This window comes from Bacteroides sp. 51 (genome assembly GCF_010500965.1).
GTDB lineage: Bacteria > Bacteroidota > Bacteroidia > Bacteroidales > Bacteroidaceae > Bacteroides.
The window spans coordinates 1-57671 of the sequence record NZ_QVMI01000022.1 but is presented as its reverse complement, the minus strand read 5'-3'; the positions used below and the strand labels follow the sequence as shown (position 1 = coordinate 57671).

The 57671-nt window shown below is 40.7% G+C and carries 51 protein-coding genes and 2 pseudogenes (1 of these 53 running past the window's edge); 49 read left to right on the top strand and 4 right to left on the bottom strand.

The annotated features are described in order from the left end of the window. The 10 genes from asnB to D0T87_RS16350 form a co-directional block, all read left to right on the top strand. Nucleotides 1-337: the 3' end of an asparagine synthase B gene (gene asnB, locus D0T87_RS16395; RefSeq protein ID WP_163176206.1), read on the top strand. The gene continues 1328 nt to the left of window position 1, outside the view; the window shows 337 of its 1665 coding nt (coding positions 1329-1665); its start codon lies beyond the left edge, outside the window; it ends in the stop codon at nucleotides 335-337. Nucleotides 338-690: 353 nt separating this feature from the next. After that, on the top strand, nucleotides 691-1446 hold the full coding sequence (locus D0T87_RS16390) for a glycerophosphodiester phosphodiesterase family protein (RefSeq protein ID WP_163176205.1): 756 nt from the start codon (nucleotides 691-693) through the stop codon (nucleotides 1444-1446). A gap of 311 nt (nucleotides 1447-1757) precedes the next feature. Continuing rightward, entirely contained in the window at nucleotides 1758-2564 is an 807-nt protein-coding gene (gene dapF / locus D0T87_RS16385) for a diaminopimelate epimerase (protein ID WP_163176204.1), read from the top strand. 101 nt (nucleotides 2565-2665) lie between these two features. Beyond that, nucleotides 2666-3895, top strand: a complete 1230-nt coding sequence (locus D0T87_RS16380) for an LL-diaminopimelate aminotransferase (protein ID WP_163176203.1) — start codon at nucleotides 2666-2668, stop codon at nucleotides 3893-3895. Between the two features lie 160 nt (nucleotides 3896-4055). Next, complete coding sequence (locus tag D0T87_RS16375) at nucleotides 4056-4784, top strand: hypothetical protein (protein ID WP_239063721.1); 729 nt, start codon at nucleotides 4056-4058, stop codon at nucleotides 4782-4784. 30 nt (nucleotides 4785-4814) lie between these two features. After that, nucleotides 4815-5171 carry a P-II family nitrogen regulator gene (locus D0T87_RS16370; protein WP_163176202.1) on the top strand — a complete coding sequence of 119 codons (357 nt, stop codon included), beginning with the start codon at nucleotides 4815-4817 and terminating at the stop codon, nucleotides 5169-5171. A 189-nt stretch (nucleotides 5172-5360) separates the two neighbouring features. After that, the gene (locus D0T87_RS16365) at nucleotides 5361-6641 is read left to right on the top strand and encodes an ammonium transporter (protein WP_370526870.1); all 1281 of its coding nucleotides are present in this window, start codon (nucleotides 5361-5363) and stop codon (nucleotides 6639-6641) included. A 198-nt stretch (nucleotides 6642-6839) separates the two neighbouring features. Then, nucleotides 6840-9029, top strand: a complete 2190-nt coding sequence (locus D0T87_RS16360; RefSeq protein WP_163176200.1) for a glutamine synthetase III — start codon at nucleotides 6840-6842, stop codon at nucleotides 9027-9029. Nucleotides 9030-9247: 218 nt separating this feature from the next. Next, nucleotides 9248-9853, top strand: a complete 606-nt coding sequence (locus D0T87_RS16355) for a porin family protein (RefSeq protein ID WP_163176199.1) — start codon at nucleotides 9248-9250, stop codon at nucleotides 9851-9853. A 359-nt stretch (nucleotides 9854-10212) separates the two neighbouring features. Next, nucleotides 10213-10392: a hypothetical protein gene (locus D0T87_RS16350; protein WP_163176198.1), complete on the top strand. Its 180-nt coding sequence runs from the start codon at nucleotides 10213-10215 to the stop codon at nucleotides 10390-10392. Nucleotides 10393-10506: 114 nt separating this feature from the next. Here D0T87_RS16350 and D0T87_RS16345 read toward each other — a convergent pair whose 3' ends face one another. After that, complete coding sequence (locus D0T87_RS16345; RefSeq protein WP_163176197.1) at nucleotides 10507-11070, bottom strand: HdeD family acid-resistance protein; 564 nt, start codon at nucleotides 11068-11070, stop codon at nucleotides 10507-10509. Continuing rightward, the gene (locus D0T87_RS24900; protein ID WP_255495870.1) at nucleotides 11067-11201 is read right to left on the bottom strand and encodes a hypothetical protein; all 135 of its coding nucleotides are present in this window, start codon (nucleotides 11199-11201) and stop codon (nucleotides 11067-11069) included. The genes D0T87_RS16345 and D0T87_RS24900 overlap by 4 nt, the downstream gene beginning before the upstream one ends. Nucleotides 11202-11415: 214 nt before the next feature. Here D0T87_RS24900 and D0T87_RS16340 point away from each other — a divergent pair, with 214 nt between their 5' ends. The 15 genes and pseudogenes from D0T87_RS16340 (at nucleotide 11416) to D0T87_RS16275 (ending at nucleotide 26901) form a co-directional block, all read left to right on the top strand. Next, a complete protein-coding gene (locus tag D0T87_RS16340) occupies nucleotides 11416-11727 on the top strand; it encodes a helix-turn-helix domain-containing protein (RefSeq protein ID WP_163176196.1) in 312 nt (103 codons plus the stop codon). Between the two features lie 3 nt (nucleotides 11728-11730). Beyond that, a complete protein-coding gene (locus tag D0T87_RS16335) occupies nucleotides 11731-13002 on the top strand; it encodes a type II toxin-antitoxin system HipA family toxin (RefSeq protein ID WP_203558704.1) in 1272 nt (423 codons plus the stop codon). Nucleotides 13003-13371: 369 nt separating this feature from the next. Further along, nucleotides 13372-14598, top strand: coding sequence for a tryptophan synthase subunit beta (gene trpB / locus D0T87_RS16330; RefSeq protein WP_163176195.1), 1227 nt, complete (start codon nucleotides 13372-13374; stop codon nucleotides 14596-14598). A gap of 20 nt (nucleotides 14599-14618) precedes the next feature. Further along, the gene (locus tag D0T87_RS16325; protein ID WP_239063717.1) at nucleotides 14619-16022 is read left to right on the top strand and encodes an anthranilate synthase component I family protein; all 1404 of its coding nucleotides are present in this window, start codon (nucleotides 14619-14621) and stop codon (nucleotides 16020-16022) included. Between the two features lie 6 nt (nucleotides 16023-16028). Beyond that, nucleotides 16029-16610: an aminodeoxychorismate/anthranilate synthase component II gene (locus tag D0T87_RS16320; protein WP_163176194.1), complete on the top strand. Its 582-nt coding sequence runs from the start codon at nucleotides 16029-16031 to the stop codon at nucleotides 16608-16610. Further along, on the top strand, nucleotides 16607-17602 hold the full coding sequence (gene trpD, locus D0T87_RS16315; RefSeq protein WP_163176193.1) for an anthranilate phosphoribosyltransferase: 996 nt from the start codon (nucleotides 16607-16609) through the stop codon (nucleotides 17600-17602). Before D0T87_RS16320 ends, trpD begins: the two co-directional genes overlap by 4 nt. 7 nt (nucleotides 17603-17609) lie before the next feature. After that, complete coding sequence (gene trpC / locus D0T87_RS16310; protein WP_163176192.1) at nucleotides 17610-18434, top strand: indole-3-glycerol phosphate synthase TrpC; 825 nt, start codon at nucleotides 17610-17612, stop codon at nucleotides 18432-18434. 4 nt (nucleotides 18435-18438) lie between these two features. Beyond that, a pseudogene (locus D0T87_RS24665) lies at nucleotides 18439-19032 on the top strand (phosphoribosylanthranilate isomerase); the annotation flags it as partial. 24 nt (nucleotides 19033-19056) lie between these two features. Further along, nucleotides 19057-19833, top strand: a complete 777-nt coding sequence (gene trpA / locus D0T87_RS24660; RefSeq protein ID WP_239063719.1) for a tryptophan synthase subunit alpha — start codon at nucleotides 19057-19059, stop codon at nucleotides 19831-19833. Nucleotides 19834-19963: 130 nt separating this feature from the next. Beyond that, nucleotides 19964-21010: an asparaginase gene (locus D0T87_RS16300; protein ID WP_163176190.1), complete on the top strand. Its 1047-nt coding sequence runs from the start codon at nucleotides 19964-19966 to the stop codon at nucleotides 21008-21010. 214 nt (nucleotides 21011-21224) lie between these two features. Then, the gene (locus D0T87_RS16295) at nucleotides 21225-21590 is read left to right on the top strand and encodes a PleD family two-component system response regulator (protein ID WP_163176189.1); all 366 of its coding nucleotides are present in this window, start codon (nucleotides 21225-21227) and stop codon (nucleotides 21588-21590) included. A 14-nt stretch (nucleotides 21591-21604) separates the two neighbouring features. Continuing rightward, nucleotides 21605-22753 (top strand): sugar transferase, encoded by a 1149-nt coding sequence (locus tag D0T87_RS16290; RefSeq protein WP_163176188.1) that lies wholly within the window; start codon nucleotides 21605-21607, stop codon nucleotides 22751-22753. A gap of 63 nt (nucleotides 22754-22816) precedes the next feature. Beyond that, nucleotides 22817-23935, top strand: coding sequence for a glycosyltransferase family 2 protein (locus D0T87_RS16285; protein ID WP_239063715.1), 1119 nt, complete (start codon nucleotides 22817-22819; stop codon nucleotides 23933-23935). A 104-nt stretch (nucleotides 23936-24039) separates the two neighbouring features. Beyond that, nucleotides 24040-24675 (top strand): DapH/DapD/GlmU-related protein, encoded by a 636-nt coding sequence (locus D0T87_RS16280; protein WP_163176186.1) that lies wholly within the window; start codon nucleotides 24040-24042, stop codon nucleotides 24673-24675. A gap of 333 nt (nucleotides 24676-25008) precedes the next feature. Continuing rightward, complete coding sequence (locus D0T87_RS16275; protein ID WP_163176185.1) at nucleotides 25009-26901, top strand: fimbrillin family protein; 1893 nt, start codon at nucleotides 25009-25011, stop codon at nucleotides 26899-26901. A 78-nt stretch (nucleotides 26902-26979) separates the two neighbouring features. On the opposite strand, the gene dnaB is transcribed toward D0T87_RS16275, so the two are convergent. Further along, nucleotides 26980-28548: a replicative DNA helicase gene (gene dnaB / locus D0T87_RS16270; RefSeq protein WP_163176184.1), complete on the bottom strand. Its 1569-nt coding sequence runs from the start codon at nucleotides 28546-28548 to the stop codon at nucleotides 26980-26982. Nucleotides 28549-28772: 224 nt separating this feature from the next. Between dnaB and ispE the strand changes: the two genes are divergently transcribed. The 24 genes from ispE to D0T87_RS16150 all read left to right on the top strand — a co-directional run bounded on the left by ispE (nucleotide 28773) and on the right by D0T87_RS16150 (nucleotide 55019). Then, a complete protein-coding gene (gene ispE, locus D0T87_RS16265) occupies nucleotides 28773-29639 on the top strand; it encodes a 4-(cytidine 5'-diphospho)-2-C-methyl-D-erythritol kinase (protein WP_163176183.1) in 867 nt (288 codons plus the stop codon). Between the two features lie 1459 nt (nucleotides 29640-31098). Further along, a complete protein-coding gene (locus D0T87_RS16260; protein ID WP_129733360.1) occupies nucleotides 31099-31629 on the top strand; it encodes a dihydrofolate reductase family protein in 531 nt (176 codons plus the stop codon). Nucleotides 31630-31684: 55 nt separating this feature from the next. After that, nucleotides 31685-32173 carry an RNA polymerase sigma factor gene (locus D0T87_RS16255; protein ID WP_129733359.1) on the top strand — a complete coding sequence of 163 codons (489 nt, stop codon included), beginning with the start codon at nucleotides 31685-31687 and terminating at the stop codon, nucleotides 32171-32173. An 11-nt stretch (nucleotides 32174-32184) separates the two neighbouring features. Further along, nucleotides 32185-32970 carry a FecR family protein gene (locus tag D0T87_RS16250; protein WP_129733358.1) on the top strand — a complete coding sequence of 262 codons (786 nt, stop codon included), beginning with the start codon at nucleotides 32185-32187 and terminating at the stop codon, nucleotides 32968-32970. Next, complete coding sequence (locus tag D0T87_RS16245) at nucleotides 32971-35400, top strand: carboxypeptidase-like regulatory domain-containing protein (RefSeq protein WP_129733357.1); 2430 nt, start codon at nucleotides 32971-32973, stop codon at nucleotides 35398-35400. Nucleotides 35401-35492: 92 nt separating this feature from the next. Next, on the top strand, nucleotides 35493-35843 hold the full coding sequence (locus D0T87_RS16240) for a hypothetical protein (protein WP_129733356.1): 351 nt from the start codon (nucleotides 35493-35495) through the stop codon (nucleotides 35841-35843). A 114-nt stretch (nucleotides 35844-35957) separates the two neighbouring features. Then, entirely contained in the window at nucleotides 35958-36389 is a 432-nt protein-coding gene (locus tag D0T87_RS16235; protein ID WP_129733355.1) for a DUF6769 family protein, read from the top strand. 116 nt (nucleotides 36390-36505) lie between these two features. Continuing rightward, the gene (locus D0T87_RS16230; RefSeq protein WP_129733354.1) at nucleotides 36506-37300 is read left to right on the top strand and encodes a phosphatase PAP2 family protein; all 795 of its coding nucleotides are present in this window, start codon (nucleotides 36506-36508) and stop codon (nucleotides 37298-37300) included. Nucleotides 37301-37312: 12 nt separating this feature from the next. Next, on the top strand, nucleotides 37313-38044 hold the full coding sequence (locus D0T87_RS16225; protein ID WP_129733353.1) for a glycosyltransferase family 2 protein: 732 nt from the start codon (nucleotides 37313-37315) through the stop codon (nucleotides 38042-38044). Nucleotides 38045-38120: 76 nt separating this feature from the next. Further along, complete coding sequence (locus D0T87_RS16220) at nucleotides 38121-38705, top strand: lipid-A-disaccharide synthase N-terminal domain-containing protein (RefSeq protein ID WP_203558323.1); 585 nt, start codon at nucleotides 38121-38123, stop codon at nucleotides 38703-38705. Continuing rightward, the gene (locus tag D0T87_RS16215) at nucleotides 38702-39724 is read left to right on the top strand and encodes an NAD-dependent epimerase/dehydratase family protein (RefSeq protein ID WP_129733351.1); all 1023 of its coding nucleotides are present in this window, start codon (nucleotides 38702-38704) and stop codon (nucleotides 39722-39724) included. The genes D0T87_RS16220 and D0T87_RS16215 overlap by 4 nt, the downstream gene beginning before the upstream one ends. A gap of 23 nt (nucleotides 39725-39747) precedes the next feature. After that, complete coding sequence (locus D0T87_RS16210; RefSeq protein WP_129733350.1) at nucleotides 39748-41316, top strand: glycosyltransferase family 39 protein; 1569 nt, start codon at nucleotides 39748-39750, stop codon at nucleotides 41314-41316. Nucleotides 41317-41420: 104 nt separating this feature from the next. Beyond that, a complete protein-coding gene (locus D0T87_RS16205; RefSeq protein ID WP_129733349.1) occupies nucleotides 41421-42032 on the top strand; it encodes a hypothetical protein in 612 nt (203 codons plus the stop codon). Nucleotides 42033-42133: 101 nt separating this feature from the next. Further along, nucleotides 42134-42556: a Fur family transcriptional regulator gene (locus D0T87_RS16200; protein ID WP_129733348.1), complete on the top strand. Its 423-nt coding sequence runs from the start codon at nucleotides 42134-42136 to the stop codon at nucleotides 42554-42556. A 46-nt stretch (nucleotides 42557-42602) separates the two neighbouring features. Then, nucleotides 42603-43040, top strand: coding sequence for a DUF6769 family protein (locus tag D0T87_RS16195; RefSeq protein ID WP_129733347.1), 438 nt, complete (start codon nucleotides 42603-42605; stop codon nucleotides 43038-43040). 165 nt (nucleotides 43041-43205) lie between these two features. Then, nucleotides 43206-44531, top strand: coding sequence for an efflux RND transporter periplasmic adaptor subunit (locus tag D0T87_RS16190; protein WP_129733346.1), 1326 nt, complete (start codon nucleotides 43206-43208; stop codon nucleotides 44529-44531). A 20-nt stretch (nucleotides 44532-44551) separates the two neighbouring features. Next, nucleotides 44552-47695: an efflux RND transporter permease subunit gene (locus D0T87_RS16185; RefSeq protein WP_163176181.1), complete on the top strand. Its 3144-nt coding sequence runs from the start codon at nucleotides 44552-44554 to the stop codon at nucleotides 47693-47695. After that, nucleotides 47692-48870, top strand: a complete 1179-nt coding sequence (locus tag D0T87_RS16180) for a TolC family protein (RefSeq protein WP_129733344.1) — start codon at nucleotides 47692-47694, stop codon at nucleotides 48868-48870. The genes D0T87_RS16185 and D0T87_RS16180 overlap by 4 nt, the downstream gene beginning before the upstream one ends. An 11-nt stretch (nucleotides 48871-48881) precedes the next feature. Continuing rightward, nucleotides 48882-49154: a hypothetical protein gene (locus D0T87_RS16175; RefSeq protein ID WP_129733343.1), complete on the top strand. Its 273-nt coding sequence runs from the start codon at nucleotides 48882-48884 to the stop codon at nucleotides 49152-49154. Between the two features lie 12 nt (nucleotides 49155-49166). Then, nucleotides 49167-51110 (top strand): heavy metal translocating P-type ATPase, encoded by a 1944-nt coding sequence (locus D0T87_RS16170; protein WP_129733342.1) that lies wholly within the window; start codon nucleotides 49167-49169, stop codon nucleotides 51108-51110. Between the two features lie 38 nt (nucleotides 51111-51148). Beyond that, nucleotides 51149-51997 (top strand): RteC domain-containing protein, encoded by an 849-nt coding sequence (locus tag D0T87_RS16165; RefSeq protein WP_163176180.1) that lies wholly within the window; start codon nucleotides 51149-51151, stop codon nucleotides 51995-51997. A 339-nt stretch (nucleotides 51998-52336) separates the two neighbouring features. Continuing rightward, on the top strand, nucleotides 52337-52696 hold the full coding sequence (locus D0T87_RS16160) for a helix-turn-helix domain-containing protein (RefSeq protein ID WP_129733340.1): 360 nt from the start codon (nucleotides 52337-52339) through the stop codon (nucleotides 52694-52696). Then, nucleotides 52659-54698, top strand: coding sequence for an AAA family ATPase (locus tag D0T87_RS16155; protein ID WP_163176179.1), 2040 nt, complete (start codon nucleotides 52659-52661; stop codon nucleotides 54696-54698). The genes D0T87_RS16160 and D0T87_RS16155 overlap by 38 nt, the downstream gene beginning before the upstream one ends. A 12-nt stretch (nucleotides 54699-54710) precedes the next feature. Then, nucleotides 54711-55019 carry a helix-turn-helix domain-containing protein gene (locus D0T87_RS16150; protein WP_129733338.1) on the top strand — a complete coding sequence of 103 codons (309 nt, stop codon included), beginning with the start codon at nucleotides 54711-54713 and terminating at the stop codon, nucleotides 55017-55019. Between the two features lie 86 nt (nucleotides 55020-55105). On the opposite strand, the pseudogene D0T87_RS16145 reads toward D0T87_RS16150, so the two are convergent. After that, a pseudogene (locus D0T87_RS16145) lies at nucleotides 55106-57559 on the bottom strand (helicase-related protein); the annotation flags it as partial. Between the last annotated feature and the right edge of the window lie 112 nt (nucleotides 57560-57671).

The following is a 57671-nucleotide window of genomic DNA, read 5'->3' as shown; positions in this document are numbered from 1 at the left end:
AAGCGTGGTGTGGCGACAGAAAGAACAGTTCAGCGATGGTGTGGGCTACAACTGGATTGACACGTTGAAGGAGGTTACCGCTGCCGCCGTAAGCGATGAACAAATGGCAAAAGCCGCGGAGCGCTTCCCCATCAATCCCCCACAGAATAAAGAAGAATACTACTATCGCAGCATCTTCGAAGAACATTTTCCGAGCGAAAGCGCCGCACGCTCCGTACCCAGTGTGCCCAGCGTAGCCTGCTCCACAGCCGAAGCCCTGGCCTGGGATACGTCATTTCAAAACACTAATGACCCATCGGGACGGGCAGTGAAAGGAGTACACGAACAAGCGTACTAAGATAAATACCACTCCTAACGGCTGGCTTAACTGCACGGTAAGGCTCGCGGGTTTTTACTTAACCCGTATAAAGGATGAAGAATAGCGCTGTTTTTCCAGAAGAACAGCGCTATTCTTTCGGAAAAACAGCGCTATTCTTCATCCTTTATAACGCTTGCGTGCCGACAACCGATTCATTCTGTGCAAACTCTTTATTCGTAGAGTGCAGAAAGTAGAGCAATAATAAAACTTGAGGGAATATGAAGTGTTTGGGACGTATTTATGTTAATAATCTGCAACAAATCATACCCATATCACAAATAAAAAGTTATCTTTGTGTTCCTATTCAAACTAAACTTAACTTACGCACTATTATGAAGAAACTACTATTAGCCTACTTCTTGTCTTTTTTCGTATTACAGATAGCTATTGGACAAACACAAGTAATCGCTCACCGGGGCTTTTGGAAGACGGAAGGATCGGCCGAAAACAGTATTACAGCATTAGTAAAAGCAGATTCAATTGGCTGCTATGGCAGCGAATTTGATGTGTGGCTGACAAAAGACGAAGAGCTGATCGTCAACCATGATCCGGCCATATACGGACGGTTTATTCAACAAACATCCGCTCGCAAACTGACAAGGGCCAAACTCAGCAACAGAGAGCGGGTACCAACACTCGAACAGTATCTACTGGCCGGAAAGGATGTCAAAACCCGGTTAATCCTGGAATTAAAACCGTTAAACTCGCCCGAACGCGAAACCCTGGCAGTAAAAAAGATTATAGATATGGTGAAATCTATGGGACTGGAAAAGCGGATGGAATACATTTCTTTTTCATTGCATGCCACGAAAGAGTTTATTCGGCTTGCACCCCAGGCAACACCAGTCTACTATTTAAACGGCGACTTGTCTCCCAAAGAACTAAAAGAAATTGGCTGTACCGGTCCGGACTATCACCTAAGCGTATTCAAGAAGAACCCCAAGTGGCTGACCGAATGCCATGAATTAGGGTTAAAAATAAACGTCTGGACAGTCAACAAAGCCAACGATATGACTTGGTTCATCGAACATAAAGTAGACTTTATCACAACAAATGAACCGCTGGTATTACAAGAGGTACTGAAATAAAACAGGCAGCAAATGCTGCACCCAAATCACCATACAGATTAAAAACAATCGAAAACCCCGGAAAAGAAGCAATTCATAAACTTCTTTTCCGGGGTTTTTGTTTTATGATAGTAGTTACTTACTACTAACTGCTAACTACTGAATAAATATTTCAGATTGTAAGTAGAAACAGTTCAAATAAACATATTTATAAGCGAAAAGAAAAAAATGAAGATATTTAGAAATCACTTTTGCTCAATTTAAACCAAAAAGATATATATTTGCATAAAAATAAATCAAAAGGATTTTATTTTAATCAGAAAACGATCAAAATGACAAAAGAAATAAAGTTCACAAAGATGCATGGAGCAGGCAATGACTATATATATGTCAATACGATCATCTATGACATCAAAGATCCGGAGAAAACCGCGATCGAATGGAGCAACCGCCACACAGGAATAGGCGGTGACGGACTGGTACTGATAGGATCATCCGATATAGCAGACTTTAGCATGCGCATATTTAATGCAGACGGCTCAGAAGCGATGATGTGTGGAAACGCAAGTCGCTGCGTAGGCAAGTATGTATATGAAAAAGACATGACCGATAAGACGGAAATTACACTGGAAACACTCTCGGGAATTAAAATACTCCAACTACAAACAACAGGTTCCATTGTAAACTCCGTAACCGTAGATATGGGTGAGCCAAGCGACATTAAAGAAATCAACCTCGGAGAACTATATCCCCTCAAAGGAATAACCGTAAACATGGGAAACCCACACCTGGTAATCTTTGTAGAGGACATAACAACCATAGACCTACCTATTATTGGTCCCCAACTGGAAAACCATCCCCTATTCCCCGGACGGGTAAACGTAGAGTTTGCACAACTCATCAGCGAGAATAAAATCCGCATGAGGGTGTGGGAACGAGGATCGGGCATCACATTGGCATGCGGAACAGGAGCGTGCGCCACGGCCGTAGCCTCCATTACAAAAGGCATAACCGGACGGAAAACTGAAATCGAAATGGACGGCGGAACGCTGACCATTGAATGGGAAGAAAAAACAGGGCATGTAATGATGACAGGGCCGGCAGAAACAGTATTCGAAGGCACGATATCAACACAGTAGCAAGGTATTGCACCCCAGCTTCCATGCAGATAAATAAGTAAAACAATCAACAAATAGTATAAACCTGGCAGCGGCACCTTGCCGCAACTTAAAACAACAATATGGCATTAGTAAACGAACATTTTTTGAAACTACCCGGGAGTTATTTATTCTCGGACATTGCGAAGAAGGTGAACACCTTCAAAGTGACGCATCCTAAACAGGATATCATCCGGTTAGGGATTGGCGATGTAACTCAACCTCTCGTACCGGCTTGTATAGACGCTATGCACAAAGCGGTGAACGAAATGGAACAAAAAAACACCTTCCGCGGATACGGACCCGAGCAAGGATACGACTTCCTGATCGAAGCGATCATAAAGAACGACTACGCAGCACGGGGAGTACAACTAAGCAACTCCGAAGTATTTATCAGCGACGGAGCAAAAAGCGATACCGGCAACATCGGAGATATCCTACGCCATGATAACAGCGTAGGAGTAACCGACCCAATCTATCCGGTGTATATAGACAGCAACGTCATGTGCGGAAGAGCCGGAGTATTGGAAGATGGACGGTGGAGCAATGTGGTTTATATCCCCTGCACCAGCGAGAACTATTTTATTCCGCAAATACCGGAGAAGCGAATTGATATCTTGTATCTGTGCTATCCCAACAATCCAACCGGGACTACACTGAGCAAACAGGAACTAAAGAAATGGGTGGATTACGCCTTGGCAAATGATACGCTGATCCTCTTTGATGCCGCGTACGAAGCATATATTCAAGACCCGGAAATCCCCCACTCGATCTATGAGATTAAAGGAGCAAAGAAATGCGCCATCGAATTCCGCAGCTTCTCAAAGACAGCAGGATTCACAGGAATACGCTGCGGATACACCGTGGTTCCCAAAGAGCTGACCGCAGCAACCCTCACCGGCGAACGAATCCCACTGAATCAATTATGGAACCGTCGCCAGAGCACGAAGTTCAACGGTACATCATACATCACCCAACGGGCAGCGGAAGCAATTTATACCCCGGAAGGTAAGGAACAAATCAAAAAAATGATAGGCTATTACATGAACAATGCCCGAATCATGAAGGAAGGATTAGACTCCACCGGACTCAAAGTATATGGCGGCGAAAACGCTCCGTACCTATGGGTAAAAACCCCTAAAGGAATAAGTTCATGGCGCTTCTTCGAGCAAATGCTCTACGAGGCACACGTAGTCGGAACACCCGGAGTAGGCTTCGGACCCAGCGGAGAAGGATATATTCGCCTCACCGCCTTCGGCGAACATGCCGACTGCATAGAAGCCATGAAAAGAATCAAAACCTGGCTGCGGTGAGGCACCGCGGCCAGTGGCGGCAAGCCGCGCTGCGCGGTCAAATTTGACAGGCAGTGATTTCAGACTTAAGAACCAACAATCAACATTAGCTAAACTCGACGGCGGCACACAGCCGCAAGCGCGATTCATACTATATATTAACTAAAAAGGTAAAAAGATGATGAAAGGTTTAACTCGCAGCGGCATACAGCCGCTATGGACAGCAGCTTTGCTGATTGTTTTAGGTTCAACTGCGGTGAAAGCGCAGGAAAAGGTAGAAGTTTCAGTCGGTGCAGACATGGTAAGTGGCTACATCTGGCGTGGTACGGATTGTGGAGGGGTAAGTATCCAGCCTTCCATATCCGTTGCCAGGAGCGGATTCTCACTTACCGCATGGGGCTCAGTAGGTATTGACAATGACGATACCAAGGAATTTGACTTAACGTTGGGCTACAACATCGGTGGGTTCAGCGTAGCAGTGACCGATTACTGGTTTAACCAGGATGGAGACAGCATGTCACAGCGATACTTCAACTACCGGGCACGAGGCACACATATCTTCGAGGCAACATTGGGATATGACTTCGGACCAATCGCACTGAGCTGGAACACGAATTTTGCAGGTAATGACTACAAAGAAAATGGAAACAGAGCCTATTCCTCCTATCTGGAAGCAGTGGTACCATTCAAACTCGGCGGATTTGATTTCGCAGCCGAAGTAGGTATGACACCGTGGGAAGGGGCCTACTCAGATGGATTGAATGTAACGAACGTCGGCCTGGGAGTTTATAAAGACATAAAGATCACCGAATCGTTTACCCTCCCGGCATTCGCCAAAATAACCACCAACCCATTCGAAGATCGAACATATTTCGTATTTGGCGGCACGTTGGCACTCCCAAATTTCTAACCAATTAAAGCAAATTAAATAGGTATTGATATGAAAAAAATCGAAGCTATTATCCGCAAAACTAAATTCGAAGATGTGAAAGAAGCACTTCTCGAAGCCGACATTGAATGGTTCTCTTACTATGATGTAAGAGGCATCGGAAAATCAAGACAAGGACGCATCTATCGCGGTGTGGTATACGACACCAGTTCAATCGAAAGAATCCTGATCTCTATCGTAGTACGTGATAAGAATACAGAGAAAACCGTAGAAGCGATCATTAATGCTGCGCAAACAGGCGAAATCGGCGACGGCCGTATATTCGTCATCCCTATAGCAGACGCCATCCGCATCCGCACAGGAGAGCGCGGAGACATCGCACTATACAACGCCGAACAAGAAAGGTGAAATCAGTAACCCAAAGCTAACAGATAAACTATAAACAAAGAATATGAACAGTAGTATAAAACCTAACTACTTACTACTGAATTCTAATTACTAATAAAATACATTATGGATACATATAAAAAGCATGGTCTGAAAAGACTATGCCTAGCGATAGCTATATTTATTTTGTTCATGTTTCCTTCGGCCGTTATGGCTCAGGAATCAGAAAAAACTCCGGATACCATCGGGGATCTCGTATTAGGATTAAACACCGTTTGGATGCTACTTGCAGCCATGCTGGTATTCTTTATGCAACCGGGATTTGCACTGGTCGAAGCAGGCTTTACCCGGGTAAAAAGTACAGCGAATATCTTAATGAAGAATCTGGTAGACTTTACGTTGGGTTCATTACTCTATTGGTTCATCGGTTTCGGACTGATGTTCGGAGTAGGAAGTTTCGTAGGTATGCCCCACTTCTTCGACTTATCTTTTCTAGATAGTGAACTACCGATAGAGGGATTCCTTATATTCCAAACCGTATTCTGTGCAACGGCTGCTACAATCGTATCGGGGGCAATGGCCGAACGTACCAAATTCTCCATGTATCTGGTATATACCATCTTTATCAGCGTACTGATCTACCCGGTTTCCGGTCACTGGACATGGGGCGGCGGCTGGTTGATGAACGGCGAAGAAGGTAGCTTTATGATGAACCTGTTCGGCACCACATTCCACGACTTTGCAGGTTCCACCATTGTGCACTCCGTAGGTGGATGGATTGCACTGGTTGGCGCTGCTATCGTAGGCCCCCGCATCGGGAAATATGGTAAAGACGGCAAATCAAGAGCAATACCCGGACATAACCTTACCCTAGCCTGTCTGGGCGTATTTATCCTTTGGTTCGGATGGTTCGGGTTTAACCCCGGATCACAGTTGGCAGCAGCCGGCGAAGGAGATCGTATAGCCATCTCCCATGTATTTCTAACAACCAACCTTTCAGCCTGTGCCGGTGGTTTTATGGCATTAGTAATGAGCTGGTTTAAATATGGTAAACCCTCACTATCACTAACACTGAATGGGGTATTGGCCGGCTTGGTTGGTATCACCGCCGGTTGCGATCTGGTTGCTCCGGAAGGTGCAGTAGCCATAGGTGCTATTTCGGGCGTTATGATGATCCTCGCCGTAGACTTTATTGATAAAGTACTGAAAATCGACGATCCTGTGGGTGCCTCGGCCGTACATGGTGTATGCGGATTCCTGGGTACAGTAATGACAGGTCTGTTTGCAACAGAAGAAGGATTGTTCTATGGTGGTGGCTTCAATTTCCTGAGTGCACAGCTATTTGGTGCACTGGTAGTCGGAGCATGGGCAGCCGGAATGGGATATATCATCTTCAAAGGATTAGACAAGATTCACGGACTACGGGTTTCTCCACGTGTTGAGGAAGAAGGACTCGATGTCTATGAACACGGAGAATCAGCATATAACTAATTGACAATTGGACAATTTACGATTTACGATTGGGATTACTCTTTCTACATGAGCTTTTGCAACGTAAAGAATATCTTGATTGTAAATCGTAAACTAAAACCAACCGCAAAAGTAAATGAGTACCAGGCAGCAACATGCTGTCGCCAAAAGTAATTTCAATCGTAAATAGTAAATCGTTAAATCGTAAATTTAAATGTTATGTCAAAATTAAGATTCAGAGTAGTAGAGACAGCTTTCAAGAAAAAGGCAATTGAGGTTCCAACACCTGCCGAACGTCCGTCGGAGTATTTCGCCAAGTATGTATTCAACCGTTCTAAGATGTTCAAGTATCTTCCAAGTAAGGTGTACGAGAAACTGGTTGATGCCATTGACAATGGCTCCACATTGGACCGCAGCATCGCCGCCGATGTGGCTGCGGGTATGAAAAAGTGGGCAATGGAAATGGGAGTTACCCATTATACACACTGGTTTCATCCACTGACCGAAGGTTCGGCAGAAAAGCATGATGCATTTATTGAACATGATGGCAAAGGAGGCGTATTAGAAGATTTCTCGGGCAAACTGCTGGTTCAACAAGAACCGGATGCCTCAAGCTTTCCTAACGGAGGAATCCGTAATACATTCGAGGCCAGAGGATATACCGCATGGGACCCATCATCACCTGCATTTATTGTAGATGACACGCTTTGTATCCCTACAATCTTCATCTCGTACACAGGCGAATCGCTTGACTACAAGGCCCCATTGCTGAAAGCCTTGCGCGCAGTAGACAAAGCCGCCGTAGATGTTTGCCACTACTTTAACCCCGACGTTAAAAAGGTATTCTCTTACTTGGGTTGGGAACAAGAATATTTTCTGGTAGACGAAGGTTTATATGCAGCACGCCCCGATTTATTACTAACCGGCCGCACACTTATGGGCCATGACAGTGCCAAAAACCAACAGTTGGAAGATCATTACTTTGGCGCCATCCCTACTCGTGTGGCTTCCTTCATGAAAGACCTCGAAATTGAAGCCTTGAAGTTGGGTATCCCCGTAAAAACCCGCCACAATGAAGTAGCGCCCAACCAGTTTGAACTGGCACCAATCTTCGAGGAATGTAATCTGGCTGTAGACCACAACATGTTGATTATGGCGTTGATGCGCAAGATTTCCCGTCGCCATGGGTTCCGTGTGTTACTTCACGAAAAACCGTTCAAGGGAGTAAACGGATCGGGCAAGCATAATAACTGGTCGTTGGGTACAGATACCGGATTATTACTAATGGCTCCGGGCAAAACCCAGGAAGATAACCTCCGCTTTATCACTTTCGTTGTGAATACGCTGATGGCCGTATACAAACACAATGGACTACTTAAAGCAAGTATCTCAAGCGCAACCAATGCGCATCGTTTGGGAGCCAATGAGGCACCACCTGCTATTATTTCTTCTTTCCTGGGCAAACAACTCTCTCAGGTATTAGAGTATATCGAAGAAAGCAAAAAAGATGAGTTAATCAGTTTTGCCGGAAAACAAGGAATGAAACTGGATATTCCACAGATACCGGAACTGATGATCGACAATACAGACCGTAACCGTACATCACCGTTTGCTTTTACGGGTAACCGTTTTGAATTTCGCGCAGTGGGTTCCGAGGCAAACTGCTCGTCTGCAATGATTGCCCTGAACACTGCTGTAGCAGAACAACTGATCGTGTTTAAGAAAGATGTGGATGCGCTGATTGAAAAGGGTGAACCGAAAGTATCGGCCATTCTCGAAGTTATCCGCAAATATATCAAAATCTGTAAACCTATTCACTTTGACGGAAACGGTTACAGCGACGAGTGGAAAGTCGAAGCGGCCAGCCGGGGTTTGGACTGCGAAACCAGTGTTCCTGTAATCTTCGACAACTATCTGAAGCCAGAAACGATTACTATGTTCGAAACGGCCGGCGTAATGAACCACAAAGAACTGGAAGCGCGCAACGAGGTGAAATGGGAAACGTATACAAAGAAAATCCAGATCGAAGCACGTGTGTTGGGCGACCTGGCAATGAACCACATTGTACCCGTTGCCACACAATACCAAACAGACCTCATTAATAATGTATATAAAATGAAGGACCTGTATCCGGGTGAGAAATGGGAAAAACTATCCGGAAAGAACATGGAACTCATTGAAGAAATCGCCGACCGCACAGCGTACATCAAAGAACACGTTGATACGATGGTAGAAGCCCGGAAAGTGGCTAACAAGATCGAAAGCGAACGCGAAAAAGCAATCGCTTACCACGATAAGATTGCGCCAATGCTGGAAGAAATCCGCTACCACATTGACAAACTGGAATTAATAGTCGATAATCAGATGTGGACATTACCCAAATACAGAGAGTTATTGTTCATTAGATAACTGCGGAACGGTATAATCCGCCCGCTCTTTTGTTGGTTGTTTTAAGTTTGCAGGAGAGGAGTGCTGTGAAGTAGTCCTCTCTTTATATTTATAGGTATTATCACAATTTTTCGGTAAAGAAAGAGTTAAACTTGAGATTAAAAACAACGATATAAGAACTTTTTTCATTGGAGAGCGTTACATAAAAGAAACAATTATTTACTTAAACCATTATGATTATGAAAAAGAGTTTTATATTAATGTTTTTCGCACTCATTGCGACTGTATCTTATGCACAACAACAAATTCCATCGGAACTTATATGGAGTGTCAAAGGAGGTATGAATATCAGTAACTGGAGCCAGGGTGGTGACACAAAAGCCAAGATTGGCTACAAAATTGGTGGAGGAGCCGAGTGGGTATTTACAAATTTATGGTCTGTACAGAGTGGATTGTATTTATCGTCCAGAGGTACCAAAGTCGATTCCGACCTGATCGAGATCAAAGTAAACGAAGTATATCTTGAAATGCCAATGATGGGAGCTGCCCGTTTTTATATTTCAGATAATACCAACCTTGTCCTCTCAGCCGGTCCATATATTGCCTATGGTATCGCGGGTAAGACCAAAGCTACCGTACGCGGTGCTGCTTCTGATAAAGAAAACACATTCGGAGACTATGGCGTAAAACGATTCGACCTGGGTCTTGGAGTAGGTGTAACAGCCGAAATCAACAGGCTCCTCATTGGATTGGAAGGACAATATGGCCTTATTAAAAGACTGGACTTTGATGGTGATTCTCCTAAAAACATGAACCTGTCAATTATGGTTGGTTATAAATTTTAATAGCTGAAACGGGAATATAACTCTCGTAGAAAGAATTCAGATTTCACTACAACCACAAAAGGTTGATTAAAAGGATGAATCAAAAAAATATTTTTGATGCAACGAAAATTATCTTTTGATGCATCAAAAATATTTTTTTGTTGCATCATCGCAAAAGCCGCATGAATACAGGCGATACAGAAGGATATTTAAATGCCGAAAAATACATACAGACTTAATTGCTCTTCATCTTGAGACATCTACTGATCATGTCAACAAAACCGATTTCCGGGTTCAATACAGAAAAGACCCCAAAGCAGTGAACCAACTTCAACCCTGAAATGTTAAGTAAGCAAGATAATAACTAAAAACAAAAGATTATGAAATCAAATGAATCAAAAGACAAAAAGAAAGCTACTTCGCCTGATATCAGAAATGCAGTACAACAAATAAGGCCAAATAATAATCAAGATACGATTATGAAACCTGCAACTAAGAAAGAGGTTAAAGAAGCAGTCAGAGAAATAAATCCGGATGAAGGAACATTAGACAGAGGATAAAGGGATTTACGATTGGACTATTTACTATTTACGATTGAGGTTACTTAGCTTTGTATATATAGATACACTAAGTAACCTCAATCGTAAATAGTAAATAGTCCAATCGTAAATAAACTATTCTTCTATTATTGTAGCCTCCTCAATATCCGTACGCATAGGAGTTTTAGGTTTACGGTTAGTAAAGCGGAACCAGTTTATTAGCTCTGTCACTGCATATACAATACTCATAATACCTATAATCAGAAAAGCCGTATTTCGCGCCTCAACCGGGTTGAAGAGAATAAACAACCCACCCAGAAGAGTCAATACAGGAAGCGCATAAAACCCAAGCGGAACGGTAGTCCAACGCCGGGCAATATACACGGAATAGATTTGCTGAGCTCCCCCCAACACCAGGATTATGCCAAGCAAATACATCAACAGGTTTGCAAAAAAATCGGGCATAAGCACCAACCAGATTCCAAACAGAAGACTTCCCAACCCTTCAAGCGGAAAACGCTGACCTTCAGTCTTGTTGCTCGTAAAATAACCAATCAGTCCAATCAGTCCGGGAATAATAAACAAAATACCGATCGTGATAACCAGATAATCCGAAGCCGTATCAGGCCAAATAACCAACACAAGCCCAATTATCAAGGCAAACACAATACGGATAAGTGAATAGTTCAAATGTTTCATACCATGAAGCTTTTTGCTGTTTGCGATACCATAGCCACCGTTTCCTCCAATGTTTCGGCCATAAACAACCAATAAAGAAGTAAAACAATAGCAATAACCACACCTACAGCGATCCAAAATTTACGATTCATAAAATTCAAATTTAATGTTTTATATCAAATGATACAACGCTATGCGAAAGTTTTAGTTCAGAGCATTCTACGGGATATGCAAAGAGTAAAAGAGAACTTTGCTAAGAAATAAGGTGAAAAGAACGGCTATTTCATTACAACGAAGAGTGATTCTATTGCATTTTGTTTGATATATAAAACATTAATGTTATTTTTGTGCAAAATATAAATCCGTATGAAAAGTAAAGGACTGACATTATTGCCCCGCTTAGGTAAAATCCTTGAAGAGGCCGGTGAAAATATAAAATTAGCACGTCTCAGGCGAAATCTTACCATGGAGCAAGTTTCAGAACGTGCAGGTATTTCCCGTTCTACCTTATGGCAGGTAGAAAAAGGACTTCCTTCTGTTTCTTTTGGTGTTTATGCTCAAGTACTATTTGTGCTTGGGTTGGAGAAAGACATTCTTAAACTAGCCGGAGAAGATATACTGGGAAGGAAATTGCAAGATGCCGAATTGCTTTTAGGCCGGAGTTCCTCAAAGAAATAAGTTATGAGAGATTCGACAAAAAATATATATGTATATGCTGATTGGGTAGATTTAAACCATCCGTATTTTATGGGAACCCTGACTGCAAATCAGATAAGGGGAAAAGAAATATTTTCTTTCCAGTATGATGATGAGTGGCTAAAATCAGGTAAAGCAAAAATTCTTGATCCTGACCTGTCGCTTTTCTCGGGATTCCAACATCTACGTGATGAGAAGCTGAATTTTGGAATATTTCTTGATTCATCACCTGACAGATGGGGGCGCGTCTTGATGAAACGTCGTGAAATAGCTTTGGCAAAACAAGAGGAAAGAAAGGCAAGAGCCTTATTTGAATCAGATTTTTTACTTGGAGTTTATGATCCTCTCCGCATGGGAGGTTTGCGTTTTAAAACGGACAAAGAAGGAGACTTTTTAGATAATAATAAAGATTATGCTACTCCTCCATGGACTTCAATAAGAGAACTTGAAAGTGCCAGTCTTGAATATGAAAAAGGATTAGAAGAAGATAATCCGGAACTTTTAAAATGGTTGAATATGTTATATGCTCCCGGCTCCTCATTGGGCGGAGCCCGTCCCAAAGCAAATATCCAGGATACTGATGGTTCTTTATGGATTGCAAAATTTCCCAGTAAAAATGATGATGTGAATATAGGAGCTTGGGAAATGGTGGCCAATTCTCTTGCTCAAAAAGCCGGAATAAATTGTGCTATAGGGAAAATTGGAAAATTCAATAGTAGATATCATACTTATCTGACTAAACGGTTTGATAGGGATAATGAAGGAAAACGTATCCATTTTGCTTCTGCCATGACCTTGCTCGGATATACGGACGGAACAGGAGCAGATGAGGGAGTCAGCTATTTGGAACTTGCCGAATTTATCATCAAACATGGTTCCAATGTAAGCGAAGATCTGAAAGAACTCTTCAGACGTATTGCATTTTCAGTTTGTATCAGTAATGCGGATGACCATTTACGTAATCATGGTTTTCTATTAAATGATAAAGGTTGGAGGCTTTCTCCTGCTTATGATATTAATCCGAATCCGGATGGAACAGGTTTGAAGTTGAATATAAGTCTTGATGATAATTCATTGGATTTAGATTTGGTATTAAGTGTTGCTGATTTCTTCCGACTTGAAAAGGAGGAGGCACAGACAATAATTGAACAATTAAAAAAAGTTGCATCAAATTGGAGACAGGAGGCAAAGAGGTATCAGATTTCTTCATCTGAACAAGATAGAATGGAAAATGCCTTTTCAGTAATTGGTTATTAATGGTATTTTAAAAAGAATTGCCACTAGTGGGTACTTAAACCAGTATTAAGAGGTTCTTTGAAGAGTAATTAATGGCCTTACATATAAGATGCTTCAATTGCAGAAAAATAAATTATTTGCAGAAAATAGTTGGAGTTTAAAACAATATGATTACTTTTGCCTAGGAATTATAGCAAAAAGAGATGAAAAAAAAATTAGTAAATGCATGTTGGTGGCGCTACTTACACTCCATAAAGTCGTAAGGTAGCAGTCTCGTGTATATATACTAAGTAGAAAAATATTCATTTAAGAGCCCTGTCGCACCTGCGACAGGGCTTTTTCGTTTTTATCCCCCCGAATCAATAGCATAAATTAAATACAAAACAGATTATGAAAACTTTCTTAGTAGATCAAAACGGTTATTACGGTGAATTTGGTGGAGCATACATCCCCGAAATACTCCACAAATGTGTAGAAGACTTGCGAAACATGTATCTGGAAGTGATGCAAAGCGAGAGTTTCAAAAAGGAATACGAGCAATTGCTTCGCGACTACGTAGGGCGCCCTTCCCCACTCTATCTGGCTAAACGTCTTTCCCGGAAATATGGATGCAAAATTTATCTGAAACGCGAAGACCTGAACCACACCGGCTCGCATAAGATAAATAATACAGTCGGACAAATCTTACTAGCACGCCGCATGGGTAAGAAACGCATTATTGCAGAAACCGGGGCCGGACAACACGGAGTAGCAACAGCTACCGTATGCGCACTCATGGATATGGAATGCATTGTATATATGGGCAAAACCGATATAGAACGCCAACATATCAACGTCGAAAAAATGAAAATGCTCGGAGCCACAGTCATTCCCGTTACCTCAGGCAACATGACATTGAAAGATGCTACCAACGAAGCCATACGCGACTGGTGTTGTCATCCCTCAGATACATTTTACATCATCGGTTCTGTAGTAGGTCCTCACCCCTATCCGGACATGGTTTCCAAACTACAAGCTGTCATCAGCGAAGAGATTAAAAAGCAACTTTTGGAACAAGAAGGACGCGAAAACCCGGATTACCTGATAGCTTGTGTAGGCGGAGGAAGCAACGCAGCAGGAACCATTTATCACTATATCGACGATATGCGTACCCAAATCGTATTGGCAGAAGCCGGAGGAAAAGGTGTTGAAACCGGGCTTACGGCAGCAACCATCAAATTGGGACAAACCGGAATAATCCACGGTGCACGCACATATGTTATCCAGAATGAAGATGGACAAATTGAAGAACCTTACTCCATTTCAGCCGGATTAGATTACCCTGGTATCGGACCCATTCACGCCAATCTGGCCGCACAGAAACGCGCCACAGTACTTCCCGTTAATGATGACGAAGCCATAGAAGCAGCTTATGAATTAACCAAACTCGAAGGTATCATCCCTGCGCTCGAATCGGCACATGCCATTGGGGCACTAAGCAAAATGGAATTCAAACCCACAGATGTTGTAGTGTTAACCGTATCCGGTCGCGGAGACAAAGATATAAATACATATTTACGGCAAGGTGCCGCTGCCAAGTTTCCATGCGGTCACCCAACATACGATTGTCAAGCTTAACCACTAATAACTCACAAATTATGAAATATTCTTATCAGACAAATAGCAAAAAGGTGTTGGGAGATATGCACACACCTGTCAGTATCTACCTGAAAGTGCGCGACTTGTATCCACAATCCGTACTAATGGAAAGTTCAGATTATCATGCCGGCGAAAACAGTTTATCATTCATAGCCCTTTGCCCATTGGCCAGCATCGGGGTAAACAATGATATGATAACGGAGAGTTTTCCGGATGGCAGTCAACTAAATACACCACTTACGGATTCATTTACAGTAGAAAAAGCCATAAATAGTTTTATTCACAAGTTCCGGGTGGAAGGAGAAAATGCCGAAGTATGCGGATTATATGGCTACACAACATTCAATGCGGTAAAATACTTCGAAAATATTCCTATTAAAGAGAGCCACGACGACATGAATGACGCCCCCGATATTCTGTATATCTTATACAAATATGTCTTGATCTTTAATCATTTCAAGAATGAATTGACCCTTGTCGAGATATTGGCAGAAGGAGAATCGAGCACCCTGAACCAACTGGAAGCCGCAATAGAGAACCGCAACTACGCTTCGTACAACTTCTCCGTCACCGGACCGGTCAGTAGCCCGATTACCGACGAAGAACACAAAGCCAACATTCGTAAAGGAATAGCCCACTGCATGCGTGGCGATGTATTTCAGATTGTACTTTCCCGCCGCTTTATCCAACCGTATGCGGGCGATGATTTTAAAGTATATCGCGCTTTACGCAGCATTAATCCTTCACCTTACCTCTTCTACTTCGACTTCGGAGGGTTCCGCATCTTTGGTTCATCACCTGAGACTCATTGTAAAATAGAAGGAGAGAAAGCATATATCGATCCGATTGCAGGCACTACACGCCGCACGGGAGATGTACAAAAAGACAAAGAACTGGCAGAAGCGTTACTTAGTGACCCGAAGGAGAATGCAGAACACGTGATGCTTGTCGACCTCGCCCGGAACGATCTTAGCCGCAACTGCCACGATGTACGTGTTGTTTTTTACAAAGAACCCCAGTATTATAGCCACGTCATCCATCTTGTATCGCGGGTGGGAGGCATCCTGAATGAGAATGCAGACCGCATAAAGTCCTTCATTGATACCTTTCCGGCGGGAACATTAAGCGGAGCGCCCAAGGTACGCGCCATGCAACTCATCAGCAAAATTGAGCCTCATAATCGCGGTGCGTATGGTGGTTGCATTGGTTTCATTGGCCTCAATGGCAATCTGAATCAGGCTATTACGATCCGTACATTTGTAAGTCGCAACAATGAACTTTGGTTCCAGGCAGGAGGAGGAATCGTAGCCGCAAGCCAGGATGAATACGAATTACAAGAAGTAAACAACAAATTGGGAGCACTCAAAAAGGCTATCGACATGGCCGCTTCACTCAAAAACTAACACACTATGAGAAAACTATTAATAGTAGATAATTACGACTCATTTACATATAACCTCTATCATTTGGTTAAAGAAATCGGGGGATATGAAATAGAAGTATGCCGTAATGATAAAATAGATATAAAGGAAGTAGAATCGTTCGATAAAATCATCCTATCACCAGGACCAGGTATACCGGAAGAGGCCGGGCTGCTACTCCCCATCATCCACCGATATGCACCAACCAAAAGTATATTGGGAGTTTGTCTGGGACATCAGGCCATTGGAGAAGCATTCGGAGGCAAACTGGAAAACCTGACTCAGGTTTACCACGGCATACAAACGCCCATTGACGTTACAGGAGAGGATTACATATTCAATAGCCTGGGTAAACAATTTCTGGTAGGAAGATATCACTCATGGGTAATCTCCCCTAATGATTTTCCTACGAGCCTGGAGATCACGGCCGAGAGTAAGGAGAAGCAGATTATGGCCATCAGGCATAAAGAATATGACGTACATGGCATCCAGTTTCACCCGGAATCTGTCCTTACTCCGCAAGGGCGAACTATGATTGAGAATTTTATCTTAACGCAGAACAACTTATGAAACAGATATTATATAAACTTTTCGAACATCAATACCTGGGACGCGAAGAAGCCCGGGAAATACTACAAAACATTGCATTGGGAAAATATAACGATGCACAAGTAGCCTCACTCATCACCGTATTCTTGATGAGGAATATTTCGGTAGAAGAATTATGTGGATTCCGGGATGCATTACAAGAAATGCGTACCCAGGTAGACCTCAGCGAGTTTGAACCGATTGACATCGTTGGCACCGGAGGAGATGGTAAGAATACGTTCAACATCTCTACTTCTGCTTGCTTTACCGTAGCCGGTGCCGGATATCCGGTTGTAAAACATGGAAATTATGGTTCAACCTCTATCAGCGGGGCCAGTAATGTAATGGAACAACACGGCGTGAAATTCACAACCGATAATGACAAATTGCGCCGCAGCATGGATGAATGTCAAATAGCCTATCTGCATGCTCCACTCTTCAATCCGGCAATGAAAGCCGTCGCCCCCGTTCGCAAAGCATTAGCCGTACGTACTTTCTTTAATATGTTAGGACCGCTTGTTAACCCCGTAATACCTAAATATCAATTGTTGGGGGTATACAACTTACCTCTATTACGTTTATACAGTTACACTTTTCAGGAAAGCAAAAACCAGTTTGCTGTTGTACATAGCTTGGATGGTTATGATGAAATCTCACTAACCAGCGAATTCAAAGTCGCAACCAATGGTAATGAAAAGATCTATACACCCGAAAGCCTGGGCTTCAGCCGCTATAAAGAAGAAGACCTGGATGGTGGAAATACTCCCGAAGACGCAGCTCGTATTTTCGACAATGTGATGAACAATAAAGCAACAGCTGCACAAAAGAATGTAGTAATTGCCAATGCGGGATTTGCCATACAGATTATCGAACCTGGAAAACCACTCGAAGAATGTATTGCCATAGCCAGAGAATCATTGGAAAGCGGTAAAGCTCGTAATGTATTAAAGAAATTCCTTGAAATAAATGGATGAATGAATTATGAAAACAAAAGATATACTTTCGGAAATTATTGAAAACAAACGTTTTGAAGTTGACTTTCAAAAACGCTCTATTCCATTAGAAGATTTACAGGATAGGCAGCAAGATGTTACACCCAAGCTGTCTATGCGTAAAGCACTTGGCAGTAGCGAATTGTTGTCGCATGGAAACCTGGCAGCGGTACCTTGCCGCCGCATTATTGCTGAGTTTAAACGGCGATCGCCATCTAAAGGTTGGATTAAGCAGCATGCAAAAATTGAAGAAATTGTTCCTTCCTATAAAAAGGCCGGAGCTGCTGCGCTATCCATCCTGACGGATGAGAAGTTCTTTGGAGGTACATTAATGGACTTACGTACGGCACGTTCTTTGGTGGATATTCCTATTCTCCGTAAAGACTTTATCATTAACGAATACCAGCTTTATCAATCCAAGATTGTCGGTGCGGATGCCATTCTGCTTATTGCAGCAGCATTAGAACAGGAAAAATGTCAGGAGTTAATAGAGAAAGCACACCAACTGGGCCTGGAAGTTCTATTGGAAATACATAACGAGTCCGAATTGCCCTATATCACTCCACAGGTAGATATGGTAGGTATTAACAACCGTAACCTCGGTACATTTCATACTACAGTAGACAACTCTTTCCGTCTGGCCGAATTATTACCTCAAGATACCGTATTAGTTTCGGAAAGCGGTATCTCAAATCCCGAAACCGTAAAACTGCTTAGCGATCGCGGCTTTCGTGGATTCCTGATTGGTGAAACATTTATGAAAACAGCCGATCCGGGAAAAACACTCGCTTCATTCATTGATCAACTTAAATAACTCTATGATGAAGAACAAACTGATCAAAGTCTGCGGAATGAAGGAAGGAAAGAATATCCGTGATATTGAACTACTAGGCATAAATATGATCGGACTAATTTTCTATTCCAAATCCCCCAGATGCGTACATGAAGTCCCCGATTATCTCCCCGGCCAGGCTAAACGCGTCGGAGTGTTTGTCAATGAAGACAAAGCATATGTACAGACCATTGCCAATCGTTTCTCCTTAGACTATGTACAGTTACATGGAAACGAATCGCCCGAATACTGTCAGGCTTTGCAGCGTACCGGACTAAAAATTATCAAAAACTTTTCAATCGCCGCAAAAGAGGATATCACTCAAACAGCTCCGTACGAAGGAATATGTGATTATTTCCTGTTTGACACCAAATGCGATACGTTCGGAGGATCGGGCAAACAATTCGATTGGGATGTCTTATACTATTATAACGGACAAACACCTTTTCTATTAAGTGGTGGCATTGACATACAGACTGTAAAAGCATTAAAAGCATTCAGTCATCCCCGCCTCGCAGGATATGATATTAACAGCCGCTTTGAAACAAAACCGGGAAAGAAAGATGTAAAAAGAGTATCAAAATTCGTAAAACAAATAAAGGATATGAACAGAATAAATCAACTATTCAACAGCAACAAGAAAGATCTGTTATCTATATACTTTTGTGCAGGAACTCCTACATTGAATGGTACAACAGAAGTGATCAAAACATTAGAGAAGAACGGAGTAAGCATGATCGAAATCGGCATACCGTTCAGTGACCCGATGGCAGATGGTATAGTCATCCAAAATGCAGCAACAGAAGCATTGCGCAATGGTATGTCACTAAACCTGCTATTCGAACAATTACAAGACATACGTAAGGACGTTAACATTCCCTTATTATTCATGGGATACCTTAATCCTATTATGAAATATGGATTTGAACGTTTCTGCAAACAGTGTGCCACTTGTGGAATAGATGGCGTAATTATCCCCGATTTGCCGTTTAAGGATTACCAGGAAGAGTATCGTGCCATTGCAGAACAATACAACATCAAAATTATCATGCTGATTACCCCGGAAACCAGTGAAGAACGGGTACGGGAAATTGATGAGAATACAGATGGCTTTATCTATATGGTATCATCGGCTGCAACAACCGGAGCACAAAAAGATTTCGACACGCAGAAACAGACTTATTTCAAGCGTATACAGGACATGAAGCTCCGAAACCCACTGATGGTAGGTTTTGGTATCAGCAACAAAGCTACTTTCGAAGCGGCTTGCAAACATGCGTCGGGTGCTATTGTCGGAAGCAAGTTCGTAACATTACTGGAAGAAGAAAAAGATCCGGAAAAAGCGATTAAAGCGCTAAAACACGATTTGATTTACGATTAAATAATTTACGATTTACGATTGGAATTGCTTTGTGGATCATAGCTTAGTAACTCCAATCGTAAATCGTCCAATCGTAAATGGAATTTTATTCTTACCTTTGCTCCCAATTTAACAAAAGAGCCCTTCGCACATGATTGAGAATACCCCATCCGTATTAATTATCTACACTGGTGGTACCATCGGGATGATTGAGAACCCTGAAACAGGAGCACTGGAAAACTTTAATTTCGATCACCTTTTGGAGCATGTCCCAGAACTTAAACGCTTCAACTATCGCATATTATCCTACCAGTTTAATCCTCCCATCGACTCATCGGATATGGAACCCTCCTTTTGGGCTAAACTTGTAAAAATCATCAATTATAACTATGAACATTTCGATGGTTTTGTTATCCTGCACGGAACAGACACCATGTCTTATACCGCAGCAGCATTGAGTTTCATGCTCGAGAACCTGAGTAAACCGGTTATCCTGACAGGTTCACAACTACCTATCGGAACACTGCGTACCGATGGAAAAGAAAACCTGATTACTGCCATTGAAATAGCCGCTGCAAAGAACAGTAGCGGTACTGCTATGGTTCCCGAGGTCTGCATCTTTTTCGAAAACCATCTGATGCGAGGCAATAGAACATGCAAGATCAATGCCGAAAACTTCAACGCATTCCGGTCGTTCAATTATCCCCCACTCGCGCGGGCAGGCATACATATTAAATACGAACCGGGACTAATCCGCCAACCCGACCCTTCCAAACCACTGAAACCACATTATTTATTTGATACCAATGTAGTAATACTGACTTTATTCCCCGGCATACAACAGGAGATTATCACCTCTGTACTTCATGTACAAGGGTTGAAAGCGGTTGTTCTTAAAACATTCGGCTCGGGTAATGCACCTCAGAAAGCGTGGTTCATAAATTTACTAAGAGACGCCACGGAACGGGGAATTATTATTGTAAATATTACTCAATGTTCCTCAGGAATTGTAGAAATGGAGCGTTACGAAACCGGACTCCAGCTATTACAAGCAGGAGTAATTAGTGGATATGACAGTACTCCCGAAGCAGCGGTAACCAAACTGATGTTTCTGTTAGGTCATGGACTATCAAACGCTGAAATCAGACAGAGAATGAATTCGAATATGGCCGGAGAAATAACCAAACGTATTTTCTGATTATTTTCCTCTATTCAGGAAACATTTTCTTCCTCATTGTTGTTATTTACAAGAATATAGTGATTTACACGGTTTTCGGTGCTTTTTCACCTCAAAAAACCGAAAAATAAGGCCAAAAACCAAAATATGTTATATATTTGCACATAATAAACAACTTATTGTTGTTTCTGAAATATATCGTTATTAAAATTCTTAATACAACCTCTGTTTCTATATGAAAAAGAAGATAATGCTAATTGACGACAAAGCATCCATAGCAAAAGTTGTTGCTATCTACTTAAGCAAAGATTACGATTTTACTTATTACGAAAATCCGTTGGATGCCATTGAAAAGCTGGAAGAAGGTGAAGTTCCCGATTTAATCATATCAGACATCCGCATGCCTAAAATGATGGGTGACGAATTCTTACGTTATATGAAAAGCAATGAACTTTTCAAACCAATTCCTATCATTATGCTATCCAGCGAAGAAAGTACAACAGAAAGAATTAAATTGTTGGAAGAAGGTGCTGCAGATTTCATTTTGAAGCCGTTCAACCCACAAGAACTTAAGGTGCGTATCAAAAAGATTATTGATTAAGATCGCCTTTTAATATGCAATATCTTATATACGTAGGTAAGAATAAAGAGAATATTGAGCATTTTTCCAATTTGCCACTGAAAGCAACCTTTCAGGCCGTATCAAATAGCAACAAAGCAACTCAAACAATCGAAAGATTAAGAGGTAACAATATAGTTATTACCTTTTATGAACAAGATGATGTAGAGAAGGATATAGCTGAAATCAAGAAAATAAGGAAAAAGCTGCCTAATCAATATATCGTATTGGTTATCCGGTCTTTCGACAAGGATAACAGCCTTGCCTATCTCAGGGCGGGAATCAATAACACCATTTCCAACCAGGCAAAAGCCGAAAATATCAATGAGATATTCGATTTTCTGAAAAGGAAACAGCAGGAACAATCTGAACAAGAGAAAAGCAGGGAACAGATCAAGAAATTTAAGCTTCCTTTATGGAAGCGTTGTTTCGACATCGTATTCTCTTCATTAGCTTTGATCTGCCTATCTCCACTTCTGATTATTACGGCACTAGCTATTCGGATAGAAAGTAAAGGGCAGATTATCTACAAATCTAAACGTGTAGGTAGTAATTACCGGATTTTTGATTTTCTGAAGTTTCGCTCCATGTATACCGGGGCAGACAAACATCTGAAGGATTTCAACGACCTGAATCAATACCAGACGGAAGTGGAACCCGAGAACTTCTGGGGTGTTGATGATGATACCGAAATTGACGAGGACATTGTATTGATCTCGGATGATTTTGTGATCTCAGAACACGATTATATCACCCAAAAGACTCAGGAACAAAAGAACTCATTCGTTAAACTGGAAAATGACCCCCGCATTACCAAGGTGGGGCACATTATCCGTAAATACAGTATTGACGAACTCCCGCAACTTATAAACATTCTGAAAGGCGATATGTCCGTAGTAGGCAATCGTCCGCTCCCACTCTATGAAGCCGAGCTCCTGACAAGCGATGAATATATCGACCGCTTTATGGCTCCCGCAGGACTTACCGGACTTTGGCAAGTTGAAAAACGGGGAGATTCGGGTAAACTATCTGCCGAAGAGCGCAAACTCCTGGATATCAAATATGCCAAAACATTCTCATTCTGGATGGACATAAAGATTATCTTAAAAACAGTCACAGCATTCGTTCAGAAAGAAGACGTCTAACTTTTTAATGCTAACATTATGGAAACTATCGTGCATATAGTCGAACTAATTTTATTCCTCTGTATGGGAATAACAGTTTTGTACCTGTTCATCTTTGCGTTCGCTTCCATATTCAAACGTTCTAACAGGCCTGGTAAAGCAAAAAAGCAATACCGTTATGCGGTTCTGTATCCGGCCTATAAAGAAGATAAAGTAATCCTTTCATCTGTATCTACTTTTCTGAAACAAGATTATCCGTCAGCTCTGTTTGATGTGGTTGTCATTTCAGACCAAATGACAGACGAAACCAACGAGCAACTGAAACAAGCAGGAGCAACCGTGCTTAAAGCAAATTACAAGGATAGCTCCAAAGCCAAAGCACTGCAATTGGCTATGAACTCGTTGGATGAGAATAAATATGATGTTGTAGTCATTATGGACGGAGATAATCTGGTTGACCCAGATTTCCTGGAAAGAATAAACAATCAGTACGACGCCGGCTGCATCGCCATACAAGGACACCGTATGGCAAAGAACCGGAATACTTCCACTGCTTTATTGGACGCTGTGAGCGAAGAGATGAATAACTCTATATTCAGAAAAGGCCATGTCAGGCTGGGATTCTCTTCCGCACTTATCGGTTCGGGTATGGCATTTCAGTACCAATGGTTTAAAAAGAATATTTTCAAAGCATCTACCGCCGGAGAGGATAAGGAGCTTGAAGCCCTGTTGTTAAAACAACGAATTCATATCGAATATCTGGAAGATGCTAACGTATACGACGAGAAAATCCCTAAAGATGCAGCATTCTACAATCAACGGCGTCGCTGGCTGGCTGCTAATTATGGCATCCTCACACAAGCCTTGCCTGAACTGCCTAAAGCATTATTTTCCGGCAACTGGGACTATTGCGATAAGATATTTCAATGGATGATGTTGCCCCGTATTATTTTATTAGGTGCTATCGGCTTCTTTGCCCTTCTTGTTACTTTATATGATTGGACGCTTTCTATCAAATGGTGGTCATTACTCTTGTTCTTAATCATTACGTTATGTATAGCCGTTCCTCGTTATCTGGTAAACAAAGACTTGGCGCGTGCCATAATCAAAATCCCGAAATTGGGAATATTGATGTTCCTCAACCTGTTCCGCTTGCGTGGAGTAAACAAAAAATTCATCCATACTGATCACAGTAACCATTAAAAGGCAAGATGCCGCTACGCGTTAAGCTCTGTAACTCTCCGTGTCACTCTGTGGTGAGGCTTTGAAATTGTAAATAGTAAATCCGTAAATAGTAAATAAAAAATATGGGGTTAAAAGAGAAAATAAAAAGCCATCCGGTACTCAAGAAGCTCGTTCTGAACTTCATTATGCATCCCGTAAAAACCCGTCCGCAGTGGTGGATACGCTTATTTTACTTTACCTACTTGAAGAGAGGTAAAGGCTCGGTTATTTACCGTAGTGTGCGCAAAGACCTTCCTCCCTTCCGCAAGTTCTCACTTGGTAAATACTCGGTGGTAGAAGACTTTAGCTGTTTGAATAATGCTGTAGGCGATCTGGTTATTGGCGACTATACTCGTGTAGGATTAAGAAATACCATCATTGGACCCGTTACGATAGGTAGTCATGTTAATCTGGCCCAGAATATTACGGTAACCGGATTGAATCATAATTTTGAAGATGTAAATATACCGATTGATGAACAGGGAGTAAGTACTTCTCCGGTCGTCATTGAAGATGATGTCTGGATAGGAGCCAATGCGGTTATTCTTCCGGGTGTCACCATCGGGAAACACTGTGTGGTAGCAGCCGGAAGTGTTGTCAGCAAATCTATGCCACCATATAGTGTATGCGCAGGCATACCGGCACGCGTAATGAAACAATATGACTTTGAAAGCAAAGAGTGGGGCGGCAATGTGCCGCAGCGAAGTAAGAGCAATTAAAATTTATGTTATAAGTAATCATTTGTAGGGAGCAATACATCAAATATACCTATAACAAGCGATTGCGCACTCCACGGATACCCACTATCTTTGCAGTATCAGAATTTAATTAATTAGTCATAATTTTATTACGTAGCCACTTAAGTAAATAAGGTCCCGTCGAAGTGATTCGCTGGGACTTTTCTTTTAGACAGCTATGGCCCTATTTTACCTTTCCATCATTTTTTTTGATGTCCCCTATTGCATACAGATTTTATTTATTTATCTTTGACGCCAAATTATAGACAACCCATAAACATAACCCCCTTTAATAGGGCTTAGAACGACTCTACTATGCTAAAGAATTATTTTGATAGGGCATTTATATGCTCTTTTAAGTTTTCTTTCATTTTCGCTGTACTATGCAGCCAGTTATTCTTTTCTTGTGTGAATGATATTCCCGAAGAAGCTCCAGAAGCAAGTGATATTCCAATATCTCTCTCGGCCTCTCAGAAAGGAATGAGCGGATTCACTGCAAATGGATTCGAAGAGAATGATGCCATCGGGCTTTATATCATGGTAGCTCCTGGAACCATCGAAAAGACCCGATATATTGATAATGCAAAGTTCAGTAACAACCTTCAAACCGGATTTTCTCCACAGGAAGATATCTTCTTTCCGGAAGGAAATAACAAATGTAACTTCATTGGTTATTATCCTTACCGGAAAAATGCTATAGCAAAAGGCGAAAGCAGTATCAGGATAGAAACTAATGTTGATCAAACCACAAAAGCAGTATTTTCCACTTCCGACTTTATGATAGCAAAGGCAAACGAAGTCGGCACATCAGAGGAGCCGGTAGGACTGAAATTTGAGCATAAACTTTTTAAACTGAATGTGCAACTGGAAGCGATTAGTGGATATACTACTGAAACGATGCTGCAAATCAACCCAACCGTAAAGATTAAGAACGTATATACAAAAGCTAATTATAATCTGGTTACGGATAAGTTTACCGATCATAGCGAGAAGGCAGATATCATCCCTTATGGAACCTGGCACATTGAAGGCGATATGCTTTGTGGAAAAAGTGCGATTATCATTCCACAAACAGTTCCCCAATCGCACATCATAGTGGAATTATATGTAGAGAACCGTTTGTTTGAATGTGCTTTGGAAGAAGAACGAATGCTTGACAGTGGAGTGGCCGAAAACAATACGATAACTCTCCTTTCTTCAAATGATGCCACACAAGCTACAATCACAACAAGTATCGGCGAATGGACATCCCAGCAAAACAACATGACAGGCATTGAAGCCGGCACGGTTATTCAGGTTTCGCAACTCGATTTTACGTACTCTAATGTTCTTAAAGTGATGAATAAAGAGAAACAAATGGCCGAAATCTGTCTCGAATACTTGTGCACCGATCAACTAGAGAAACAAGCCATCGTGATATATCCTGTATCAAACGGAAAAACGGATCTGACCAAAGGGAGCGTTCTGGAACTTAAAGATGAAACAGGGAACAAGCATGGAGGAAGCGTTGCATGGGATAAAGAGAGCAATACTTTAGCCTATACCGAGGGTACATCCGAAGTTATTAAATATATCTATATCACCGGAGACGGAGAAATAAAAACCACACGCCCTGCCAACGCTTTGCAATTACAAGTCAAACCGAATATGCTGACAGATAAACGGGGAGAAGATACATTCGAATATTCTATTGTTAAAATAGGCACTCAGTACTGGATGCGGGCCAACTTCAGAGCAACCCAGTACATAGATGGTACAGCCATCAAACATGGGGGAAGTACAACAGAGGCAGGCCTCACAGTAAACAAAACAAACCCGGAATATTACAATAATGGCAATTTCTTTTTCTACAATACCGCTTCCATAGCTACCGAAAATTTAATCCCCGGTGGCTGGAGAGTTGGTAATGAGAACGATTACAATCTCCTAAAGACATATGTAAAAGACAATGCTTCAGTAATGCGAACTACCTCCGGTTGGGGAAGCGCTGATGGCGGAGCAAACAACTTATCCGGATTCAATGCATTCAAGGCTGGATATTACAACAAAACTTATGGTAATAGTACCTATTCAGCTTTTTGGTGTGCAAATAACGATTCTCCAAATGTAGTTGATAAAATCGTCACACTAAATTCAACAGATAATAAAGTGACCATAGGCAATGCCACAACAGATATGGCAGTAATTATCAAGTGCGTACGAAACTAGCGTTCTACTCCCCCCATCCGCATGGAACCTGGAAGCGGCACCTTGCCGCCACCTTGCCGCCACCTTGCCGCCGCCTTGTTAAAAGGGTAAGGGACCTTCGGGGATTCCGCCGAATGGGTTATCCATGGGTGGGGCCTGATCTGCTGATGGGCCTGGAATGGATGTATGTGCTCCGCTATTCATTCGCGAGCCACGGCTTACTCCCGCAGTAGCTTCATCGGGTGGAGGAATAACCAAGTCATCATCCGGGTTTTGGAATCGGGCAAATTCACCTTTAAAGCGCAGCAGTACATCGCCTGTCGCACCATTACGATGCTTGGCTATGATGATTTCCGCCATACCACGGTAGTCCTCCCCTTTCTCGCCCTGGAATATCTTATAATATTCCGGACGGTGAATGAAGCACACCATATCGGCATCCTGCTCAATCGCTCCCGACTCGCGGAGGTCGCTCAACTGCGGACGTTTACCTTCTGCACCTTCGCGGCTCTCTACACCACGGTTCAACTGCGACAGTGCAATGATGGGGATATTCAATTCCTTTGCCAATCCTTTCAGTGAACGGGAAATGGTACTTACCTCTTCCTGGCGACTACCGAATGACATACCACTCGCATTCATCAACTGAAGGTAGTCAATGATTATAATTCTCACGCCATGTTCGCGTACCAGACGCCTGGCTTTGGTACGAAGTTCAAATACGGAAAGCGAAGGTGTATCGTCCACATAAAACGGAGCATCGATCAAGTCCTTCAGTTTAATATCCAGCTGTTGCCACTCGTAAGGTAGCAACTGACCGCTTTTTATCTTTTCACCCGGAATCTCACAAACGTTTACGATCAGACGGTTTACCAGCTGAACGTTACTCATTTCAAGAGAGAACAGGGCCACAGGTTGTCTGAAATTTACGGCAATATTACGTGCCATCGAAAGCACGAATGCCGTCTTTCCCATCGCCGGACGGGCAGCAATAATGATAAGGTCGGAATTCTGCCAACCGGAAGTCATCTTGTCCAGTCCGGTAAACCCACTTTCCAATCCACTTAAACCATCGGTACGGGCAGCCGCTTTTTGAAGTAACTGATACGCTTCTGCAATCACCGGATTAATCTGCGTATAGTCCTTCTTCATGTTCTGCTGGGAGATCTCGAAGAGCTTACCTTCTGCTTCCTGCATCAGGTCGTCCACATCCTGGGTTTCATCAAATGCTTTCGATTGTATGCCGCTTGTAAACGTAATCAATTCGCGCGCCAGAAACTTCTGGGCAATAATACGGGCATGATATTCAATGTGGGCAGACGATGCCACTTTACTACTCAACTGGGTAATGTAAAACGGACCGCCCACTTCTTCGAGTTGTCCTCTCTTACGCAACTGCTCGGTTACGGTCAGGATGTCAACCGGTTCCTGTTGAACTGCCAGGCTGGTAATAGCCGAATAGATCAGTTGGTGTGTATGATCATAAAAAGACTCAGGGCGCAATATCTCACTCACCTGCGAATATGCATCTTTCTCAATCATCAAGGCTCCCAACACTGCTTCTTCCAATTCGCGTGCTTGTGGTTGAATACGTCCATAATCTCCTACTACAGCCGGTGCTTGTGGTTTAGCCTTTGTATTACGAGTTCTTTTCTGTTGCTCTGCCATTATCTTTCTACCTTTTTTTAAAATGGAAAGCAAAGATAGCAAATCCCACATGAAAAGAGCCCACTCCAACCGAACTTATTTTCAACACAGTTTGAACAGGTGCAGTGAGATGTTGCACCCTGATCTTTCTATGTAAAGCTACCATATTTACACAAAGCTATAGGATGGTGTATTAGAAAATTTCGTAAGTTTGCAGAATCAGAAAAACATTTTTAATTTAAAGCATGCTCACTTTCCCGAATGCCAAAATAAACCTGGGGCTTAATATTACCGAGAAGCGCCCCGACGGATACCATAATCTTGAGACTATTTTTTACCCCATCCGGTTAGAGGATGCGTTAGAGATTAATCCCGCAAAAGACAACAACCGGAAGTTTACCCTTTATCAATCGGGAATTGTAATTGATGGCAAGCCGGAGGACAACCTTGTATCTAAAGCCTACCGCATGCTTGATGAGAGATTCAATCTCCCTCCTATTGACGCTCATTTGTATAAGCATATTCCATCGGGTGCTGGTTTGGGAGGTGGCTCGGCTGATGCGGCATTTATGCTGAAGCTGCTCAACGAAAACTTTTCTTTAGGACTAACAATCGATGAGTTGGAGGAATATGCCGCCAGGCTGGGTGCGGATTGTGCTTTCTTTATTCAAAACAAGCCAACTTTTGCCGAAGGCATCGGCAATGTCTTTTCTCCGATCTCAGTCTCATTAAAAGGTTATCAACTGGTTCTTGTCAAGCCTGATATCTTTGTATCTACCAAAGCTGCATTTTCTTTGATTAAACCCCGAAAACCGATATACTCTCTAAAAGAGATTATCGCTCGTCCTATTACGGAGTGGAGGGAGCTCATGGTCAATGATTTCGAAGAAAGTGTATTCCCACAATATCCCGTAATTGGTGAGATAAAAGAGAAACTTTACCAACAAGGAGCGATATATGCGGCTATGAGTGGTTCCGGCTCATCCATATTCGGACTTTTCCGCGACAACGGCAAGGTGCCGCAGCCGGGTTTAGCTAACGCTGACCGTTGGTCCCATGCAGCAGCCTATCCGGATTGTTTTTACTTTGAATGCAGCCTGTCTGGATTATAGTAGGGAGGGTGCGTACGTTCCGAGTTAAAATGCCAGCACTCATATAATAGAAATGACATTTTGATAATAGAATGGAGCGGTAATCGCAAATTCCGGGCTTGGGGAAGAAAAGGAAGGAAAAATGGCAAAAGAATCATGCTTGAGAAAATCAGTAAGATTCAAATTTATAAGATAAACCATCTAAATGACCAGAATAAAACAAAATACACTACAAATAATCACATAGATTAAAACAAATACAGCAAATACACACTTCAAACACCTCGCTTAAAACAGACCAACCAGAGAATAAAAATCTATAAAATGAAACACACTAAACACTTGAGCCGCGTGCTGTCGATACTTGAGCGCTTAACTGTCGATACTTGAGCCGCGTGTTATTTATACTTGAGCCGCGTGCTGTCGGCAGTACGCGGCTCAAGTGTAGAAATTATTGCGCTTGTGCACTTCCAAATATCAATAATACACTGCACAAACAAGCCTATGACCTGATTTTAACATCTCATTGACGGTTTTTGAAAAGTTCGCATGTAACCAGAATAGAACAAATACTATCTTTTTGATTCACTTTTACTCATATTTGTGACTTTGCAGATTAAGAACCAGGTTAATTAAACAACTCAACCTGGTTTTCGGATTGATTTCTTCTCAAGTAGGGAGGGGATATAAAAAAAGCGACTACCTTTTACAGTAATCGCTTAATTATCAACGTTTTAACTGGCGGTATGGACGGGTACACCACCCAAAACCGTTATTAGCCTATATATCAAATCATTGTAACATATCATAACCCCTATGGGGTACGAGTTAGGGATGAAACTCATTAACTCGCTGATATTTAATATTTTAGCTCCAAAAAGGATTTTTACCCCTTTTATGCGGAACGGACGGGACTCGAACCCGCGACCGCAAAACGCATATATTCAGTGATTAAAAATCTTTTTTTGTTTATGTGGTACGAATTGGAGCAATATCCTTTTCTGCCTTATTTTCTTGGCAGTTCTGGCTGCTATTGACGCCAATTTGTCTGCATAAAACTTGGGTTCAAAGTTACTACAATTTTTGAAATCACCAAAGGTTTTGAAAAATAATCTTTTAGACGTAGTGCAAGGTGCAAGTTTATCTATATATAGATACTTGCACCTTGCACCAACAATCTCAACTGGAAAGACTTTAATACCTTAAACTAATTTGGTATCTTTGCACCAGATAAATAGAATTTTAGCGGATTAATTCCGTTTATATATAACATAACGTTCGCTGAACGTCTCGATACGAAAACTGGTAATTTTCAACTGAAAGGGACAGATAGCGCAATGTTCATGCTATACGAGAGTATGGCGTGGGCTTGCCTGTTTCTTTCAAAGGTATACCAGTACCTCGTATCGGAGCAGTGTGAGTTCCACGCTTCTTTTTTGAGATACAGCGAGCAATGGTATAAACAATTAAATTCAGTAGCATGAAAAAAATTATCCTTTACATCGCTGCATCACTTGACCAACGGATTGCAGAGCCAGGCGGCGGATTGGAATGGCTTACCGGATGCCCAAATCGTGAAAAGACAGATTACGGTTGCAAAAATCTATCAGCTTCGGTTGATACGGTTATTATGGGCGGTCGTACTTACCGTGAAATTATGAACATGGATGTAATTTGGCCATATTCGGAACAGATGGCTTATGTTGTATCCCACCATGAATGGGATACAAAGGAGAATGTACGTTTTATCACGGAGAATATTATTGAAACGATTTCTGAACTTCGCAATCAGGAAGGTAAAGATATTTGGTTAGTTGGAGGCGGAGAATTAATTTCAATGTTGCTCGCCGCAGATTTGATTGACGAAATGCAAATTTGCTACTTCCCCATAATTTTGGGCAAAGGCATATCTTTATTTCCTGAACAAAACAAGGAATCTAAGTGGGAAATAATAAAGACAAAAGTATATGATTCGGGTGTGTTGAAAGTTGATTACCAAAAATCTTTATAATTTCATGTAGGGTATTTATATCTTCATGCGGTATAATAGTAAAATGTCCAACTGGATGATAAGCAAAGCAGAGTTCAAACAATTATTCGATAAGTATTTTGATACGATTCGAAGTTTTATCTTCTATCGCTGTGGCGATAGGGATGCAGCATCGGATATGGCACAGGATGTCTTTATGAAGATTTGGGAGAAACGGGAACAACTGGATAACCTTAATTTAAAACCATTGCTTTATAAGATAGCAAACGATATGGTTATAAGCAATTATCGAAAAAGTTCTACCCGTTTAGATTATGAGGTGAGTATGAGTATTCAGATTGATAGTCCCTTGTCGCCCGAAGATGAATTAAACTTTGAAGAATTGGCATCTACTTATGCTAAAGCATTAGAAAAGATGCCGGAATTACAAAGGGTTGTTTTCCTGATGAGCCGGAATGATGAACTAAAGTATAGTGAAATAGCCCAATGTTTGGATATAAGCGTAAAAGCTGTCGAAAAACGGATGAGCGCTGCTTTGCAATTTCTTAGGACAGAACTATTATAATTAAAGAAGATATGAAAACGGATGATATTAAAATAACCCCTAAATGGAGTAAAAGCAAAGAAGATATTTGGGATAGTGTCTTTGAAGGATTGGAAGAAACTCCCAAAGTTATTGAAATGGCTCCCCGAAAAAGATCATTGTGGTTTTATGCGGCTGCATCTATTGCTGCAATAGCTATAATTCTACCCTCCATAGCATTTTTCTATACAAAAAATGAAGTTGCTGAAAGAGGTACACATCTGGCGGTGGTTTTACCCGACGGCTCTAAAGTAGATTTGAATGCCGAAAGTAAAATCGGCTATAAACCTCTCTGGTGGTTTATTTCCCGTGATGTAGAACTGAAAGGCGAAGCATATTTTGAAGTTGAAAAAGGAAGCACATTTGATGTACGTTCCGGGCAATACACTGTAAGTGTACTGGGAACAAGTTTTAATGTGTTTTCCCGTGCCGAAAATTTTAAGGTAACCTGTCTTACCGGAAAGGTGAATGTTTCGGATAAATCGGAATCAGTAATACTTACCCCGAATATGCAGGCATTATTAAGTAATGGCAAACTTACCACTAATGATGTCGAAGATGCGAAAGAATCTATTAATTGGAAACATGGTAAATTTGTTTTTGTTAGCGTACCTTTGCAAGATGTAATTCAGGAGATTGAAAGACAGTATGATATTGAAGTATTGCCTAATTCAAATCTGAATTATTCATATTCAGGTAATTTTACGAAAGCTAAAGATCCGAATGATGTGCTTAAAATAGTAGGTAAACCGTTCGGAATAGAATTTAAGATAAAGTAATTGAAGAAATTTATAGTTATACTTATAATAACCCTTACAGGCACAATTGCAGCTTTTTCACAAGAGCTGCATTTGGTCGTTAATGACAAGCCCCTTAACGATGTTCTGCGGGGATTACCCGTAGAAATTTCTTTTGATGATAATGCCCTTTCCCAATATAAGGTAACGGTCAATCGAAAATTTAATAATCCTCAAAGCGCACTTGATTTTTTGCTGAAAGATAAACCGTTTCGCCACGAAAATATAAACGGAGTTTATGTTATCGCTTCCTATACTGAAAAGATAGAGCAACCGCCTGTTGTTGAAGTTAAGCGGTACTATACGTTTTCAGGGACAATAAGGGATGCAGATAGCGAAGAAGGTTTACCTTACGCTTATATCACTACTCCCGAAAAGACCGTTTCAACTGATGAAGCAGGTTATTTTTCTTTCAAAACCGAGAAAAAAGGAAATCAGCGTGTACAAGTGCAGTATTTGGGCTATCAGGCACAAGATACTATTCTTTCTCCCGGACTAAACGAAATCCGGCTACAATCTGCTGTTTTTACTATGGATGAAGTAATCGTCAGTCCTGCTCCCGCCACAATGCTTATCCAATCCGGCAATAGTCCCGGCGAAATCCGCATCAATCATCAAATTTCAAAATATATTCCCGGAAGCAATGATAATTCCGTATTTAACCTTATGCGGATGATGCCCGGAGTAAGAGCATCGGGCGAGCCATCGGAAGACCTGATTGTGTGGGGCAGTAATATGGGTGAAAGCAAGATAACATACGACGGATATACGCTATTCGGTATAAAGAACTATAACGACCATATAGGTTCGGTCAATCCCTATATGGTAAAAGACATACGCATCTTGAAAGGCGGGTACGGCTCCAATCAGGGCGGACGTATCGGTGCCATTACGGAGATAACAGGTATAGACGGTAATTTTAATGCTCCGTCTGTAAAAGCAACTGTCAGCAATTATACAATGAACCTTTTTGCTTCGGTACCCTTGACAAAGAAATTGAATATCTCTGCTGCTTACAGGCAGACTTTCTATAACCTGTATAACAATGAGAATGTGGATTTATCCAATAGTGAAAATAATCCACAAACGATTTATTCAAGCATATATATAAAGCCTGATTACCATTTCAATGATGCCAATTTAAAGCTATCAGGAAAAGCATTTAAGGATGATTCCTATTACATCAGCCTGTATGGAGCTAATGACCGCTTTAAATACTCGGTAAATCAACCAAACGAGTATGATGTCAATGCTTCTGAAAAGAACAGGCAATATGGTGGGGCGGCTTCTTATAAACGGGTATGGGAAAACGGCTCAACTACAAAAGTTGTGGCTACATTCTCACGGCTTACCTCTTTGTTGGATAATCTCACAATACTGGGAGATAAAAAGCCGACAACAGACGATGTTAGTCATCTGGATAATGAGGTACAGGAGTTTTCGGTAAGACTTAACCATGACTTTAATATCGGAAGCCGTAACAAAGTACAAGTTGGCGGGGAGTGGCAACAATACAGGGTAAGTCTGAACGAGCTATGCGGAGAACTGGATAAGCCGACAGTCTATATTACAGATAATATATTATTGGATAATTTGACTTTAAGTGCAGGTGTACGGGTGGATATGCCATTGAATAAAAAAGTCTATGTACAGCCCCGTTTATCCGGCACATATAAAATATCGGAAGAACTAACTGCAACTGCTTCGTGGGGACTATACAATCAGTTTCTTACCCGTACCGCATACCAATATGATGAATCGGGATTTCAAACCGTATGGACTATGGCAGACAGTACCTTTACAAAGGCAATGCACACTACCGCAGGTATTGCATACAGTAAAAACGGCTTCTTGGTCAGTATGGAAGGATATTATAAGACTACAAAAAACAGTCAGTATTTTTTGGATAATACAGTCTATAAAATAGATAATACGATTTTAGGAGCAGACTTGTTTGCCAAAAAGCTAATCAGAAATCATACTTTATATGGCTCGTATTCCATCAACCGCCTTAGTAAACCGCAAAACGAACTTTCGCATGAAATAAAAGTCGGAGGTATCGGGGCATTCGATCCTTTCTATTTTTCGTTGAGTTATGTTTATGGTACAGGCTTTTCTTATATTTCCACTGGAGGGCACGGACATGGACAAGGCAATGAGGAAGGACAGCATGGCTCCGAACACGAACATACGGATTATTCCGATGAGCCATACAGCCGCTTTGATATAGGTGCTACATACAGGGCACAAATAAAGAAAGTAAGGCTGCAAGCAGGCGTATCGCTATTGAATGTGTTTGGTACTAAGAATATAAAATACAACTATCAGATTTCCGGTCAAAATACTGCAACAAATATCTTCACAAAAGCAACTCCATTTACTCCAACGGTATTTCTTGAAATTATTTTTTGATTTATGGTAGGGTAAACCCTGCTTTATGCGGTTACTATTACGAAAGCGCTTCAGAAAAAAACAAAGTACAAATTCGTAAATTAGTAGATCAAATGAAAAAGTTATTTTATTCGTTGGCAGTAGTTTTATTTGCAGTAACATTCGTTGCTTGCAGTAATGACGACCATGAAGATTTTGGGACATCAGCAAAACAAGATATTGAAGCCAGAGCTGCGGCTTTAGGATTTGATGATGTTGCAGCTTACCAAGCAAGTGTAGCAGAGCAATGTTCAGCGGGAAATCATGAAAATTGTGATATTTATAACGATGGCACTCACGAAGCCTGCGCATATTCCGACCATTCAGGGAAAAACCATGACGGCACCCATCACAATGGAACCGATCATGGAACACATGACAAAGATGGTCATTCACACGGTTCGCATGATGGTAAACACCATTAATAACCTTTATGTACGATGGGATTCAATAAAGGGGAAACAATTTCTTTATTGAATCCCTTTTTTAAAACACATTGCCTATAATAAAATTATCTAACCACAGTTAAGATATTAAGTTTGAAAAATAAATGTTCCATATCCGCTATTGTACTCTCAACCATACTATTTTTGGTTTTTGCAGTTATTCCACATCATCATCATGGTGGGAAAGCCTGCATTGTTATCGAGTTGTGTGAGTTGGATAATGCAATAAACGATGAACATACACATCACAGCGATACGGATAGTGAGCAAAATCACGATGAAACCTGTATTGCTAAATCAAAATTCATCATTCCTACATCTGTTGATGAAACAAAACTAAAAGTATCAGATAATCAAAATGATACTGTTTTATTTCCTATCTTTTTCCTTGTTGGAAATTTATTTAATTATAGTTTAGATAGTTCATTTATCGAATCTGATTACGGTGAGTATATACTAAGCTATAAATCCGCAGCAGCAAATCAATTTCATGGTTTGCGGGCACCTCCTTTCACCTTTTCATAACAGAAAGACTAAATTATAGTCTTTATCCTTTGTGCTTGTAATCTATCTTCCGGTAGATACTAAGCCACCGCTATATCTAATTTTCCGAACAATCCCAAAAAAATAATATAAATAAGATGTTTTTAAAATTGACAAAAGCATTGTGTACCATTGTGTTATTACTTTCGGTTTCACTCCCAAATGCTTATACCCAAACAAATAATAACACGCTTTCTGAAAGCGATAGTATTCAGGTAAATGACTATAAATTCTCATATAAACAATTAATAATACCTGCATCCCTGATGTTGTACGGAACAATAGAAGCAACATTAGCGCCCAAAAATCGCCTATTAAACTATGCCATAGGGCATGAAGTAATAACACACAAACCTGAAAAGTTTCAGATTGATGATATAACGCAATATGTACCTGCGGCGAGTGTATATGCTTTAAACTTAGTCGGGATAAAAGGCAAACACAATTTCAAAGACAGGACGATTATTTTAGGAATGGCAAGCCTGTTCACGGCGGCTTCAGTGAATGGTTTAAAATATACGGCACGAGTTGAAAGACCAGATAAATCCGCAAAAAATTCTTTTCCGTCAGGGCATACGGCAATCGCTTTTATGGGTGCTGAATTTCTTTGGCAAGAATATAAAGATGTTTCAATCTGGTATGGAATAGCGGGATATACTATCGCTGCGGGAACCGGAGCATTCCGCATATACAATAATAAGCACTGGGTAGGCGACGTCGCATTCGGTGCCGGGCTTGGCATATTAAGTACAAAACTTGCCTATTGGCTCTATCCTACTGTTGAAAAGAAAATATTTAAAGGTGGTCAGGAGAAAAAGAACAAACGAAATCTTGCTTTTTACCCCTATTACACAGGTCAGCAGGGTGGTTTATCGCTTTCAATGCAATTTTAAAATATAAATGATATGAACTCTACAAAAGATTATGATTTAACCATAATAGTTCCTGTTTATAATGAAGAAGAAAATATAAACAAACTTGAAAAGGAACTATCTGAATATGTATGTTCTTCATCAGTAAAAACCTGCATACTATTCGTTGATGATGGATCGAAAGACCAAAGCAAAACATTGATACAGGAAGTGTGTCAGCGAAACCGTCATCTTTTTTATATAAGTTTTGCTCGAAATTGCGGATTAAGCGCAGCTATAAAAGCAGGGATAGATATAGCCCAGTCGTCATTTGTCGGATATATAGATGCTGATTTACAAACAGCGCCTAAAGATTTTGAACTTTTATTGCCATATAGAAATGAATATGAAATGGTAATGGGTATCCGTACAGGACGCAAAGATAGTTTAGGAAAAAAACTATCGTCGAAAATAGCCAATAGTTTTCGCCGCATGATGACTAATGACGGCATAGAAGATACGGGGTGTCCACTAAAAATTATTCATACCGAATACGCTAAACGCATTCCGATGTTTACGGGGATGCACCGTTTCCTACCTGCTCTCCTTCAGTTACAACATGGCAGGGTAAAGCAGGTTCCTGTTAGGCATTTTGAACGTACCGCAGGTCAATCAAAATTTCATTTATGGAACAGGTTGGTTAGTCCTTTTATGGATTGCTTTGCTTTCCGATGGATGAAGAAACGGTACATAAACTATACTATTGAAAAAGAAGGTATTAATTAAGCCATAGCAAAAAGTGAATAACGACATTTGGTATTTTGTTTTAGGTTTTTTAGCACAGGGGTTATTTTCTGCCAGAATGCTTATTCAGTGGATTTTATCGGAAAAGGCTAAAAAAGTTGTATCTCCGACTATCTATTGGCAGTTAAGTTTATTAGCTTCTATATTATTTTCTATATATGGGTGGCTAAGGGGAGATTTTGTAATAATTCTCGGACAACTATTCTCCTATTATATCTATATATGGAATTTGAATAGTAAAAACAACTGGAAAAAAATCCATTTAGCTATAAGAACAGTAATTCTCTTAATACCTGCTGCCGCACTTTGCTATGTGCTATATAACAATGAAGTAAGCATTGACAGGTTATTTTCAAATATATCGTTATGGTTACTTCTATTTGGTTCCGCAGGTCAGATAATTTTCACTTTCCGCTTTGTTTATCAATGGTGGCATTCAAGATTGAGAGGTGAATCTGTCCTTCCCTTAAACTTTTGGCTGTTGAGTATAATAGGTTCTCTGATAACTATTGCATACGCAATATTCAGAGAAGATCCGGTATTGCTTATTGGTCAAAGTTTTGGTTTTATCACATATTCCAGAAATGTGTGGTTGATTATAAAAAACTGTAATGAGGATGAATCTAAAAAAGAGATTAAATGAAAATATTAGTTACAGGCAGTGCAGGATTTATCGGATTTCACTTGGTAAAAGCATTGGTTGAAAATAAAGAGAATTTCGTTGTGGGAATAGATAATATAAATGACTATTACGATGTAAACCTAAAATATGGCAGGTTGTCTGAATGTGGAATAGGAAAAGAGGATATAACAGAAAATGAAGTAGTCCATAGTTCATTTTATTGCAATTATGATTTTGGAAAGATTGATCTTACGGACTTTATACAATTAGGTGTTCTTTTTAAGAAGTATCAATTTGATTATGTTATCAATCTGGCAGCACAAGCGGGGGTTCGGTATTCTTTAGAAAATCCCCATGCTTATATCAACTCTAACATTCTTGGCTTTGTAAATATCTTAGAGTGTTGCAGGCATAATAATATCAAGCATCTTATATATGCTTCCAGTTCTTCGGTTTATGGATTGAACAATAAAATTCCTTTTAAGGAATCTGCCACAGTTGATAATCCTGCCAGTTTTTATGCTGCAACAAAAAAAAGTAATGAACTGATGGCTCATTCTTATAGTCATTTGTTCAATTTGCCCTCCACAGGAATAAGACTTTTTACTGTATATGGAGCATGGGGAAGACCTGATATGGCTCCGATGATTTTCGCAAGATCTATTCGGGAGGGCAGAACAATCAAGGTTTTTAATAATGGGGATATGCTTAGAGATTTCACCTATATAGATGATGTTATAAAAAGCATCGTCTTACTCTTGGATAAAACTCCGGATAAAAATTCAGATTCCGCTTTCTATCAGATTTTTAATATCGGCAATTCAAAGCCAGTTAATTTACTCCAGTTTATAGAAGCGATTGAATATGAAATGCAAAAAGACGCTCATTTGGAAATGTACCCTTTTCAATCCGGTGATGTAAAGGAAACCTATGCTGATATAAGCAAATTGACCAGATACATTCATTATAAGCCCAAAACAGTATTACCGGAAGGAATAAAATCATTTATTGAGTGGTTTAACTCAATGGAAAATCAATAGGTGTTAATCCTTAATTATTAACTATGACATTAAAACGATTATTTACGATTGACCACATCTACTATATTCTTGTTTTTGCATTAATGTTCCCATTAATCCTACTCCGGGATTATACGCCTGCAAACGAACTTAGATATTTGAATATAGTTGATGATGCCTTAAAAACAGGGAATTTTTTCTCATTTTATAATCATGGTGAAATATATGCCGATAAACCGCCTTTATATTTCTGGATTATAATGCTCGGAAAAAAGATATTCGGAAGTCATCAAATATGGTTCTTGTCGCTATTCTCATTACTACCCGCTTTTGTCATTCAGTTTACGATGGACAGGTGGACACGAGCTGAACTTCCAAACGAATATCAATCCAGTGCAAAACTATTATTGTTCACAAGCGCTCTATTTATGGGTGGAGCCATTATTCTAAGAATGGATATGTTAATGTCTATGTTTATAACATTGGCATTATATGTTTTTTATAGAATGTATTCAGGCAGAGAGAGAAAATATGATAAGTATTTGCTTCCTCTTTGTATTTTCCTCGCAATATTCAGTAAAGGGCCAATCGGAATAATTATTCCGGTAGTCTCTATACTGACATTTCTAACTATAAAAGGGAAAATTAAGGATAGTGGAAAATATTTAGGGTTTAGAACTTGGGGAATACTCTTATTGCTTTGTTCTGTTTGGTTCAGCTTAGTGTGGGTTGAAGCGGGAAATAGTTATTTGAACGATTTACTCTTTAATCAGACATTCAACCGTGCTGTTAGCTCATTCCATCATAAGGAGCCGTTCTATTATTATTTTCAGGTATTTTGGTATTCCTTCGCTCCTTGGTCAATTTTATTCTTTGCCCTTATCCTGTTAGGGATTAAAAATAAGCTGATAAAAACAGATATAGATAAATTGTTTTTGACTGTTGTTTTAACGTCATTTCTTGTCTTATCTATTGTAAGTGCAAAGATTGAAATTTATATGTTGCCTGTATTTCCTTTTGTGGCTTATCTGTCAGTTATTATATTGATGAGATTAAAGAATAAGAAATGGATTGTATATTTTATGATAGCGTTATCTCTCATAGCAATAATGGCTTTGCCGTTGTTTTTATTGAGTAAAAATGATATTACATTTTCTTGGTTGAATGAAATTCACACTTCCATAATATGGGGATTAATTTCACTTGCTCTATTTGGATTCCTTTCTTTATATTTTCTGATTTTCCGAAAGAATATAATTCGTTCGATTAACAGCATATCAATAGGGATTTTAACCGTGATATTTATTGTATCCTTTGAAATGCCTTTTCTGAACAGCTATGTCGGTTATGAAAATATGTGTAAGAGTGGGATTGAGTTATCAGAAAATTCAAAACAATACATTGTTTATGGAATCCGCCGTCCAGAGAATATGAAAGTATATTTAGGAGAGAGTGTTATCATAGCTGAAAAGGATGATATTATGTCCGATATTTATGGCGGTTCAATACTTTTTATTTCTGATAGAGCATTGAGAAAAGATTTTTCATTACGGGAGTATATTGAGAAAAAGCCCTCTACAAAAATAGGAGATAATCTTGTGGTAAAATTATGAGAAGTGTCTTTCTCCGTTCAAGTTAAAAATTATTTTATTTTTTGGTAGGGTATAATTACTCTTATGCGGTATATTAACATATAACATTTTAACAATAAAGGAATATGAAAAGAGTATTTTATTCATTAGCGGTTCTCGCATCGGTTATCACATTCGTTTCTTGTAGCCAGGATGATGATAGCAACTTTGGAGATATAGATCAAAGTTTGGAGCTTCGTGCATCTACACTCGGTTTTTCAAATGGCGATATCTACAAAAGCAGCGTGCTGAATCAGTGTGCTGCCGGAAATCACGAAAACTGCGATATACTTGCAGACGGAACACATCAGGTTTGTACAAATTCCCAACATTCAGGAATTAAACATGACGGTACCCATCACAATGGCACAGGCACAGGACATGGAGGAAATAACCATGATTCCAATACCTGCATGGATGTAAGCCACAATCATAACAACACACAAAACCACGATGTGAATACTTGTACTGATGCAAACCATAATCACAATAACGGACAAAACCATGATGTGAATACTTGTACAGATACAAGCCATAATCACAATGGAGAACAAAACCATGATGTGAACACTTGCACTGATGCAAGTCATAATCACAATGGGGAACAAAATCATGATGTGAATACCTGTACTGATAAGAGCCACAATCACAATGGAAGTGCCGATGGCTCTCATAATAAGGGCAACCATCATAATTAAGATATTATATGCAAAAAGGATGTGCAGTGATTTTAAAATCAGCATCATTTGACACATCCTTTTTGTTATAGAATAAATAACATAAATAATCTTTGAAATACGTGGACGATTTTATCATAAAATTATTAGAAGGAAAAGGCATAAAGCCCACATCTACACGGATTTTAGTATGGGATACAATGCTAAAGTTCACCGAAGCATTCAGTTTAGGGGACTTAGAGAAAAAATTATTGAGCATTGATAAATCGACTATTTCTCGTATAATTCACCTCTTTAATGATAATGGGCTGATTCATAAATTTGACGACGGATCAGGTTCGGTTAAATATTCGGTTTGTCAGGAGGATTGCGGTTGTAGTGAAGGTGATTATCATTTACACTTTTACTGTAACTACTGTAAAAAGGCATTTTGTTTGGAAAACGTGCCTGTTCCTCAAATAGAACTACCGGGAAATATGGAATTGGAGAGCGTTAATTTCGTAATTAAAGGCTATTGCGGAAAATGTGATAAGATTGCAACTTAGTTGCATGACTTTTTATTTTATCTTTGCACAGGTAAAAAAAGATTTAGTGAAACGAATTATTTCCATATCGTTTGTTGCATTGTCAAGTTTAGTATTACTGATACTTGCAATAGTACCACATCATCATCATGAGGGATTGGTGTGTATTGTTATGGAGATATGCGAACAGGATAATCAGGTAAACGATGAACATACAGACCATCGTGAGTTACCTAATGACAGTGACCATGAACAATCTTGTATTGCTGAATCTAAATATACTTCACCCAAAACGACAAATGAAACTAAGTGCAAGGTTTCTTCTTGTCAAAACCATGATCTTACACATTTATTCCCGATATTCTTTTTAGCTGCGGATTTCTTAATCTACGATTCGGGAGAATCAACCTCCGACTTTGAGTACGGAGAATTTATTTCATTCTATAAATCCGCAGAAGCAAACCAATTTCACGGTTTACGCGCCCCTCCTTCCATAATTTCCTGATGTTTTGACTTACAGGCTGTAAGTCATGCTGCTTTGTGCATTTGGATATGTTCAAGGCATAGGGTATTGGTATATACATATCAACCCATAAAAATCAATATTTCTCACGAGAAGCAAAGCAAATATCAGGATATGCTTTACTTCCCCCAATAATTAAAAAATAAAATGAAAACGTACATAATAGGATTATTCGTTGTTATCGCAATATTATTAACCGGATGCAATTCCGGTCAGGGAAAAAACAATCAAAAATCAAGTGATAAACATGAGCATGTTGATGGTGATGGACATGACCATTCTAATGAGAAAGAGCATGAACACTCCGAAGGTGATGGACATGACCATTCAAACGATAAAGAACATAAACATACTGACGGCGATGGGCATGACCACGCTAACGAGAAAGATCATAAGCACTCCGAGGGCGACGGACATGACCACGGAGCAGAAGCAATGGAAGACAGCCATTCGGATGAAATACTTTTCACCAAACAGCAAGCGCAACTTGTTGGATTGAAGACAGAAACCGTTGCTCTTGGTAGTTTCTACAATTCCATTAAAACCAGTGGACAGATACAAGCCTCGCAGGGTGATGAAGCTGTTATTGCAGCTACTTCCAACGGTATTGTATCTTTCACCAATCCGTCCATAACAGACGGTACAGCCGTACAAGCCGGACAATCCATTGTAACTATTTCAGCAAAGAAACTGTTGGAAGGCGATCCGTCCGTAAAAGCGCGGATTGAATACGAAACTGCACAGAAAGAGTTCCAACGTGCCGAATCATTGGTAAAAGACCAGATTATTTCCGCTAAGGACTTTGAACAGGCTCGTTTGCGTTATGAAACAGCGAAAACAGTATATCAGGCACAGGCAGGCAATATGACAGCCACCGGGGTAAGCGTTACAGCTCCCATTGCCGGATATATTAAGAACAGGCTTGTTGCACAGGGGGAATACGTTTCAGTAGGTCAGCCCATTGCAACTGTATCGCAGAATAGGCGTTTGCAGCTACGAGCCGAAGTATCAGAGAACAATTTCAAGATACTTAAAAGCATCAGTAGTGCTAACTTTAAGCCTGCCTATGACAATCAGGTATATAAACTTTCGGAACTTAACGGCCGGCTTTTATCTTTCGGTAAAGCATCCACTGACCAATCTTTCTATATTCCTGTTACATTCGAGTTTGATAACGTGGGCGATATTATTCCCGGAGCATATACCGAAGTATATCTGCTTTCGACCTTACAGGATAATGTAATATCCGTTCCCGTTTCTGCTATTACCGAAGAACAGGGACTTAACTTCGTGTATCTGCAAATAGGCGACGAAGAATATAAGAAACAGGAAGTAACCCTCGGACAGAATAACGGCGAAAGAGTGCAGATCCTTTCAGGTCTTCAACGCGGAGCCAAAGTAGTTACCAAAGGAGTATATCAGGTGAAACTGGCAGCAACTTCTTCAGTAATGCCCGAAGGACATAGTCACTAACCATTAAAACACGAATCAGTATGTTGAACAAGATAATAAAATTCTCGCTGAACAACCGTGTCGTTGTTTTAGTGGCATCCCTGCTGCTTATGCTGGCAGGAACCTATACAGCCGTCAATATGGAAGTCGATGTATTTCCCGACCTCAATGCACCCACCGTTGTGGTGATGACAGAGGCACGAGGTATGGCTCCCGAAGAAGTCGAACGGCTCGTTACTTTCCCTGTCGAAACCGCCCTGAACGGTGCTACTGATGTACGCCGTGTGCGTTCATCCTCTACCACAGGCTTTTCTATCGTATGGGTAGAATTTAACTGGGGAACGGACATCTACCGTGCCCGTCAGATTGTATCCGAAAAGTTAGCCGTTGTCAATGACCAGTTGCCGTCTAACGTTGGTAATCCGACGTTGGGGCCGCAATCGTCCATACTGGGTGAGCTTATGATTATCGGAGTAACCGCCGATTCAACCTCATTACAGGATTTGCGGACATTATCTGACTGGACTATCCGCCCCCGTTTATTATCAACAGGTGGAGTGGCACAGGTAACCGTTCTCGGTGGTGAAATCAAGGAATACCAGATATTGCTCGATCCCGGAAAGATGAAACATTACAACATCGGACTCAATGAAGTAATCGACGTCGTTACCGAAATGAACCAGAACGCCGCAGGTGGTGTATTGTATGAATACGGAAACGAATTTATCATCCGTGGCGTGCTTTCAACAAATAAAATACCATCATTGGGAAAAGCTGTTATCAAAACAGTAAACAATGTTCCTATCCTGATAGAAAACATTGCTGAAGTAAAAATAGGAGATAAAGCACCTAAACTGGGTATGGCATCCAACGACGGCAAAGCTGCCGTATTGATAACTGTTACCAAGCAACCGGCTACAAGTACGCTCGAATTGACAGACAAACTTGACGCTTCGCTTGCCGATTTACAGAAACAGCTTCCGGCAGATGTGAAGATAACAACCGACATCTTTCGTCAGGCACGTTTTATAGACAACTCCATCAATAACGTACAGAAATCATTGTACGAAGGGGGTATCTTCGTGGTTATCGTTCTCGTTATCTTCCTGATGAACGCACGTACAACCATTATATCACTTGTAACGATACCGTTGTCATTAGTCTTTGCAATACTCTCCTTAAAATTCATGGGGCTTACTATTAATACCATGAGCCTCGGAGGTATGGCTATTGCTATTGGCTCGCTTGTGGATGATGCCATTGTCGATGTAGAAAATGTGTTCAAGCGATTGCGGGAGAACAGGCAGAAACCAAAGGAACTGCAAAAAACCGTACTCAACGTCGTGTTCGATGCTTCCAAAGAAGTGCGTATGCCAATTCTATACTCCACATTTATCATCATCGCCAGCTTCGTTCCCTTGTTCTTCCTTTCTGGAATGGAAGGTCGTATGCTTGCACCGTTAGGAGTAGCCTTTATTATGGCATTGATAGCTTCTACCGTAGTAGCCTTAACCCTTACTCCAGTATTGTGTAGCTACCTGTTGGGTAAACCACGAAAAGATGATAAACCGGAACGTGAACCGTATATAGTAAGGAAACTGAAAATCGTTTACGAGGTAGCCCTTAAATGGACACTCAAATACAAGAAATGGGTACTTGGCGGAACAGGTGTTGTTTTAGTGATTGCCGTTATCATTTTCTTCTCATTAGGTCGTAGCTTCCTGCCGCCATTCAATGAGGGTTCATTTACCGTAAGCATCAGTAGTATGCCCGGTATATCGCTTGAAGAATCCGACAAGATGGGGCGTATAGCAGAAGATATCTTGCTTTCCATACCCGAAGTTCAAACCGTAGGACGGAAAACAGGACGTGCCGAACTCGATGAACACGCACTCGGTGTAAACGTATCGGAAATCGAAGCACCGTTCATCCTCGATAAACGTTCCAAAGATGAAGTGCTTGCCGAAATACGCGAAAAGATAAAAGTGTTGCCGGGAGTGAATATAGAAATAGGCGCACCCATTTCGCACCGTATCGACGCTATGTTATCCGGTACACGTGCCAACATCGCTATCAAGTTGTTCGGAACAGACCTCAATAAAATGTTCTCCATCGGTAACCAAATAAAAGCAAACATTCAGGACATTGAAGGTATTGCCGATCTGAACGTAGAACAACAAGTGGAACGTCCGCAGTTGAAGATAGAACCCAAAAGGGAAGTAATGGCGAAATACGGCATAACCTTACCCGACTTTGCGAAGATTGTAAACGTCATGCTCGCAGGTGAAGTCGTTTCACAGGTGTACGAAGAAAACCGCTCGTTCGACCTTACCCTAAAAGTAAACGACGATAGCCGTGAAACAGCCGAAAGGATAAAGAACCTTATTGTTGATGCCAACGGACGTAAAATTCCATTGAGTAATATAGCCGAAATAACATCGTCCACAGGCCCCAACACCATCAATAGGGAAAACGTTGCCCGTAAGATTGTAATATCGGCTAACGTTGCCGGACGTGACCTGCGCGGAGTAGTAAATGACATTCAGGACATCGTAAACGAAAAGATAGAACTGCCCGAAGGTTATCATATTGAGTACGGCGGACAGTTTGAGAGCGAACAGGCAGCATCACGCACCCTGCTTATTACCTCAATCTTCTCCATTCTTGCTATTTTCATGCTTCTGTTTGCGCAGTTTAAGAGCATAAACCAGTCCGTTGTTATCCTGCTTAACCTGCCGCTTGCCCTTATCGGCGGAGTGTTTGCCATTTTCTTTACTAACGGCGTTCTGAGCATACCGGCTATTATCGGGTTTATCTCCCTGTTCGGTATCGCTACACGTAACGGTATGTTGCTTATCTCACGATACAACGACCTTGTGGCAGAGGGGTATAGCAAACTTGATGCGGTAATGACCGGCTCGTTAGACCGTCTAAACCCCATCTTGATGACCGCATTAACCTCCGGTCTTGCACTGATACCGCTTGCATTGGGTGGTGATTTGCCGGGTAACGAAATACAAAGTCCGATGGCAAAGGTTATCCTGGGCGGATTGCTCACATCGACTTTGCTCAACGGCTTTATTATTCCTATCATGTACTTAATTACAAACAGGAAAGTAGTTGAAACCGAAATTCTGGACAACGAGGAACCTGAAGTAAACAACACTAAATTAGAATTAGAATGAGAACAATCATAATAACCATGTTGGTACTCTTCGCAGGCATAACGCTCAATGCGCAGAATAATATCAACCCTGTATTGTCTTCGATAGAAGAGAACAATACAACCCTGAAAGCCCTCCGCGAACAAGTTGAAGCGGATAAGCTGCAAAACAAAACGGGCATCTTCCTTGATGATCCGGAAGTGGGCTTCAATTATCTCTGGGGTAACCCTTCAAATATAGGTAATCGTACCGATTTTAGCGTATCGCAGACATTCGACATTCCCACCATTACGGGAATGAAAAGTCGGTTAGCAAACGGTAGAAACAACCTTGTGGAATGGCAGTACAAAGCCGACCGTATGAATATATTGCTCGAAGCAAAACAATACTGCATTGAACTGATATATTACAATTCCCTGCTTAAAGAACTTTATTTGCGTCTGGAACATGCAGAAACCATTGCCAAAGGTTATAAAGACCGTATGGACAGGGGCGACGTAAGTATCTTGGAGTACAACAAAGTAAACCTGAACCTTTCTACCATACAAGGAGAAATATCGCGCATGGAAGTAGAACGTGATGCACTCCTTGCCCAGTTGAAAAGGCTGAACGGCGGTATCGACGTAGTCTTTAATGATGCAGACTACGGCAGCCGTGAGCTTCCGTTGAACTTTAACGACTGGTATGTACAAGCCGAAGATAAAAACCCGGTGTTGGCATACGTGCGTAACGAAATCGAAGTAAGCCAGAAACAGGTATCACTAAGCAAAGCGATGAACCTGCCTAAGTTTACCGCCGGATACATGAGTGAAAAAGTAGTCGGACAACGGTATCAGGGTGTGTCGCTTGGTATATCCATACCGCTATGGTCGAATAAAAATCAGGTGAAACAGGCAAAGGCATCTGTTGCTGCTGCCCAAAGCCGCGAAGCCGATACCAAGCAACAGTTTTTCAGCCAACTGCAAATACAGTATTCCAAAGCAATGGGACTGAAAACTACTGCCGACAAATATCGTAAATCGCTGGCAAACGTAAATAATACCATCCTGTTGAAAAAAGCACTTGATGCGGGTGAAATATCCTTGCTTGATTACATGGTTGAAATGGGATTGTACTACGACAACGTAAACCAGACGCTTGCAGCCGAAAGGGATTATCAACTGGCATTTGCCGAACTTGCAGCCGTAGAACTCTAAAAAATGATGTCATGAAAAGACAGCAAAAGAAAAAAAAGAGTAAGGTCATTGCAAAGAAAAAAATGATTAGTTCAAGAGCAAAAAAATGGATTGTAGCGTTAAGTATAACCATTGGGATTACATTAGGTTTTTTGTTATGGTATTATGTAACCAGATGTCCCCATCATCATTGTTTCTTTCATAGATGGCCGTTAAAGGAAGTCTTATTCTTTGGGACTTTGTTTACACTATTACCATTTGTGTTTTTGAATGAGGAATTGTATAAAAAGAAGTATAAACGATAAATTAAAATAATTATGGGAAATTGCAATGATGGGGCTTGTGTTATAGACAAGACCAAACAGGAAATGGATACCTCACAGAAAAGAGGTTACATCCGGGCGGCTATCTCCTTTGTGATGCTGATTGCAGGCATCATCTTTTCCGCTGTCGGGCTTTCGTTCTTTGCCGATAAGTGGGTACAACTCGCATGGTATATCATCGCTTATATTCCGGTAGGCTTACCGGTGATAAAAGAAGCATGGGAAGCCATTCGCCAGAAAGACGTATTCAGCGAGTTTACATTGATGAGTATAGCTACCATCGGGGCGTTCTTTATCGGAGAATACCCCGAAGGCGTTGCAGTAATGCTGTTCTATGCCGTAGGCGAACTCTTTCAGGATGCAGCGGTAAACCGTGCAAAAAGGAGCATTAGTGCATTACTTGATGTCCGACCAGAAACAGCGACAGTTATTAAGATGGATAAAACTGAAATAATGTCGCCGGAGAATGTAAATGTAGGTGATATTGTGGAAGTCAAGGTAGGCGAAAGAGTGCCTCTTGACGGAATTTTACTGAATGAATCGGCATCTTTTAATACTTCGGCATTAACTGGAGAGAGTGTTCCCAGAACGATACGGAAAAATGAGGACGTATTTGCAGGTATGATACTTACCGACAATGTTTCAAGAATTGAAGTAACGAAACCATTTGGTATGAGTGCTTTGGCTCGTATTCTTGACCTTGTTCAGAACGCCACAGAAAAAAAGGCACCCGCAGAACAGTTCATACGCAAATTTGCCCGCATCTATACTCCGATAGTGGTGGCACTGGCTGCGCTTATAGTGTTATTACCACTGGCATACTCTGCTATTAATCCGGCATTCAATTTTGTGTTGTACGACTGGGTTTATCGTGGATTGGTATTCCTCGTTATTTCCTGCCCGTGTGCTTTGGTTATCAGCATACCGTTGGGCTACTTTGGTGGTATCGGGGCGGCAAGCCGTAAAGGAATACTATTTAAAGGAAGCAACTATTTGGAAGCCATTACCAAAGTAAATACGGTGGTGATGGATAAAACCGGAACACTGACACAGGGAGTTTTCAAGGTACAAAAGATTGTTCCGGCAGATTTTCTGCTCGAAACAGACCTTGTGAATTTAGTGGCTTCGGTTGAAACGCAAAGTACGCATCCCATAGCGAAAGCTATTGTGGAATATGCAAAAGAGCAGAATATCGAAGTAATTAAGCCGGAGATTGTGAATGAAATCGCAGGGCACGGCTTACAGGCTTCTATCAATGGTAAAATAGTTCTTGTGGGTAATCCTAAATTATTGATAAAAAACAATGTAGAGTTCCCGCCGGAAATAGCGACTATACCCGAAACGATTGTTGTTTGCGCTATCAATGGCATCTATTCCGGATATATTCTGGTAGCCGATGCTCCGAAAGAGGATGCAGCTACAGCCGTGAACGCTTTGCGTGAGTTAGGAATTAAGAATATTGTAATGCTGTCAGGAGATAAACAGGCCATCGTTTCGCAGCTTGCCACAGAGTTGAACGTTACGCAAGCGCATGGCGATCTGCTGCCCGAAGGAAAGGTTGAGTATGTAGAGCAGTTGAAGTCCGATCCGGGTAATAACATTGCTTTTGTAGGCGATGGGATAAACGATGCGCCTGTTCTTGCCATGAGCGACGTAGGCATTGCAATGGGTGGACTGGGTAGCGACGTTGCCATAGAAACGGCAGACGTTATTATTCAGACAGACCAACCGAGCCGGATAGCAACGGCTATAACAATAGGCAAAGCTACACGCCGAATTGTTATACAGAATATAAGTCTGGCTTTTGGTGTAAAGCTCATTGTGTTGATTTTGGGTGCAGGAGGTGTTGCAACCTTATGGGAAGCGGTATTTGCTGATGTTGGGGTATCGTTATTGGCGATATTGAACGCTATTAGGATTTTGAAAATGAAATTTTAATTATGCCCTGTTGGGGTTTGTACCTAAAATATAGCCTTATGAATAAACACGTCAATACTATAATCGAAAAAGTGAATGATCAGCTTGAAGCTATTGAACTGGAAGAAGAAGCCTCTTTAAGAAAAGCTAAAAAAGCAGTTTTGTTGCTAAAAGGAATTATGCAACAGCTAAAGATGAAACTGAACGATTATAAGTTCAAAAGTGATGATGAAGAAATATGTTTTTTTAAAGAGTACAAACCCCAACTTTTCAGCAAATTAATCTATTACTCGGAGATTTATAAGATAGAAACTAATCGACCGACTGGAAGTGATACGGCACAGAAAAATTATATAATAAGGGAATTAGACAGGATAAAAGATTATTTTGATAAAAACTTAGATTTCTACCAGTATTACAGGACAGAGAAGACTCATCTTGACCGTTATTATTTTCTTCGGGTAGAGCCGAATATTGAACTTAATGTAGATTGCTTCTACTTTGAAAGGGATAATAATTTTTCTACCAGTTTTGATTACAAAGTTTCTAAAATATTAGCCAATGAGATGCTCCGTATTTATCTCAATGCTGAATTAAATAAACTGGAAAAACATCCTGAAAACGAAATGGATAACTCTAAATTTCCCCGTATAAAACATACTTGGACAGGAACTAAAACAGAACTTGTCGAACTGATTTATGCTATATATGCAAAAGGAAGCATAAATTATGGAAACATTGATATTAAAGAGTTGATAGATTATTTCTGTAATGTTTTCAATACCGATGCCGGAGAGTTTTACCGCATCTATTTGAATATCAGAAACCGGAAAGAAAGCCGGACTTTATATCTTGATTCATTGCGAGATAGCCTTAACAAAAAAATGGATGATGACGATAACAGGTAAAATGTCAGGTGGTCAATAAAAAAACAGCAGAAGTAATTATAAAAATCAATTCATTATCAATAAGTTATGAGAAAATCAATATAAAGATGATATAAAGTTTATCTTAACGGATTTTCCCTCTTTTAGCCCTGAAAAACTATCATTTTCAGGGCTTTTTTACGTCTTTTTCTTCCAAAAATACCCAATGTAAAGATTCTCACTTTACATTCCTAAAAAAACAAAACTAAAACATTCTGATTATTAGATATTTAGAATGAAATTTCAAAAATAGTTATAGCAACTTGTCATTCTACGTTTTTGCAACTTCCGAACTTTGCATCAATTCAATAAGTAGCAATTATGGATGTCATTACAATAGAATCACAGGCATACAAAGAATTAGTTTCCAAAATTAATGCCATAGCGAAATTCGTGATAGATCATCAGGATGATGATACTACCAACCCGGACGAAATGTGGGTGGACAGTTACGAAGTTTGCACCTTTCTCAAAATCAGCGAACGAACACTTCAACGTTTGCGAAGTAACCGGATGATTTCTTATTCCATTATCTCCGGCAAATCATATTATACCATTGCTGAAATAAAACGGATGCTTACTGAGAAAAGAATCCGCAGCACCGATGAATGTATGAATGACCTTATAAATAATCATAAACTCCATGCTCAACAAAGACGAATTATTAAGACGGACGAATAACGGTTTGGACGTATTCAAACACTATATCCCAGTCCAATGGAAAACAGGACGTAATTTCCTTAATCCTTTGTATGAAGACCGTAAAGCATCGTGCAATGTATATTTTGACCGTCGTAATGGCGTTTATAAAATTAAGGATTTCGGCAATGACGATTACAGTGGCGATTGCTTTTTCTTCGTTGGAAGATTGAACGGTTTGGATTGTAGCAATGGAGCTGATTTTGTCGAAATATTAAAGACAATAAACAGGGATATGGCATTAGGACTGGGTGATTCCGATTACTCTCATACTCCGCAGCCAATCACATCGAACAAACAACAGCCTACGCCTGAACTACCCAAAAACAAACCGTATAATATCATTCAACAAAAATTCACTCAAAAAGAACTGGATTTTTGGAAGCAATCAGGTATTACGCCCGAAATATTGAAATACTACAAAACAGTTTCCCTGAAAGAATTTAGAAGCGAAAATAAAGACAATAAACCATTCTACTATACTTCATCAGAAAATGAGCCTATTTTCGGATATATGAGTAAACGGTATGTGAAGATTTACCGTCCGTTTTCGGAAGTCCGTTTTTTATATGGTGGTAATATCGGGGAGAATTACTGTTTCGGACTGGAGCAATTACCCGCCAAAGGAGATACGCTGTTTATCACCGGCGGAGAAAAAGACGTGATGACACTTGCCGCTCATGGATTCCACGCTATCTGCTTTAATAGTGAAACCTCTATAATCCCGACAGGGATCATCTACAAACTGACATTCCGGTTTAAACATATTGTACTGCTCTATGATGCAGATAAAACAGGAACAGATAGTGCGGTGAAGCATGAAAAGGCATTGTCCGAATATGGTGTTAAACGTCTTGTACTCCCACTTTCGGGAGAAAAAAAGGACAAAGATATTACCGACTATTTCAGTAAGGGTAATAGCCGGAAAGAGTTCCGACAATTATTTCTCGATTTTCTTGATAACCTATATAATGAAACAATGACCATGCTGAAATCATGCGAAATTGATTTTAACAATCCTCCGGCAAAAGCAGAAGAAGTTATATCTGCCGGCGACGTACCACTGGGCACACAGGGTAACATACTTTGTATTACTGGCGGTGAAGGCACAGGAAAAAGCAACTATGTTGCTGCCCTGATTGCAGGTTCGATAAGAAACGACAATCGTCCCATTGATACGTTAGGCGTTGATGTACGGGATAATTCCGACCATAAAGCGGTTTTGCTCTATGATACGGAACAATCGGAAGTACAGCTTTTCAAAAATGTATCAAATCTTTTAAAGCGTGCTAAACTGGAAGAAAAACCGGAAGAACTACGGGCTTTTTCTCTTACGGGAATGTCCCGAAAAGAACGGTTACAAGCTATTGTTCAGAGTATGGATAAGTACCATTACGAATATGAGGGCATTCGCTTAGTTGTCATTGACGGGATAGCAGATTTAGTGTCATCGGCAAATGACGAAGTTGAAAGCATCAGGATTATGGATGAACTATACAGGTTGGCAGGAATATACCGTACCTGTATTATATGTGTGCTTCATTATGTACCCAATGGCTTGAAATTGCGTGGGCATCTTGGTTCGGAATTACAACGCAAAGCTGCTGCAATCCTTAGTATAGAACTTGACAGCGATCCGTCAATATCAGTGGTGAAGGCGCTCAAAGTAAGGGACGGCAGTCCTCTCGACGTTCCTTTAATGCAGTTTTCGTGGGATAAAGAATTAGGTATGCACATATATATCGGAGAAAAACCACGAGAGGAAAAAGAAAAAAGGAAAGAGAAAGAACTGGCGACAGTTGCCCGTGAGATATTCGATTCACAAAGGCATCTGACCTATATAGACCTATGCGACCGCATACAGCAGATAATGGATGTAAAGGAACGTACCGCCAAAAGCTATATTAAATATATGCGAGAGAAAGATATAATTATAAAAGATCCGTCCAATCAAAACTACTTTATGATAGGGCATATCATCTAAAAACGAAATACTATGTATATAGATAGAGAAAATTTTGAAGCATGGATGGAGCGTATCATGGATCGCTTCGACAAAATAGATAAAATACTTGATAAAATGAGTAAACGTAGGAATATGTTAGATGGAGAAATTTTGCTTGATAATCAGGATTTGTGCATGTTGCTTAATGTAAGTAAACGCACCCTGCAACGCTATCGTAGTACCGGAGAACTGCCTTTTCAGACAGTTTATCATAAGACATACTACAAAGAAAGTGATGTTCATATTTTCATCAGGGAAAACTTTAACAAGAAAAGGGGCAACAATAAGAAAAACCCGTGAGGGCATTACTATTTCCATATTTATAGTTTTTATGAATTTATATTCAAAAGCCCGTACCGTCGTGATGACAGGCACGGGCTTTATTTTTACAGTTTGAAATTTTTAGAAGAATCCTTTTTATCCACTTTCGGCGGACTACCACCCACCGATGCAATAACAAGCCTATCGCCCATTATTTCTTTAACTCCCTGCAAAGTATTTGGCAATGGTGCATCCCGAACAGTCGATGTTTCGGTCTTGCCTTGCGACTGGTTCTGATTGGTAGTAGAAACAGTCTTATCAGGTACAGTTTCCGCTTGTCCTTCAGTTTCACTGATTGGAGTAAGTGAGAGCTGAATTTCCCTATCCAACTTTATTAACTCGTCTTTCAGGGTTTTCAGTTCCGGTTCCTTACGCCAAGTACCTTCGACTACTTCTTTCAGTACAGGTATATCCTTTTGCAACTTCTCATTATCCGCTTGATACTTCTCCAAAAGTTTAGGCATGGTATCGAGTGCATTCAGGAAATTTTGTGCTGCGGTCTTCGGATCAGTAGCCATTACCCCGTGATTATAATTGTAGAGAATATTGCCCTCTCCCTTAATAAAGAAACGATTTTGTATAACATCGAAGCCATCTTTATTAGTGGTTTCAGATTTTACCATTAAATCAAAACCGTAAAGTGTACCAATTTTCTCATGCGCTCCATGTGTGCGGGCTTTGTCGGCTATTTCATTTAGCTTCAGCCCGACTTCTTTTGGGTTACTGCCCTGTAATCCGTCTAACTGAACAGGATTCAGGCGGGTAATACCGTCCGGCTGATGCTGAACACGGGTGTTAAACGCTTCAATATCTTTGGATATACGGCTAATAAACCCGTTGTTTTGCTCTACATTGGATATAATATCCTCCAATTTGTAACGTGATGATGACTTGCCACGCATGAATGCCTGTCGTTCGGATTCCAAAGAAGCGATTTTCTTTTCCAATCGTGCTTTCTCCAGTAATTCGGTATTGCCGGAAAGAATTGCCACATATTCAGAGAAGTTCATACCGCCTTTTTCGTCCATACTTCCCTCGTCGATAGTACGGCTACCCAGTGAATTATTTTTCAACTGGCGAATGAAAAGCTGCTTGTTGTGAAGTAAACCGAACTTGTACGCATCTAACGATTTTTCCACAGCATAGATAAGTACATCTACTTTATTATCCGCATATAGCTTCGCAATTTCATTGCCCTTGCGAATGCCCCGACCGTCCCGCTGTTCCAAGTCTGACGGTCGCCAAGGCGCATCTAAATGGTGGATTGCAACGCATCGTTTCTGGGCGTTTACTCCGGTTCCCAACATTTCGGTAGAGCCGAACAATACACGGATTTTACCCTCGTTCATATCCTTAATCATGGTTTTACGAGCCTTATCCGTTTTGGCTTCCTGAATAAAGCGTATTTCGTGAGCCGGGATTCCATAGTCATCCACCAGTTTACGCTTTATCTCGGAGCATGGGTTCCATTCTCCGGGTTTGTAAGTGCCTAAATCGGAGAAAACGAACTGGGTTGCTTTGTGGTCTTTGAATTTTGTGTAGTAGTCTGATACCATTTTAGCCACATGGGAAGCCTTGTTGTCCACATGGTCGCCATATTTAACTGGATCAATCAGTCGCATATCGAGGGACATCTTTCGCGCGTAATCGGTAGCGATAAGCATTTTTGCTTTTTCTTCGCTTTCCGATAATGGCGCACGTCCTAATATTTCACCTTTACCTGTTTTGGCGAACTCTACCAACTTTTGTATAAACTCCTGTTGGTCGGGTGTTGGTGGAATATTATGCAGAATTTCATTCTTTACAGGGCGGTCGATACCAATATCCTCCGCAGAACGATAGTCTGTTATTTCGGCATAAAAAGCTGCCAATTCGGGTACTTTGATAAAATACCGAAAGCGTTCTTTTTGCACAATTTCATTCGTTACCGAAAATTCGTAGTCTATCGACTTTTTGGCGAAGATTGCCGCCCACGCATCGAATGTATTAATACCCTGTCGTTCCAGTTCGTTCGGCCGGAGATACTTGAAAAGCAAGTATAACTCTGTCAAACTGTTGGAAATGGTTGTGCCTGAAAGAAAAGTGGCTCCCAAATCTTTTCCCGTCCTGTCCTGAATGGTACGCAGGGCAAAAAGCATATTCAAGGCACGTTGTGAGCCTTCGGCATTACCCAGACCTGCAACCCTGTCGTGTCGGGTTGTAAAGGTCAGGTTCTTGAATCGGTGGCTCTCATCAACATACAAGTGGTCGATACCCATAAGACGGAAATCTACGGTGTCATCCTTGCGGTTCTCAATCTGGTAGGTTATATTTTCCAATTTGGCTTCAAGGTTTAATTGTCTTTTAACTAAACCTTTTTCCATAGCACGGGAAATCTCCTTTCCTTGTGCCCGTAACACTTCCAGATTTTCTTCTACGCTATCGAGTTCCGCCTGTAATATCCGTTGCTGAATTTCGGGTGACTGGGGTATCATACCAAACTGTTCGTGTGTTAAAATGATTGCATCCCAGTTGTTATCAAAACGTTTTGATAACAACTGTTATCCAAACCTTCTCATTATCCAAACTTTTTATAAATCCAGCTCATTTTCAAGAGTATAAATATAAATAGTTTTGATAATGCTCCTTATT

Coding starts and splice junctions, on each gene's coding strand:
- D0T87_RS16255 (WP_129733359.1), top strand. CDS start 31,685: ATGATAAGCAAAGCAGAGTTCAAACAATTATTCGATAAGTATTTTGAT.
- dnaB (WP_163176184.1), bottom strand. CDS start 28,548: ATGGCAGAGCAACAGAAAAGAACTCGTAATACAAAGGCTAAACCACAA.
- D0T87_RS16165 (WP_163176180.1), top strand. CDS start 51,149: ATGAATAAACACGTCAATACTATAATCGAAAAAGTGAATGATCAGCTT.
- D0T87_RS16320 (WP_163176194.1), top strand. CDS start 16,029: ATGAGAAAACTATTAATAGTAGATAATTACGACTCATTTACATATAAC.
- D0T87_RS16280 (WP_163176186.1), top strand. CDS start 24,040: ATGGGGTTAAAAGAGAAAATAAAAAGCCATCCGGTACTCAAGAAGCTC.
- D0T87_RS16160 (WP_129733340.1), top strand. CDS start 52,337: ATGGATGTCATTACAATAGAATCACAGGCATACAAAGAATTAGTTTCC.
- trpC (WP_163176192.1), top strand. CDS start 17,610: ATGAAAACAAAAGATATACTTTCGGAAATTATTGAAAACAAACGTTTT.
- D0T87_RS16150 (WP_129733338.1), top strand. CDS start 54,711: ATGTATATAGATAGAGAAAATTTTGAAGCATGGATGGAGCGTATCATG.
- D0T87_RS16250 (WP_129733358.1), top strand. CDS start 32,185: ATGAAAACGGATGATATTAAAATAACCCCTAAATGGAGTAAAAGCAAA.
- D0T87_RS16365 (WP_370526870.1), top strand. CDS start 5,361: ATGGCTCAGGAATCAGAAAAAACTCCGGATACCATCGGGGATCTCGTA.
- D0T87_RS16185 (WP_163176181.1), top strand. CDS start 44,552: ATGTTGAACAAGATAATAAAATTCTCGCTGAACAACCGTGTCGTTGTT.
- D0T87_RS16175 (WP_129733343.1), top strand. CDS start 48,882: ATGAAAAGACAGCAAAAGAAAAAAAAGAGTAAGGTCATTGCAAAGAAA.
- D0T87_RS16340 (WP_163176196.1), top strand. CDS start 11,416: ATGAAAAGTAAAGGACTGACATTATTGCCCCGCTTAGGTAAAATCCTT.
- D0T87_RS16215 (WP_129733351.1), top strand. CDS start 38,702: ATGAAAATATTAGTTACAGGCAGTGCAGGATTTATCGGATTTCACTTG.
- dapF (WP_163176204.1), top strand. CDS start 1,758: ATGACAAAAGAAATAAAGTTCACAAAGATGCATGGAGCAGGCAATGAC.
- D0T87_RS16225 (WP_129733353.1), top strand. CDS start 37,313: ATGAACTCTACAAAAGATTATGATTTAACCATAATAGTTCCTGTTTAT.
- ispE (WP_163176183.1), top strand. CDS start 28,773: ATGCTCACTTTCCCGAATGCCAAAATAAACCTGGGGCTTAATATTACC.
- D0T87_RS16205 (WP_129733349.1), top strand. CDS start 41,421: ATGAAAAGAGTATTTTATTCATTAGCGGTTCTCGCATCGGTTATCACA.
- D0T87_RS16390 (WP_163176205.1), top strand. CDS start 691: ATGAAGAAACTACTATTAGCCTACTTCTTGTCTTTTTTCGTATTACAG.
- D0T87_RS16380 (WP_163176203.1), top strand. CDS start 2,666: ATGGCATTAGTAAACGAACATTTTTTGAAACTACCCGGGAGTTATTTA.
- trpA (WP_239063719.1), top strand. CDS start 19,057: ATGAACAGAATAAATCAACTATTCAACAGCAACAAGAAAGATCTGTTA.
- D0T87_RS16155 (WP_163176179.1), top strand. CDS start 52,659: ATGCTCAACAAAGACGAATTATTAAGACGGACGAATAACGGTTTGGAC.
- D0T87_RS16375 (WP_239063721.1), top strand. CDS start 4,056: ATGAAAGGTTTAACTCGCAGCGGCATACAGCCGCTATGGACAGCAGCT.
- D0T87_RS16180 (WP_129733344.1), top strand. CDS start 47,692: ATGAGAACAATCATAATAACCATGTTGGTACTCTTCGCAGGCATAACG.
- D0T87_RS16275 (WP_163176185.1), top strand. CDS start 25,009: ATGCTAAAGAATTATTTTGATAGGGCATTTATATGCTCTTTTAAGTTT.
- D0T87_RS16210 (WP_129733350.1), top strand. CDS start 39,748: ATGACATTAAAACGATTATTTACGATTGACCACATCTACTATATTCTT.
- D0T87_RS16355 (WP_163176199.1), top strand. CDS start 9,248: ATGAAAAAGAGTTTTATATTAATGTTTTTCGCACTCATTGCGACTGTA.
- trpD (WP_163176193.1), top strand. CDS start 16,607: ATGAAACAGATATTATATAAACTTTTCGAACATCAATACCTGGGACGC.
- D0T87_RS16335 (WP_203558704.1), top strand. CDS start 11,731: ATGAGAGATTCGACAAAAAATATATATGTATATGCTGATTGGGTAGAT.
- D0T87_RS16220 (WP_203558323.1), top strand. CDS start 38,121: ATGCTTATTCAGTGGATTTTATCGGAAAAGGCTAAAAAAGTTGTATCT.
- D0T87_RS16260 (WP_129733360.1), top strand. CDS start 31,099: ATGAAAAAAATTATCCTTTACATCGCTGCATCACTTGACCAACGGATT.
- D0T87_RS16190 (WP_129733346.1), top strand. CDS start 43,206: ATGAAAACGTACATAATAGGATTATTCGTTGTTATCGCAATATTATTA.
- D0T87_RS16350 (WP_163176198.1), top strand. CDS start 10,213: ATGAAATCAAATGAATCAAAAGACAAAAAGAAAGCTACTTCGCCTGAT.
- D0T87_RS16295 (WP_163176189.1), top strand. CDS start 21,225: ATGAAAAAGAAGATAATGCTAATTGACGACAAAGCATCCATAGCAAAA.
- D0T87_RS16170 (WP_129733342.1), top strand. CDS start 49,167: ATGGGAAATTGCAATGATGGGGCTTGTGTTATAGACAAGACCAAACAG.
- D0T87_RS16300 (WP_163176190.1), top strand. CDS start 19,964: ATGATTGAGAATACCCCATCCGTATTAATTATCTACACTGGTGGTACC.
- D0T87_RS24900 (WP_255495870.1), bottom strand. CDS start 11,201: ATGAATCGTAAATTTTGGATCGCTGTAGGTGTGGTTATTGCTATTGTT.
- D0T87_RS16325 (WP_239063717.1), top strand. CDS start 14,619: ATGAAATATTCTTATCAGACAAATAGCAAAAAGGTGTTGGGAGATATG.
- trpB (WP_163176195.1), top strand. CDS start 13,372: ATGAAAACTTTCTTAGTAGATCAAAACGGTTATTACGGTGAATTTGGT.
- D0T87_RS16345 (WP_163176197.1), bottom strand. CDS start 11,070: ATGAAACATTTGAACTATTCACTTATCCGTATTGTGTTTGCCTTGATA.
- D0T87_RS16360 (WP_163176200.1), top strand. CDS start 6,840: ATGTCAAAATTAAGATTCAGAGTAGTAGAGACAGCTTTCAAGAAAAAG.
- D0T87_RS16370 (WP_163176202.1), top strand. CDS start 4,815: ATGAAAAAAATCGAAGCTATTATCCGCAAAACTAAATTCGAAGATGTG.
- D0T87_RS16230 (WP_129733354.1), top strand. CDS start 36,506: ATGTTTTTAAAATTGACAAAAGCATTGTGTACCATTGTGTTATTACTT.
- D0T87_RS16290 (WP_163176188.1), top strand. CDS start 21,605: ATGCAATATCTTATATACGTAGGTAAGAATAAAGAGAATATTGAGCAT.
- D0T87_RS16285 (WP_239063715.1), top strand. CDS start 22,817: ATGGGAATAACAGTTTTGTACCTGTTCATCTTTGCGTTCGCTTCCATA.
- D0T87_RS16240 (WP_129733356.1), top strand. CDS start 35,493: ATGAAAAAGTTATTTTATTCGTTGGCAGTAGTTTTATTTGCAGTAACA.